Source organism: Amycolatopsis sp. NPDC004378 (assembly GCF_053602455.1).
In genome coordinates, this window is record NZ_JBSGDR010000003.1 from 155,705 (window position 1) to 213,375 (window position 57,671).

The following is a 57,671-nucleotide window of genomic DNA, read 5'->3' on the forward strand; positions in this document are numbered from 1 at the left end:
GCCGACCCCCGCCCGCGCGGCCAGCCGCTGGGTGCCGCCCATGGTGGGCGTCAGCCCGACGACCTTCTCGACCAGCCCGAACTTCGCGCGCGAAGCGGCGAGGATCAGGTCGCACGCCACGGCCACCTCGAACGCCCAGGTCAGGCACAGGCCGTGGGCGGCGAACACCGTCGGGAACGGCAGCGCCGCGACCCGGTCCGGCACCGCGAGCATCTCGTCGAAGAGCACCTTCGCCTCGGCGGGCGAGCCCTGGGCGTCGAACAGCGAGACGTCCACGCCGCCGCTGACCACCTTGCCCTCGGCGCGGATCAGCAGCGCCCGGGCCGGGGACTGCTCCAGGGAGTCGAGCGCCGCGGAGAACGACGACTGCAGCGAGGCGGTGTAGAGGTTCAGCGGCGGGGCGTCGACGGTCAGGACGGCGAGCCCGCCATCACGATCGAGGCGGACCTGCGAAGTCATGTTCACCCGGTTTCTTCGGCGGCGACGATGTCGTCCCAATACTGCTGGGCCTCGGGGCGCCAGTCGACGTGTTTGTGATGGAACAGTTCGGCGGCTTTCGTCCCGCTCCACTTCGCCGGCAGGAGCTCGGCCGGCAGCTGCGGGTCGAGGAACGGGAACCGCCGCCACTCGTGGACGAGCTCGGTCTGCGCCCGCAGCACCGCGCGGCCGCCGGTCGGGTGCAGGCCGGTGAACCGGTCGATGAAGTCCTCGTAGCGGTCCTTCAGCTCGGTGAGGTCCCAGGACCGCGAGACCATGGTCTCCTGCTCGCCGACCTCGCCGTAGGTGGCGGTGAACGACATCGCCTGGGCGTCCAGGCCCAGCTCGTTGACGATCTGCTGGGCCTCCCGCTGGCGGCTCAGGTCCGGGCTGACCCACACGCCGGCCACCGGCGAGCCGAAGCCCGCCCAGGTCAGGCGCGTGCGGAGGCGGTGGCGCAGGTCGCGCTTGGCCTCGGGCACCGAGACGATGAGCATCAGCCACTGCCCGTTCCAGGGGCGCTCTTCGCGGCCGAACGCGTAGATCCGCTCGGCGCCCTCGGTCAGCAGGCGCCGGCCCGGCGGCGTCAGCGACCAGCGCACCCGGCGCCCGACGCGTTCGGAGACCACCCAGCCCTCGGCGGCGGAGCGCGCGAGGGCCTGCCGCGCGGACTTCTCCTCGATGTCGAGGATGCCGAGCACCTCGACCAGCATCGAGGTCCAGACCGGCTTGTCGCGCGGCAGCGCGTACTCGCCGAGCACGGTCATCAGGAGCGACCGGGCGCTGGCGTGGCTGACCTCGCGGCGCCGGCTCACCGTGGGACGGGGCGCGGAGGGGCGGCCTTCCCTCGGTTTCGGCCGACGGCCGAGGGTGACCGGGGGAGCGGGTTCGCCCATCTGTGTTCACCGACCTCACTGCTTGGCTGGACCGACAACCGAACAGGGTACCCACACTGAGTGATCAAAGCGCCACGGGACACACACTGTCGGTGGCTTTGACCATGATCTGACCGTTCACCACGGCCCCGTAGACTCGGCCACCTCATGAGCGCAACTCTCGTCGCGAAGGACCTGGCCGCCGGCCACGGCGATCGCATCCTCTTCTCCGGCCTCGATCTCGTGGTCGCGCCCGGCGACGTCGTCGGCCTGGTCGGTGTCAACGGCGCCGGCAAGTCGACGCTCCTGCGGACCCTCGCCGGGCTCGTGAAACCGGACGACGGCGAGATCCGGCTGAACCCGCCGACCGCGACCGTCGGGCACCTGCCGCAGGAGCCCGAACGGCGCGAAGGCGAGTCGGTGCGAGCGTTCCTGGCGCGCCGCACCGGCGTGTCGGCTGCGCAGGCGGACCTCGACGCGGCGACCGAAGCCCTCACCGCGGGCGAAGACGGCGCCGACGACCGCTACGCCGTCGCCCTCGACCGCTGGCTCGACCTCGGCGGCGCCGACCTCGACGAGCGGTTCGCCGAAGTGGCCGCCGACCTCGGGCTGGCCGTCGACCTGGACCAGCCCATGACGTCGCTGTCGGGCGGGCAGGCCGCCCGCGCCGGGCTCGCGTCGCTGTTGCTGAGCCGCTACGACGTCTTCCTGCTCGACGAGCCGACCAACGACCTCGACCTGGACGGCCTGGCCCGGCTGGAGCGGTTCGTGTCCGGGCTGCGGGCGGCGACCGTGCTGGTCAGCCACGACCGCGAGTTCCTGGCGCGGACGGTCGACCGGGTCGTCGAGCTGGACCTGGCCCAGCAGCAGGTCAACACCTACGGCGGCGGGTACGAGGCCTACCTCGAGGAGCGCGCGGTCGCGCGGCGGCACGCGCGCGAAGAGTACGAGGAGTACGCCGACACCAAGGCCGCGCTCGAAGCCCGCGGGCGGATGCAGCGCGCGTGGATGGAGAAGGGCGTCAAGAACGCCCGCCGCAAGCAGCCCGACAACGACAAGAACGCCCGCAAGTTCCGCGCCGAGGCCACCGAGAAGCAGGCCTCGAAGGCGCGGCAGACGGACCGGATGATCGAGCGCCTGGACGTCGTCGAGGAGCCGCGCAAGGAGTGGGAACTGCGGATGGAGATCGCCGCGGCCCCGCGCGCGGGCGCGGTGGTCGCGACCCTGCGCGGCGCCGTCGTCCGCCGCGGCGGGTTCACCCTCGGGCCGGTGGACCTGCAGATCGACTGGTCGGACAAGGTCGCCATCACCGGCGCGAACGGCGCGGGCAAGTCGACGCTGCTGGCCGCCCTGCTCGGCCGCGTGGACCTCGCGGACGGCAGCACGGCGCTCGGCCCCGGCGTGGTGGTCGGCGAGGTCGACCAGGCCCGGCGGCTGTTCCTCGGCGACGTCCCGCTGGCCGAGGCGTTCGCCCGCGAGGTACCGGAACTGGCCGACGCCGACGTCCGGACCCTCCTGGCGAAGTTCGGGCTCAAGGCCGCGCACGTGCTGCGCCCGGCGGCGACGCTCTCGCCCGGCGAACGGACCCGCGCCGCATTGGCGCTGCTGCAGGCCCGCGGCGTGAACCTGCTGGTGCTCGACGAGCCCACGAACCACCTGGACCTGCCCGCGATCGAGCAGCTCGAGGCGGCGCTGGACAAGTACCCGGGAACACTCCTGCTGGTGACGCACGACCGCCGGATGCTCGACGCCGTGCACGTCACCCGCCGCATCGAGGTCGACGGCGGCAAGGTCCGCGAGCTGTGATGATCCGCGACGCGGTCGGCGAGGACGCCGGTTTCCTCGCGGACATGCTCGTCGCGGCGGTGAACTGGTCGCCGGAGTGGAAGAAGAAGTCGCGCCGCCGCGTGCTCGCGGCGCCGAACACCGGGCACTACATCGCCGGCTGGCCGCGCGAGGACGACCTCGGCGTCGTCGCCGAGGCCGGCGGCGAGCGGGTCGGCGCGGCCTGGCTGCGCTTCTTCCCGCCGGACGACCCGGGGTACGGGTTCGTCGCGCCCGACGTGCCCGAGCTGACGATCGGCGTGGCCGGGGCGTGGCGCGGCCGGGGCGTCGGGCGCGTGCTGCTCCGAGCCGTCGACGACCGCGCCCGGGCCGCGGGCATCGCGCGGATCAGCCTCAGCGTCGAACGCGAGAACTTCGCGCAGCGGCTGTACTTCGCGTCGGGTTACGAAGTCGTGAGCGCCGGGGCGGACTCCGACACCATGGTCAAGACCCTCTGATGCGGCACTTTCCCGGGAAAGTGCCGCATCAGCCCTTCGTCGCTCCGCCCGTCAGGCCCTTCACGAACTGCTTCTGCAGCGCCAGGTAGAAGATCAGCACCGGCAGCGTGGCCAGGAACATCAGCGCGAACACGCTCCCGAGGTCGGCCTGGTACTGGCCGATCGAGCGGTAGATGCCGGTCGTGATCGTGGTGCCCTGGCTCGGGCCGAGGATGATCAGCGGGTCGATGAAGTCGTTCCAGATCCACACGCCCAGGAAAATCAGCACCGACGCCGTCGCCGGGCGCAGCAGCGGGAACACCACGCGCCAGAACACCTGCATGCGGCTCGCGCCGTCGAGCAGGGCCGCCTCCTCCAGCTCCACCGGCACCCCGCGGATGAAGCCGGTGAACACGAAGACGCCGAACGGCACGTAGTACCCGACGTTGAACAGGATCAGCCCCTGCAGCGTCGCCATCAGGTGCGTGACGCGCAGGACGTCGGTGATCGGGATGAGGATGACCTGCGGCGGGATCATCAGCCCGGCCAGCAGCACCAGGGTCAGGACCTTCGTCCACCGCTTGCCCGAGCGCGCCAGGTAGTGGCCGAGCATCGCGGAAAGCACGGTCAGCACGAGGATCGACAGCACCGTGACGACCACGCTGTTGGTGAGGCTGACCCAGAACAGGCCGTCCGGGCGGGTCAGCACCGCGTGGATGTTGGCCAGCGTCGGCGGCAGCGGGAGGGACGCCGGCTCCTTCGCGATCAGGTCGCCCTGTTTCACGACGTTGGCCAGCACCAGGTACAGCGGTACGAAGAACACCGCGCTGACGACGAGCGCGACCGACGGCCGCAGCCAGGAGCGCGTCACAGGTCCACCTCCCGGCGGCGGAGGAAGTTCAGCACGATCGTCGTCACGACCGCGACGATCACCAGCATCAGCACGGCCATCGCGGACGCGTAGCCGACGTGGTTCGAATCGAACCCGGTCTGCAGCACGTCGAACGCGATCGTCGCGGTGGCCCCGGATCCCGGGCCGCCGTTGGTGATCACCTTGACGTAGTCGTAGGTCTTGAACGCGGAAATCAGCAGCACGACCGTGGTGATGGTCAGCGAAGGCGCGAGCAGCGGCCAGGTGACGGCGCGGAACCGGCGCAGCGGCCCGGCGCCGTCGATTTCGGCCGCCTCCAGCAGTTCCGGCGGCACCCCCTGCAACCCGGCGAGGTAGACGACCACGCAGAACCCGAGCATCTGCCAGCACACGATCGACGCGACCGAGTACAGCGCGACGTCCGGATCGGACAGCCAGCCCGGCGGGTGCTCGACGCCCAGGGACCGCAGCAGGGTGTTCAGCGGGCCCTGGTCGTCCAGCAGCCGCGACCACACGATCGAGACGACGACCGAGCTGAGGATCACCGGCGTGAAGAACACGCTCCGCAAAGCGTTGTACAGCCAGCCTTTCCGGTCCAGGAGCAGCGCCACGCCCAAGCCCAGCACGTTGGGCACGATCACCACGATGAGCGTCAGGATCGTGGTGACCTTCAGCGCGGTGAGGAACTGCTCGTCGGTGAACAGCAGCTTGTAGTTGTCGAACCCGACGAACTTCACCGGCGGGTTGAACGGGTTGTAGTTCGTGAGGCTGTAGCCGAAGCTGATCAGGATCGGGGCCATCACGAAGCACAGGTAGACGAGCACGCCCGGCGCGCCGAATGAGGCGAAGTGCCAGACCCGCGGCAGGACCGGCTTGCGCCGCCTGCCGCGAGCGGGGGCCCGGCGGGTCTTCGGGGGTGCTGGGGGACTGACGACGGCGGCCAAGTGCGTCAGCCCGCCTTCGCCCACTCGGTGTCCAGGAACGCGCACGCGTCGGCCACGGACTTGCGGCCGGTGATGACGTCCTGCGCGGCCTGGTCGACCTTGTCCTTCATGCCGGGCAGCAGCCCGTCGTCGGCGGTCTCCCAGCGGAAGGCGTGCACCACGGCGTTCTGCTGCACGGCCTGGGTGTAGAGGTCGTAGCCGGCCTTGAACGTCGGGCCGACGCCGGCCGGCGGCGTGTAGCCCTTGATCGCCGGGAACAGGCCGTCGGCCTTGACCGAGGCGTCGAGCTGGTCCTTGTCGAGCTGGAACCCGAGGGCGAACTTCTTGGCGGCGTCGAGGTGGGACGCCTTGGCGTTCACGATCATGCCGCCGCCGGTGTAGGCGGGGACGACGAGCTTGCCGTCTTCGGTCGGGAAGTTGAAGACGCCCACCTCGAAGTCGTGCTTCTTGCTGTCGGCGTTGGCGGCGAACCAGTTGCCCATCGGGTACATCGCGCTCTTGCCGTCGAGGAACGCCTGTTCGGTCGCCGCGTAGTCGCGGGACACGCTGGTCTTGTCCACGTACCCCTGCGCGGCGAGGTCGGCGAGCTTCGAGAACGCTTTCTGGAACTCGGGATCGGTGAACTTGACCTTGCCCTGGCGGCGCTGGGTCAGCCAGTCCGGTGTCGTGGCGTAGACCTCGGTGCTGACGAGTCCGGAAAGGATCATCGACGACGGGAAGCCGTCCTTGCCGCCGCCGATGGTGAACGGCGCGATGCCCTTGTCCTTGAGCTTGCCCGCGTCGGCTTCCAGCTCGGCCCAGGTCTTCGGCGTCGACGTGATGCCGGCGTCGGCGAACATCTTCTTGTTGTAGTAGATCGGCGGGATGGTCTGGGTGTTGGCCGGCAGCTGGTAGTACTTGCCGTTGACCGGGTTGGCCTCGGGGAACTGGAAGTCCTTGAGCTCGTCGGGCGTCCAGGCGTAGAGGTTGCCCGCTTCGGCGAACCCCGCCGAGTCGACGGCGATCATCACGTCCGGGAACTGGCCGGACTGCAGGAGCTGCTTCGCGTACGACGTCCGGCCGTCGGCGGTCGGGGCGACGAGCTTCTTGACCTTGATCCCCGGGTTCTTGTCGGTGACGCGCTTGATCGCCGCGTCCCAGTAGGCCGGAGTGAGGTTCGGGGTTTCGAAGGTCAGGAAGGTGATCTCTTCGTCCCCGCCGCCCCCGGTGTTCGAGCCGACCGAACACGCGCTCACCGCCAGGAGCAGCGTTGCCCCGAGCGTCAGGAACCTTCTCATCGTGCCTCCCACATGCCACCCACCATATGTGATGTATGACGCATTTGATCGGACGTCTACTGCGGTGTCAAGCGTCGAAACCCGTCGAATCTGGGGGCGATGTGCCGAGAGATCAGATCTTTCGCTGCAATCGGACGACCGTGCTCGCGAAGTCGCCGGTCGGCAGGCCGAGCGGGAGCCCGTGGGCGAGGAGCACCGCACCGCTGTGCGTGGTCCCGGAATCCGGATCGACGTACCGGTGAGCGGGATCGAGGCCGTCGAGCCGCAGCGGGCGGCCGGGCGCGGTGAAGTGTGCGGCCTGCCGGTAGGCGAAGACGACCACCCGGTCGCCGTGGACGTACTGGAGCGCGGTCACCCCGTCGTCGACGGGCGGCCGGAGGCGGTACAGGGCGCCGTGCTGGACGACCGGCCGGATGTCCTTGTACAGCGCGATCAGCTCGCGGGCGAGGGCGAGGTCTTCTTCCGGCCAGTGCACGATGTCGCCGCCGACGCCGAGCACGCCGGCCATCGCGACGTGGAACCGGAAGCGCAGCGGCAGCGACCGTGCGGTGACGAAGTTGGGGTTGTCGGTGACCCAGGCCGACATCGCGCCGGCGGGGTAGAGCTGGCTGTAGCCGTGCTGGATGCGCAGCCGGTCGAGGGCGTCGGTGTTGTCCGACGTCCACACCTGGTCGGCGCGGGCGAGCACGCCGAGGTCGATCCGCCCGCCCCCGCCACTGCACGCCTCGATCCGCAGGCCGGGGTGGTCCTGCCGGAGCCGGTCCAGAACCGCGTAGACGGCTCTGGTGTGCTCGACCCACAAGCGGTCCGGGTCGGCGTCGGCCGGCCAGCCGGCTTCGCTGAACGGGCGGTTCATGTCCCACTTGAGGAAGTCGATCCCGTGGTCGCCGACGAGCCGGTCGAGCCAGTCTCGGGCCCATTCCCGGACGTCCGGCCGGGCGAAGTTGAGGACGACCTGGTGCCGCAGTTCCGACCGGCGCCGGTGCGGGTGGTGCAGCACCCAGTCCGGGTGGGCGCGGTAGAGGTCGCTGTCGGGGTTGACCATCTCGGGCTCGACCCAGATGCCGAACCGCATGCCCCGTTCGTGCACGGCCTCGACCAGCGGCTTCAGGCCGTCGGGGAAACGCTCGCGGTTCACGTGCCAGTCGCCGAGCCCGGCGTGGTCGCCGGTCCGCGCCCCGAACCAGCCGTCGTCCATGACGAACAGCTCGGCCCCGAGCGACGCGGCCCGCTCGGCCAGCGCCCGCTGTCCCTGCTCGGAGACGTCGAACCCCGTTGCCTCCCAGGAGTTGTAGAGCACGGGACGCAGTTCGCCCGGGTGCGGGAGGACGTGCTCCCGGACGTAGGCGTGCCAGGCGCGGCTCGCGGCGCCGAAGCCACCGTTCGAGTAGAGCCCGGCCGCGACGGGCGTGGTCAGCGGCCTCCCCGGTCCGACGCGGTGGACGACGCCGTCCTGCCCGAACCCGCCGCTCACGGTCAGTCGTCCGGTGGACGAGCGGGTGGTGGTGAGCCGCCACGAGCCGCTCCAGGCGAGGGCGACGCCGTAGACCTCGCCGTGGCGCTCGGTCGCGGTGCCGTCGTCGACCATGACCCACGGGTTGGCGTGGTGCCCGGTGATCCCGCGCCGGCTGGCGAACGTCGTCTCGCCGTGGGCGGCGGACGTCCGGTGCAGCTGGGTTTCCGCGGCCCAGCGGCCGGTGACGTGGCTGAGCCGGTAGTCCTCGAGGACGGGCAGTGCCCAGGTCGCCGAGTCGGCCCGGACGACCTCGACGTCGGTGTCGGCGGCCAGTTCGGTCCACCGCTCTAGGACGTTCTCGCGCAGGCGGTAGTGCAAGGTGATGCGGAGGGGGTAGTGCCGGTCTCGCAGGTGGACCTTCAGGTGGCTTTCGACGACCTCGTGGTCTGCGTACTGCCATTCGAGGGCGCGCGTGCCGTCGGCGAAGCGGACTTGGAGGGCGGGCGTCCAGTACCGGGTCCCGCCGTCGGCGGCGAGTTCGTCCCGGCCCTCGTTGGGGTCGTTGAAGCCGTCCCACCAGGGGAGCGTTTCGGTCGCGAGCCCGGCGGCTTCGGCGGGCGAGAGCCTCGGGCCCCAGTAGACGTGGGTCGGCGCGTCGTCCTCGTCGAGCCGGAGGGCGTAGGTGCTCGAGCCGCCGGTGAGCACCCAGAGCCGGCGGTCGGAGTCGAAGCTGATCTCGGCCATGCGCGCCATCCTGGCCGCGGGCCGGGTGGCCGCCAAGAGACGTCCCGCTGACCGGGCCGTGACCTTCCGCGTCCGAAAGGGTGTTCCTTCGGGCGGTATTTCCGTTCGAGGTTCGCGATCCGTAACAGGAACCCGGTAACGGGGGATTGTGCGGGATATCCGCCGGGGAGGCGAACGCAATGGAAGACCCTGATCGAAGCCGGGCCGCCAAGATCGTCGATTCACCGTCCGTGCACGATTTGATCATCGAGCACCAGAAACCGGGACGGCCGGATTTCGCGCGGCTGCGGGCGGAGTTCGAAAAGAACCAAGGGCGCATCCTGGAGGAGTACTACGCGCTCAACTTCCCCGCGGCGTTGCTGCTGGTCGCCCAGCCGCGGTCCGGGTGGTCGCGCGGGGTCCTCTACAAGACCAGGCTCTTCTACGACCCGAGTCAGAGCACACCCGAGTTCGATGCGGTGTTCCGCTCCGCCCGCCGGGTCGAGCGGAAGTACGCGGTGCTCCTGCGCGGGCGGGTGCAGGAGATCCTGACGCAGGGTATCTACACCACGGGCGCCCATCTGCTGGCGGTGCTCGACGCGATGTCCCCGGCCCGCGACCGGAGCCCGGACGAGAAGGACCGCATTCTCGGCGCGGCCGAGGCCGGGAAGAAGGAAACCAAGCAGATCGAGCGGTACGCCTATCTCGCCGCCATGAAGTCGGCGTTGATCCGGTACCTGTCGGGCATTTTCCTGGGTGCGCTCGTCGTGGCGCTCGGCGTCTACCTGGCCGTCATCCTGCGGCTGAAGCTCGAAAACGGCACTCCCGTGGTGGTCTGCCTGGCCTGCGGCGGGCTCGGCGCGATGGTCAGCGTGATGGTGCGGATCACCAACCGGCGGAAGGTGCAGGTCGGCATCGACCAAGGCCGGTTCGTCACCGTTCTTTCGGGTGCCTTCCGCTCGATCATCGGCGCGGTTTTCGGGGCGGTCCTGTTCGTCCTCGTCGCCGGGGGCCTGCTGCCGATCGCGATGCCCGGAGCGGCGGACAAGGTTTCGCTGTTCTTCGCCGGGCTGTCGTTCTTGGCCGGTTTCAGCGAGCGGTGGGCCCAGGACACCATCATCCGGACCCTGCCCGGCGCGTCGGACGCCGGCGACCCGCGGCCGCCGGAGGCCGAGAAGAAGAAGTCGCCGCTGGTGGACGTGACGAAGCCGCGTCCGCCGGGGACCGGGCAGGATCAGGACGGCGAAGCGCTCAAGGGCGGTCGGTCAGGTACCCGCCCATCGTCTTGAAGTACTCGTGGGCCGGCAGGTCCGTGCCGTCCGCGGTGCGCACCTGCTGCACGACCAGGCCCGGCGACCGGCCGCGCCGCGCGTCCGGACCGGCGACGATCACCACGCCGTCGCCCTCCTTGATGAAGATGCGGCCCGGCGTCCCGCCGTAGTGGCCGCGGGACACGGACGCGCGCAGGATCCGCAGCGGCTCGCCGCGGTGGTAGGTGAACGCGTTCGGGTACGGGTCCGGCAGGGCCCGCACGAACCGCTCGATGTCGGACGGCGCCGACGTCCAGTCGATGAGGCTGTCGCGTGCCGCGCGCTTGTGGAAGAAGCTCGCCTTCGCGCGGTCCTGCGGCACCGGCGTGTAGCCCGTCTCGATCAGTGAGATGGCCTCGGCGGTGATCGGGGCGATCAGGTCCACCGTGCGGTGGAACAGGTCCGTGGTCGTGTCCGCCGGGCCGACCGGGATCGCGCGCTGCAGGACGATGTCGCCCGCGTCGAGCTCGCCGTCCATCATGTGGGCGGTCACGCCGACCTCCGGCTCGCCGTTGATCATCGCCCAGATCAGCGGGGAGAAGCCCGCGTAGGACGGCAGCAGCGAGTCGTGGATGTTCAGGGTCCCGTGGCGGGGCAGCTCGAAGATCTCCGGCGGCAGCCAGGTGCGCCAGTTGTTCGCCACGATCAGGTCGAGGTCCGCCGCCTTCAGCTCGGCCGGCAGCTCGGCGTCGTCCGGGCGATCGCGCAGCAGGACCGGGATGCCGTTTTCCGAGGCGAGGTCCGCGACCGAGTCCGCCCAGATCCGCTCGTAGGCGTGGTCGCTCTTCGGGTGCGTGACCACGAGGGCGACCTCGTGGCCGGCGTCGATGAGCGCCCGGAGGGTCCGGTGCCCCCAGGTCTGGTAGCCGAACATCGCCACGCGCATTCGAGAGTGCCCTTTCGTGATCGGGGGACCAACATCACCACGAACGTACTAGGCGAGGCTCGCCTAAGTTAGGTTAGGGTTCCCTGAACCGTATCGGAGCACGCGAGGGAGCACCATGACTGCAGAGGTCCCGATCTACGACGTCGTCGGCGTGGGCTTCGGACCGTCGAACCTGGCCCTCGCGATCGCCCTCGCCGAGCACAACGCAAGCGCCGAGGAGCCGGTGACCGCGCACTTCCTCGAGCGGCAGCCGCGCTTCGGCTGGCACCGCGGCATGCTGATCGACACCGCGACCATGCAGGTTTCGTTCCTCAAGGACCTGGTCACCCTGCGGAACCCGACCAGCGAGTTCAGCTTCCTCAACTACCTCCACGCGGCGGGCAGGCTGGTCGACTTCATCAACCACAAGAACCTGTTCCCGCTGCGCGTCGAGTTCCACGACTACTTCGCATGGGCGGCCGCGAAGGTCGACGACGTCGTCTCGTACGGCACCGAAGTCGTGGCGGTGAACCCGGTCCACGACGGCGACGAGGTGGCCTACTTCGACGTCGAGGCCTCCGACGGCTCGTCGCTGCGGGCCCGGAACCTCGTGGTGGGCACCGGTCTGCGGCCCCGGCTGCCCGACGGCGTCACCTCCGGCGACCGGACCTGGCACAACAGCGAGCTGCTGTTCCGCGTGGACGCCCTGCGCGGCACCGACCCGAAGCGGTTCGTCGTGGTCGGCGCCGGTCAGAGCGCCGCGGAAGTCGCCGCGTTGCTGCACGACGAGTTCCCGGGCGCCGAGGTGTGCGCGGTCTTCGCGCGCTACGGCTACAGCCCGGCCGACGACAGCTCGTTCGCCAACCGGATCTTCGACCCCGAAGCCGTCGACCGCTTCTACGAGGCGGGCGAGCCGGTCAAGGACCGCCTGATGCGCTACCACGGCGCGACGAACTACTCGGCCGTCGACATCGACCTGATCGACGAGCTGTACCGCCGCGTGTACCGCGAGAAGGTCCTCGGCGTGGAACGGCTGCGGCTGTTCAACGTCTCGCGCCCGGTCGAGGTCACCGACGCGGGGACGGTGACGATCGAGTCGCTGACCACCGGCGGGCGCACGGTCCTGGACGCCGACGCCGTCGTCTACGCCACCGGCTACCGGCCCGCGGACCCGACGCCGTTGCTCGGCGAGCTGGGGCCGCGCTGCCTGCGCGACGACGACGGCCGCCTCCGCGTCGAGCGCGACTACCGCCTGACGACGGAACCGCCCCTGCGCGGCGGGATCTACCTGCAGGGCGGCACCGAGCACACGCACGGCATCACGTCTTCGCTGCTGTCGAACACGGCCGTGCGGGTGGGGGAGATCCTGCAGTCCATTGTGGACCGCCGGGTCGTCGCCGAGCCGGCGGAGGAGTACGCCGTCAGCGCGCGGTGAGCTGCTCCCGGAGGATGTCGCCGTGGCCGGTGTGGCGGGCGAACTCCTCGATCAGGAACAGGTAGATGAACCGGAGGGTCACCTCGCCGACGACCGGGTGCGTCCACCGGTCGTCGAGCGAGAAGCCCGCCGCGATCTCGCGCGAGCGCGCGCAGGCGCGTTCGTACTCGGCGATCACGTCGGCCACCGTCTCGTCCTCGGCGACCACGAAACTCGGGTCGCCCGGGGTCGACGGGCCGTCGCACTCGGCTTCGTCGAGCCCGCCCACCAGCCACTGGAACCAGCGGCGCTCGGCGACGGCGGCGTGCTTGACCAGGCCGATGGGCGTGGTCAGCGACGCGACGAGCCGCGTCCGGGCCTCGGTTTCCGACAGGTCATGCGCGTTGTCGACGAGCGCGCGGCAGTTGCGGTCGAGCATCGCCTCGAGCAGCTCGCGCTCGGGGCCGGCGGTCTTTTCGGGCAGGGCGTACACGGGGGAACCAGCTTCCTGAGGGGGAGTGTGCCGGAATCGGCGTGAGGGCCCCAGGATAGCGCTAGTTCACCGGCGCCGGGTGGTGCCGGCTGATCGGGATCACCATCGGCGTCCCGCTCACGGGGTCCGGCGTCACCTGGCAGCGGACGTCGAAGACCTCGTCGACCAGCTCTTCGGTGATGACCTCGACCGGCTCGCCCGACGCCACGATCCGCCCGGACTTCATCGCGATCACGTGGTCGGCGTAGCGGCACGCCTGCGGGAGGTCGTGCAGCACCATGACCACTGTCCGGCCTTCACCGCGGTTGAGGTCGACGACGAGGTCGAGGACGTCGATCTGGTGCGCGAGGTCGAGGTACGTCGTGGGCTCGTCGAGCAGCAGCACCGGCGTGCCCTGCGCGACGGCCATCGCGATCCACGCGCGCTGCCGCTGGCCGCCGGACAGCTCGTCCACCGGCCGGTCGGCCAGGTCCGTCATCTCCGTGGCCTCCAACGCGGACCGCACCGCGCCTTCGTCCGATGTGGACCATTGGCGCCACCAGCTCTGGTGCGGGGCGCGGCCGCGGCCGACGAGGTCCGCCACCGTCATCCCTTCGGGCGCCACCGGCGACTGCGGCAGGATGCCGAGGCGCTGGGCCACCTGGCGCGTCGGCAGGTCGTGGATCGACCGGCCGTCGAGGTACACCCCGCCCGACTTCGGCGTGAGCAGGCGGGCGAGCGTGCGCAGCAGCGTCGACTTCCCGCACGCGTTCGGCCCGACGATCGCGGTGATCCGGCCGTCCCGGATGTCGAGGTCGAGGCCGTCGATGACGACCCGGTCGTCGTAGGCGACGCGCAGGTCCTGCACCCGAAGGGAAGGGGTCATGGGGTCAGCCTCCGGAGCCGGATCGGTTGGCCCTGGCCAGCAGCCAGAGCAGCAGGGGCGCGCCGAGCACGCCGGTCACGATGCCGACCGGGAGTGCCGACGCCGTCAGCGAGCGCGCGATGATGTCGCTGCCCAGCACCACGACCGCGCCCATGAGCGCGGACGCCGTGATCGGCGGCGAGGAGAGCTTGGCGAGCCGTTGCGCGATCTGCGGTGAGGTCAGCGCCACGAACGAGATCGGGCCCGCCGACGCCGTGGCGAACGCGACCATCCCGGCGCCGGCGAGCAGCAGGCCGAGCCGGACCGGCTGCACCGGGGTGCCGAGCCCGGCCGCGACGTCGTCGCCGAGCAGCAGGGTCTGCATCCACCGCGACAGCGCCAGCACCAGCGGGAACAGCACGACGAGCGCGCCGGACAGCGGCACGACGTGCTCCCAGCCGCGGTTGGCGAGGTTGCCGACGAGCCAGCCGATCGACGCCTGCGCCTCGGTGATCTGCGCCTTGCTCAGCAGGTAGTCGGTGAGGCTGGTGCACATCGCGAAGATCCCGATGCCCACCAGCAGGATCCGGTACCCGGTGGTCCCGCGCCGCCACGCCAGCGCGTACACGAGCAAAGCCGTCAGCAGCCCGCCGATGAGGCCGAGCGTCGTGGTGCCGAGCCCGCCGCCGAAGCCGAACGCGATGCCGGCGACGACGAAGGTGGCCGCGCCCGCGTTGATGCCGATCATGTCCGGGCTGGCCAGGGGGTTGCGCGTGATGGTCTGGAACACCGCGCCGGACGCGCCGAACGCGAGCCCGGCCAGCAGCCCGGTCAGGGCCCGGGGCAGCCGTAGTTCCTGGACGATGTAGCCGGTTCCGTTGTCACTGCCGCCGAAGAGCCCGGACAGGACGTCGGACACGCTCATCGGGACGTCGCCGATCGTCATGCCCACGCAGAACAGCACGAACACGAGCACCGCGAGAACCGCGGAAACGAGCAGCAGCCGCGGCCGGACCCGGCCGGACACCATGCCCGTGCGGAACGTGACCCGGTCGCTCCGGATCTGCAGGAGACTCACGTCAGGACTCCACGAGCTTGCGGCGGCGGACCAGCCAGATGAAGAACGGCGCGCCGAGGAACGCGACGATCACGCCCGCGCGGATCTCGCCCGGCCGCGCCAGGACCCGCCCGAGGATGTCGGCGGCGAGCAGCAGGCACGGCGCGAGGACGGCCGTGTAGGGCAGCAGCCAGCGGTGGTCCGGGCCGATGACGAACCGCACCGCGTGCGGGACGATCAGGCCGAGGAACACGATCGGTCCGGCGACGGCGACGGCCGCGCCGGTCAGCAGCGTGATCGCCAGCGCGCCGCGCAGCCGCAGCGGGCCGAGTTTGCGGCCGAGCGCGATCGCGACGTCGTCGCCGAGGGCGAGGCTGTTCAGCGCCGGACCGCTCGCGATCGCCAGCACCACGCCGACGACGAGGAACGGCAGGACCTGCAGCAAGGCGGTGCCGTCCACGCCGGACAGCGAACCGGCCGACCAGAAGCGGTAGCGGTTGAGCGCCACCGGGTCCGACAGCACCATCGCGCTGGTGAACGACGCGAGCAGCGCGGTGACGGCGGCTCCGGCGAGGGCGAGCTTGACCGGACTCGACCCGGCGCGCCCGCGCGTGCCGAGGAAGTAGACGACGGCCGTCGCGGCGAGCGCGCCGCCGAAGGCGAACCAGACGTAGCCGTAGAGGGAACTGATCCCCAGCACGGTGATCGAGAACACGATGGCGAACGCGGCCCCGGCGCTGACGCCGAGCAGGCCCGGATCGGCCAGCGGGTTGCGGGTCAGCGCCTGCATCACCGTGCCGGCCAGGCCGAGCCCGGCGCCCACCAGCACGGCGAGCACGGTCCTCGGCATGCGCACGCTGTGGATGATCACGGCGTCCGCCGAGCCGTCGTTGTGCCACAGCACCTGCCAGACGGCGCCGAACGAGATCTCCTTGGACCCCAGCCAGATGCTCAGCAGGCAGAGGAAAACCAGCGCGGCGAAGGCGGCCAGCAGACCGAGCGCGCGGCCCGTGTGTGGCGGGCGTCGCGTGAGAGCGAGCCCTCCGGGGTCTGTTCGCACCGCACCTCCGACTGGTACTCATTTTAGGTAAGGCTAACCGATGGTACAGCAGTGCATTCTCACCCTCGGTTTGTTAGGTTGCCCTAAGTCCACACCCGGTTCGGGTGTCTTGAGCAGCGGGAGGCTGGTCTACCGGTGAGCAACGGTGACGCTGTGCAGCAGGTGGCGGAGCTCGGTTTCTGGCGTGGCCGCCTCGCCTCGGCACCGAAGGAGCTCGCGCTGCCGGTCGACCGGCCGTACGCCGCCTCGCCGGTCCTGGCCCGGCTCTCGCGGCCGTTGCCCGCGGTGGACGAGCTGACGCTCCTCGCGGCGTTCACCGTGCTCTTGTCCCGCTATGCGGGAACCGCCGACGTCGTGCTCGGCATCGGTTCGCTGGTGCCACTGCGGGTGGATCTCGGTGGCTCGCCCGGTTTTGCCGAGGTCGTCACGCGCGTCCGTGAGGCGCGCGAAGAAGCGCTGGCGCACGAAGTCCCGTTCGCCGACCTGGTCGCCGAAGTGCGGCCGCAGCCCGGGCGTGGGGGAGCGGTGCTCGTCAACGTCGGCTTCGGCGCCGAGACGGACCTGCCCCTTGACCTGAACCTGACCGCGGACGGCGCGCACTACCGCGCCGACGTCCTCGACGAGTCCACTGTGGACCGCATGCTCGGGCACCTGGAGCACCTGCTGGCCGAAGCCTTGGCGAATCCACAGTGGCCGGTCGCGCGGCTGAGCCTGATGCCGGAGTCCGAGCTGCGCCGGATTCTCGAGGAGTGGAACGACACCGGCCTCGACACGCCGTTGTCGACCCTGCCGGAGCTGTTCGCCGCCCGCGTCCGGGAGGCTCCGGACGCCGTGGCCCTCGTGTTCGAGGACCAGGAGCTGACCTACGCCGAGCTGGACGCCCGCGCGAACCGGCTTGCCCACGTCCTCATCGGACACGGCGCCGGGCCCGAACGCGTCGTCGCGCTCGCCGTACCGCGGTCCCTCGAAATGATCGTCGCCGAGCTGGCCGTCCTGAAAGCCGGGGCCGCGTACCTGCCGCTGGACCAGGACTACCCGGCCGAGCGGATCGCGTTCATGGTGGCCGACGCCCGGCCCGTCTGCGTCGTGACGACCGGCGAACTCGCCGACCGCTTCGACGGCGACGTCCTGCTGCTCGACGACGTCTCGTGGGACCCGGCACCGGACCCGGAAGCGGCGATCGTCCCGGCCAACGCCGCGTACGTCATCTACACGTCCGGCTCCACCGGACGGCCCAAGGGCGTCGTGGTGTCGCACGCGGGGGTCGCGAAGCTCGTCGCGACGCAGTCGGAGCGCTTCGGCGTCGGCCCGCACAGCCGGGTGCTGCAGTTCGCGTCGCCGAGCTTCGACGTCGCGTTCTGGGACCTCTGCCTCGGCCTGCTTTCCGGCGGCCGCCTGGTGATCGCCCCCGCCGAGCGGCGCGTGCCCGGCCCCGAGCTGGCCGAATACGCCCACGCCAACGGCGTCGACTTCATGATCCTGCCGCCCGCGCTGCTGGCCGAGTTCCCCGAAGACTGCGACCTGCCGCGCGACAGCGTCCTGCTGGCCGGCACCGAGCGTGTTTCACCGGAGCTGGTGCGGCGCTGGGCCCCGGGCCGGCGGATGTTCAACGCCTACGGCCCGACCGAAGCCACCACCAACTCGACGCTCGGGCTGTGCGACCCGGAGCTCGCGCCGGGCTCGGCCGTGCCGATCGGCGTCCCGGACCCCGGCACCCGCGCGTACGTCCTCGACGCCGCACTCGCGCCGGTCCCGATCGGGGTCACCGGCGAGCTGTACCTCGCGGGATCGGGCTTGGCACGCGGGTATCTCGGGCGCCCGGGGTTGACGTCGGAGCGGTTCGTGGCCGACCCGTTCGGTTCCGGCGGGCGCCTCTACCGGACCGGTGACCTGGTGAAATGGCTGCCGGACGGCCGGCTGGTGTTCCTCGGCCGCGCCGACGACCAGGTCAAGATCCGCGGCTACCGCATCGAACCGGGCGAGATCGAGTCGGTGCTCGCCGAGCACCCGCGCGTCGGCCAGTCGGTCGTCGTCGCGCAGGACGGGCAGCTCGTCGCCTACGCCGTGCCGGTGCCCGACCGCGACGAAGCCGCCGAGCAGGGGCACGTCGAGGAATGGCACGCCGTCCACGAGGAAATGCTCGCCGGGTCGACCGGCATCGAGGAGAACTTCGCCGGCTGGAACTCCAGCTACGACGGCTCGGACCTCCCCCTCGACGAGATGCGCGAGTGGCACGCGGCCACCATCGACCGGATCCGCGCGCTGCGGCCCCGGCGCGTCCTCGAGATCGGCGTCGGCAGCGGGCTCATCCTGTCGCGGATCGCACCGGACGCCGAAACGTACTGGGGTGTCGACCTTTCCGAGAGCGCGGTGGCGAACGTCCGGCGCGAGGTCGCCGCGACGCCGTTCGCCGACCGGGTGCACCTCGCCGCCCGCCCGGCCCACGACCTGGGCGAACTGCCGGACGAACCGTTCGACACGGTGATCATCAACTCCGTGGCGCAGTACTTCCCGAGCGCCGGCTACCTCACCGAAGTGGTGAAGACGGCCGCCGGGGTGCTGGCGCCGGGCGGCACGCTCTTCCTCGGCGACATCCGGAACCTCCGGTCGCTGCGCGCGTTCCGCACGGCGGTCGAGCTGCGGCACGGCCGGGCCGACGTCGCCGCGGTCGACCAGGCGATCGCCCGTGAAGGCGAGCTGGTCCTGGACCCGGACTTCTTCCCGGCCCTGGCTCGCGGGCTCGATGGCTTCGACGACGTCGACCTGTGGGTGAAGCGCGGGCACGCGCACAACGAGCTGACCCGGCACCGCTACGACGTCGTCCTGCGCAAGGCGCCGAAGCCGGTGCCGGTCGAGGAGCAGGTCGTCGCGTTCGGGGATCTCGGCTCGGTGGAACGGTTCCTGGCCGCCGAGGCGCCGGCGCGGCTGCGCGTCACGGGCATCCCGGACGCGCGGCTGACCGGTGAGCTGGCGGCAGTGCGGGCCCTCGACGCGGGGGACGCCGAAGGGGCGTTGGCCGCGCTCGAACGACGTGATGGCGTCGACCCGGAGGCACTGCACCGGCTCGGCGGGCGGGCCGGGTACCGGGTGGCGGTGACGTGGGCGGCGGACAGCGGCGGGCTCGAGGCCGTCTTCTCGAGGGGGGAAGACTGCCCGGCCGCCTACCGCCTGGTCCGGCCGACCGGCACACCCGCGTCGTACGCCAACAACCCCGCGGCCCGGCGCGAGACCGGCGCACTGGTGGCGTCGCTGCGGGCGCACGTCCGGGACCGGCTGCCGCTGTACATGGTGCCGTCGGCGTTCGTCGTGCTGGACAGGCTGCCGGTGCTCGCCTCGGGCAAGCTGGACCGCAAGGCGCTGCCGAGCCCGGAGCGGTTCACCGCCGGGCCGGGCCGCGCGCCGCGCAACCCCGTCGAGCAGCTGCTGTGCGAGATGTTCGCCGACGTCCTCGGCGTGCCGCAGGCCGGGCCCGACGACGACTTCTTCGCCCTCGGCGGGCATTCCCTGCTCGCGACCCGGCTGATCCAGCGCATCCGCGCGGCCGTCGGGGCCGAGGTGCCGGTGCGGGCGGTGTTCGACGCGCCGACCCCGGCCGCGCTGGCGGAACTCCTGGCCGGTTCCGTGACGGGCACCGAGCGGGCGCCGCTCACCCGCGTGGCCGAGCGGCCGGACCGGCTGCCGCTGTCCTTCGCGCAGCAACGGCTCTGGTTCCTGCACGGGCTGGAAGGCGGCTCGGCGACGTACAACGTCCCGCTCGTCATGCAGCTGTCCGGCGAGCTGGACGTCGAGGCGCTGCGGTCGGCGCTGGACGACGTCGTCGCCCGGCACGAAGCTTTGCGGACGGTGTTCCCGACCGCGGACGGTGTGCCGTACCAGGAAGTTCTCCCCGAGGCGACGGTCGACTTGACTGTTCGCCCGATGGCCGGGTCCGAAGTGGACGAGCTCGTCCGTGGCGTGTTCGACCTCGGCGCGGGGGTGCCGGTGCGGGCCGCGCTGCTGACCGTCGACCCGCGGCGGCACGTGCTGGTCCTGGTCGTCCACCACATCGCCGCCGACGGCTGGTCGCTGACGCCGCTGTGGCGGGACATCGCCACGGCCTACCGCGCCCGGCTGCGCGGCGACGCTCCCGAGTGGACACCGCTGCCGGTCCAGTACGCGGACTACTCGCTGTGGCAACGAGAACTGCTCGCCACCGAGGAGGCCGCCCAGCTCGGCTACTGGCGCACGACCCTGGCCGGCCTGCCCGAGCGGATCCCGCTCCCGCTGGACCGGCCGCACCCGGCGGTGTCCGCCTACCGCGGCGAGTTCTTCACCTTCACCTGGGACACCGTCCTGCAGGCCGGGCTCGCCGACCTCGCCCGAGCGTGCGGCGCCAGCCCGTTCATGGTCGTCCACGCGGGCCTGACCGCGCTGCTGTCGCGCCTCGGCGGCGGCACGGACATCCCGATCGGCACCCCGATCGCCGGCCGCACCGACCCGGCCCTGGACGACCTCGTCGGCTTCTTCGTCAACACGCTCGTGTTGCGGGTGGACACCGGCGGCGACCCGTCGTTCCGCGAGCTCGTGGCCCGCGTCCGGGAGCGCAGCCTGGACGCCTACGCCCACCAGGACGTCCCGTTCGAGCGGCTGGTCGAGGCGCTGAACCCGGCCCGGTCGCTGGCGTACCACCCGCTGTTCCAGACCATGCTCGCCTGGCAGAACACGCCCGGCGCCGGTGTCGAACTGCCCGGGCTGACGGTCACCGAGCGGCCCGTCGGCACCGGTACGGCCAAGTTCGACCTCTGGTTCTCCCTCACCGAGCGCGCCGACGGCATCCACGGCCAGGCCGAGTTCAACGCCGAGGTCTTCGACCACGCGACCGTGACCGGCATCCTCGACCGCCTGGAAGTCCTGCTGCGCCAGGCCGTCGCGGCCCCGGACCGGCGGCTCGGCTCGCTGGACGTCCTGACCCCGGCCGAACGCGAAAGCCTGCCCGCGGTCTGGTCCGGCGCGACCGAGGACGTCCCAGCGGTGACCGTGCCCGAGCTGTTCGCGGCCCAGGTCGCGCGGACGCCCGGGGCCACGGCGCTGGTCTTCGAGGACGAAGAGCTCACCTACGCCGAGCTGGACGCCGTCTCGAACCGCCTCGCCCGCGTGCTGGCCCAGCGCGGCGCGGGACCCGAGCACGTCGTCGCCCTGGCCCTGCCGCGCTCGACGCACCTGGTCACGGCCATCCTCGCCGTGCTCAAGACCGGCGCGGCCTACCTGCCCCTCGACCCGGGCTACCCGGCCGACCGCCTCGCGTTCATGCTCGAAGACGCGGCCCCGGTGCTGGTCCTGGACTCCGCCGACGACCTGCCGCCGCTCGACGGGGTCCCGGACGCGCCGCTCGACGTCGTGCTCAGGCCGGAGAACCCGGCGTACGTCATCTACACCTCCGGTTCGACGGGCCGGCCCAAGGGCGTCGTCGTCCCGCACGCGGGGATCGTCAACCGGCTGCTGTGGATGCAGGCCGAGTACGGCCTGACCGGCGACGACCGGGTCCTGCAGAAGACGCCGTCGAGCTTCGACGTCTCCGTCTGGGAGTTCCTGTGGCCGCTGGTCACCGGCGCCACCGAGGTCCTCGCCCGGCCGGACGGGCACAAGGACCCCGCCTACCTCGCGCGGCTGATCCGCGAGCGCGGGATCACGACCGTCCACTTCGTCCCGTCGATGCTCCAGGTCTTCCTGCAGGAGCCGGCCGCGAAGGAGTGCACCAGCCTGCACCGGGTGCTGTGCAGCGGCGAAGCCCTGCCGCCCGACGCGGTCGTGCAGTTCGGCGAGGTCCTGGACGCCGAGCTGCACAACCTCTACGGCCCGACCGAAGCCTCGGTGGACGTGACGTCCTGGCGGACGTCCACTGAGGACACGACCGTCCCGATCGGACGTCCCGTGTGGAACACGCGGACGTACGTGCTCGACGCCGCACTGCGTCCGGTGCCGCCGGGCACGGCCGGTGAGCTGTACCTGGCGGGCGTCCAGCTCGCCCGTGGCTACCTCGGCCGACCCGGGCTGAGTGCGGAACGGTTCGTCGCGTCGCCGTTCGAGCCGGGGGAGCGGATGTACCGCACCGGGGACCTGGCGCGCTTCCGTCCCGACGGCGTCCTCGAGTTCCTCGGCCGCGGCGACGAGCAGATCAAGATCCGCGGCTTCCGCGTCGAACCCGGCGAGATCGCGGCCACGCTCGCCGCGCACGACGACGTCGCGCACGCCGTGGTCGTCGCGCGCGAAGACCGGCCGGGCGACGTCCGCCTGGTCGGCTACGTCGTCCCCGCCGACACCCCGGCGAGCGCCGGTGACGAGACCGAGCAGGTCGGCGAGTGGCGCGAGCTGTACGACTCGGTGTACGCGGGCGCCGGCGACGAGTTCGCGGGCTGGAACTCCAGCTACACCGGTGAACCGATCCCGCGCGCGGAGATGCGCGAGTGGCGGGACGCGATCGTCACGCGGGTCCGGGAGCTGCGGCCGCGGCGCGTGCTCGAGATCGGCGTCGGGACCGGCCTGCTCCTCACGGAACTGGCGCCGCACTGCGAGTCCTACTGGGGCACGGACTTCTCGGCCGAGGTCATCGCGTCGCTGGGCTCGCGCGTGGCCGCCGACCCCGGACTCGCCGGGCGCGTCGAACTGCGCACCGGCGACGCCGCCGACGTGTCCGGCCTGCCCGCGGGGTACTTCGACACCATCGTGCTCAACTCCGTCGTCCAGTACTTCCCCAGCGGGACGTACCTCCTCAACGTGCTGCGCAAGGCCGTGGACCTGCTCGCGCCGGGTGGCTCGGTGTTCGTCGGCGACGTGCGGGACCTGCGTCAGGTCCGGGCGTTCCACGCCGCGGTGGCGGAGGCCCGCGGCGGCGACGTCGAGCAGGGTCTGCTGCGGGAGAAGGAACTGCTCGTCGCCCCCGAGTTCTTCGCCGGGCTCGACGAGGTCGCGGCGGACATCCGCGTCAAGCGCGGCCGGGCGGTCAACGAGCTGACGCAGTACCGCTACGACGTCACCCTGCGTCCGGGCCCGGCCGCGGCCCCCGAGGTCCCCACGCTCCGGTGGGGCACCGAGGTGTCCGCTGTGGACGAAGTCACCGGTCCGTGCCGGATCGAACGCGTGCCGAACGCCCGCACCGCACCGGACGGGGTGAACCCCGAAGACTGGTACGCCTTCGGTGAGGCGCAGGGCTACCGCACGGTCGTGACCTGGTCCGCCGAGGGCGACGGGTCCGTGGACGTCGTCTTCACGACCGGCGACACCGCGGGCGCGTTCCGGCCGGGCAGCGAGCCGCTGCTGTCCTACACCGGCAACCCCGGCCGCTTCCGGCGGATCAGCACGCTGACCGCGGACCTGCGGACCCTCGCCGCCGACCGGCTGCCCGAGCACATGGTGCCCTCGGCGATCGTCGTGCTCGACGCGCTCCCGGTGACGGCCAACGGCAAGCTCGACCGCCGCGCCCTGCCGTCGCCGGACCCGGTCGCGCCGACGTCCGGCCGCGAGCCGCGCACGCCGGTCGAACGGCAGCTGTGCGAGCTGTTCGCCGACGTCCTCGGCCTGCCGCGCGTCGGCCCCGACGACAGCTTCTTCGCCCTGGGCGGGCATTCGCTGCTGGCCACCCGGCTCATCGCCCGCATCCGCGCGACGCTGAACGCCGAGCTGGAGGTCCGGTCGGTGTTCGAGACGCCGACCGCCGCCGGGCTGGCCGGCCTGCTCGCCACGAGCGGCACGTCCGCCCGCCCGCCGCTCGTCCCGGCGGTGCGGCCCTCACCGGTGCCGCTGTCCGGTGCGCAGCAGCGGCTGTGGTTCCTGCACCACCTCGAAGGCCCGTCGGCGACCTACAACGTGCCGCTCGTCATGCGGCTCGAAGGCGGGCTCGACGTCGAAGCGCTCAGGGCAGCACTGTCCGATGTGGTCGCGCGGCACGAGGCGCTGCGCACGCGGTTCCCGCAGCGGGACGGCGTGCCGTACCAGGACATCCTCCCGGCCGGAGACGTCGAGCTGCCGGTGCGCGAGGTCGCCGACCTCGACGCGGCGCTGACCGCTCTCGTCCGCGGCTCGTTCGACCTGGAACGGCACGCCCCGATGCGCGCCGAGCTGCTCCGGACCGGCGAGCGTGAGCACGTCTTCGCGCTGGTGTTCCACCACATCGCCTCCGACGGCTGGTCGATGGCTCCGCTGTGGCGGGACATCGCCACGGCCTACGCCGCGCGGAGCGCCGGGAGGGATCCACAGTGGACACCATTGCCGGTGCAGTACGCGGACTACACGCTGTGGCAGCGGGATCTGCTCGGCAGCGAAGACGATCCGGACAGCGTGCTCAGCACCCAGCTCGGCTACTGGCGCGACACCCTGGACGGCCTGCAGGACCGCATCGAGCTGCCCCTGGACCGCCCGCACCCGGCGACCGCCACCTTCCGCGGCGAGCTGCACACCTTCACCTGGGACGCCGAGCTCCACGCCCGCCTGACCGAGCTGGCCCGGGAATCCGGCGCCAGCGTGTTCATGGTGGTGCACGCGGCCCTCGCCGCTCTGCTCACCCGGCTCGGCGCGGGCACGGACGTCCCGATCGGCTCGCCCATCGCCGGCCGCACCGACCCGGCGCTCGACGACCTCGTCGGGTTCTTCGTCAACACGCTCGTCCTGCGCGTCGACACCGGGGGCGAGCCGTCGTTCCGCGACCTCGTGTCGCGGGTCCGTGAGCGCAACCTCGACGCGTACGCCCACCAGGACGTGCCGTTCGAGCGGCTCGTCGAGGTGCTCAACCCGGCGCGGTCCCTGTCGTACCACCCGCTGTTCCAGGTCATGCTCGCCGGGCAGAACAACGCCCGCGCCGAAGTCACCCTGCCGGGCCTGGTCGTGACGGAGATCCCGGTGACCACCGGAACGTCGAAGTTCGACCTGGCGATCTCGCTGACCGAGCGCGAAACCGGGATCGCCGGCGTGCTGGAGTTCAACGCCGACGTCTTCGACCACCCGGGCGCGGACGCGATCCTGCGCCGCCTCGAAGTCCTGTTGCGCGCGGCCCTGGCCGAGCCGGACCGCCCGGTCGGCGCCCTCGACCTGCTGGCCGGCGACGAGCGTGACCAGGTCCTGACCCGCTGGGCCGGGTCGCTCGAACCGGCGGGCACCGAGACGTTCCCCGGCCTGTTCGCCCGCCGCGTCGCGGAAGCCCCGGACGCGGTGGCGCTGGTCTTCGAGGACGTCGAGCTGACCTACGCGGAGGTCGACGCCCGCGCCAACCGGCTCGCGCACCGGCTGCTCGAGCGCGGCGCCGGGCCGGAGCGGGTCGTCGCGCTCGCCGTGCCGCGGTCGGTCGAGATGATCGTCGCGGAGCTGGCCGTGCTCAAGGCGGGCGCGGCCTACCTGCCGGTCGACGTCGACTACCCCGGCGACCGGATCGCCTACATGGTCGAGGACGCGCGCCCGGTCTGCGTCGTCACGACCCGGGAGATCGACGCGAAGCTGCCCGCGGACGTGCCGCGCGTCCTGCTCGACGACCCGGCCCTCGGCACACTGTCCACTGAGGACCCGGCCGTCGAGGTCAAGCCGGAGAACGCGGCGTACGTGCTCTACACGTCCGGTTCGTCCGGGCGGCCGAAGGGCGTCGTCCTGCAGCATTCGGGCGTCGCGAAGCTGGTCGCCACCCAGGTCGAGCGGTTCGGGATCGGCCCGCACAGCCGGGTGCTGCAGTTCGCGTCGCCGAGCTTCGACGTCGCCTTCTGGGACCTCTGCCTCGGCCTGCTCTCGGGGGGCCGCCTGGTCGTGGTCCCGGCCGAGCGCCGGGTCGCGGGTCCGGCGCTGAGCGAGTACGCCTTCGCGCACGGCGTGGACTTCATGATCCTGCCGCCCGCGCTGCTCGACGCCATGCCGGAGGACTGCGACCTCCCGCGCGACAGCGTCCTGCTCGCCGGCACCGAGCGCGTGTCGCCGGAGCTGATCCGGCGGTGGGCGCCGGGCCGCCGGATGTTCAACGCCTACGGCCCGACCGAGGCGACGACCAACTCGACCCTGGGCGAGAGCGACCCGGCCGAGCTGGCGGACGCCACGGTCGTCCCGATCGGCATCCCCGACCCCGGCACGCGCGCGTACGTGCTCGACGCCGGGCTGCGGCCGGTGCCGCCGGGCGTAGTGGGGGAGTTGTACCTCGCCGGTTCGGGCCTGGCCCGCGGCTACCTCGGGCGCCCCGGCTTGACGTCGGAACGGTTCGTCGCGGACCCCTTCGGCTCCGGTGGGAGGCTCTACCGCACCGGTGACCTGGTGAAATGGCTGCCGGACGGCCGTCTCGTGTTCCTCGGGCGAGCCGACGACCAGGTCAAGATCCGCGGCTACCGCATCGAGCCGGGCGAGATCGAGGCCGTGCTCGCCGAGCACCCGGCCGTCGGGCGGTCCGTCGTCCTCGCGCACGACGGGCGGCTCGTCGCCTACGCCGTCCCGGCCGCGAGCCGGGACGAAGAAGCGGAACTGGACCACGTCGGCGAATGGCGCGAGCTGCACGAGAACGTCTTCACCGAGGCGGCGTCGGGCGGGCTGGAGGAGAACTTCACGGGCTGGAACTCCAGCTACGACGGCTCCGAAATCCCCCTCGACGAGATGCGCGAGTGGCACACGGCCACCATCGACCGGATCCGCGCGCTGCACCCGAAGCGGGTCCTCGAGATCGGCGTCGGCAGCGGGCTGATCCTGTCCCGGATCGCGCCCGACGCCGAGGCGTACTGGGGCGTCGACCTGTCCGAGCGCGCCATCGCGAACCTGCGGCGAGAGCTCGCGGCGACGTCGTTCGCGGACAAGGTCCACCTGGCCGCGCGCCCGGCGCACGACCTGGGCGAGTTGCCGGACGAGCCGTTCGACACCGTGGTCATCAACTCCGTGGCGCAGTACTTCCCGAGCGTCGGCTACCTCGCCGAGGTCGTCCGCACGGCCGCGGCGCACGTCCGGCCGGGCGGCGTGCTCTTCCTCGGCGACATCCGGAACCTGCGCTCGCTGCGGGCGTTCCGGACGGCGACCGAGCTGCGGCACGGCCGCCGGACCGCGGCGGCGGTCGACCAGGCCGTCGCGCGCGAGGGCGAACTGGTGCTCGACCCGGACTTCTTCGCGGCCCTGGCTCGCGGTCTGGACGGCTTCGAGGACGTCGACCTGTGGGTGAAGCGCGGGCGCGCGCACAACGAGCTGACCCGGCACCGCTACGACGTCGTCCTCCGGAAAGCGCCCAAACCGGCGCCGGTCGAGGAGACCGTTGTCCCGTTCACGTCGCTCGACGAGCTGGCGCGGGTGCTGGCCGAACGCCCGGCGCGGCTGCGGGTCACCGGCGTCCCGGACGCGCGGCTGTCCGGCGAACTGGCCGCGGTCGCCGCGCTCGCCGAAGGTGACGCCGATGCGGCCCTGTCCGCGTTGGCCGCCGATCCGTCCGGAGTGGACATCGAGAACCTGCCCGACCTCGGGTACCGCGTCTACGCGGCACCTGCGCAGCCGGGTGTGCTCGAGGTCGTGTTCACCACCGGTGAGCCGACGCGCATCCACCGCGCGCGCCCGGCCCGGGCCGCTCTGGCCGGTCTGGGGAACCACCCGGCCGGGCAACGGGACACCAGTGCCCTGGTCTCGGCCCTGCGGGCCCACGTCCGCGACCGGCTGCCGCAGTACATGGTGCCGTCGGCGTTCGTCGTCCTCGACCGGCTGCCGCTGCTCGCGTCGGGCAAGCTCGACCGGCGTGCGCTCCCCAGCCCCGGCCAGCAGACCGCGACTGCGGGCCGCGCGCCGCGTACCCCGGTCGAGGAAGTCCTCTGCGGGTTGTTCGCCGAGGTCCTCGACGCCGCGTCGATCGGCGTCGACGACGACTTCTTCGCCCTCGGCGGGCATTCGCTGATGGCGACCCGGCTCGTCGCGCGGCTGCGCGCGGTGTTCGGCGTCGAACTGCAGGTGCGGTCGGTGTTCGAGACGCCGACCGTCGCCGGGCTGGCCGCCCTGCTGTCCACTCAGGACGCCTCGGTCGCGCGACCGGCGCTGGTGCGCGTCGAGCCGCGTCCGGAGGTGCTGCCGCTGTCGTTCGCCCAGCAACGCCTGTGGTTCCTGCACCGGCTGGAAGGCCCGTCGGCGACCTACGCCATGCCGACCGCGGTCCGGCTGACCGGCGAACTCGACACCGACGCGCTGCGCACGGCGTTGTCCGATGTGGTCGAACGCCACGAAGCACTCCGCACGGTGTTCCCGGAGATCGACGGCGAGGCCCGGCAGCTGATCCTCGACGACGTCACGATCCCGCTGCCGACCCGGACGGTCACGGAGGCCACGCTCGCCGGCGCGGTGTCCGAGGCGGCTCGCACGGTGTTCGAGCTGGAGTCCGACATCCCGCTGCGCGCCGAGCTGCTTCGCCTGGGCGATCGCGAGCACGTCCTGGTGCTCGTGTTCCACCACATCGCGTCCGACGGCTGGTCGACCGCGCCCCTGTGGCGCGACCTCGCGACGGCCTACACCGCCCGCCGGGCCGGTGACGCTCCTCAGTGGACTCCATTGCCGGTGCAGTACGCGGACTACACGCTCTGGCAGCGGGACGTCCTCGGCGAACCGGTCATCGAACCGCAGCTGGCGTACTGGCGGGAGGCGCTGGCGGACCTGCCGGAGCGGATCGAGCTGCCGACGGACCGCCCGCACCCGGCGGAAACGTCCTACCGGGGTGCGCAGTTCGCCTTCGGCTGGGACGCCGAACTCCACAGTGGACTCGTCGAGCTGGCCCGCGCCTGCGGCGCCAGCGTGTTCATGGTCGTGCACGCCGGGCTCACGGCGGTGCTCACCCGGCTCGGCGCGGGCACCGACATCCCGCTCGGCACGTCCGTCGCCGGCCGCACCGACCCCGCGTTGGACGACCTCGTCGGCTTCTTCGTCAACACGCTGGTGTTGCGGGTGGACACCGGCGGCGACCCGTCGTTCCGCGAGCTCGTGGCCCGCGTCCGGGAGCGCAGCCTGGACGCCTACGCGCACCAGGACGTCCCGTTCGAGCGGCTGGTCGAGGCGCTGAACCCGGTGCGCTCGCTGGCGTACCACCCGCTGTTCCAGACGATGCTCGCCTGGCAGAACAACGCCGTCGCGGACCTGGTGCTGCCCGGGTTGACGGTGGCCGAGGAGCCGGTCCGCACCGGCACCGCGCGGGCCGACCTGACGTTCTTCGTCGGCGAGAAGCCCGGTCACCGGACCGGGATCCGCGGCACCGCCGAGTACAACAGCGACGTCTTCGACCGCGCCGGCGTCGAGGCGATCCTCGAGCGGCTGCGCATGCTGCTGAAGGCCGTCGTGACCGACCCGGACACCCGGATCGGCGCGGTCGACCTGCTCACCGCCGCCGAGCACGAACAGCTCGCCCCCGGCGCCGCGACACTGCTCCCGGCGGAGACGCCCGCCGAGCTGTTCGCGGCCCAGGTCGCGCGGACCCCGGACGCTCCCGCGCTGGTGTTCGGCGGTCAGACCCTGACCTTCGCGGAGCTGGACCGGCGGGCCACCACCCTCGCCCGGGCGTTGCTCGCGCGGGGTGCCGGACCGGAGCGGGTCGTGGCGGTCGCGCTGCCACGGTCGGTGGACCTGGTCGTCGCGCTGCTGGCCGTGCTCAAGACCGGCGCGGCCTCCCTGCCGCTGGACCTGAACCACCCGGCCGAGCGCGTCGAGCTGATGCTCGCGGACGCCGCACCCCACCTCGTCGTCGCCGAGGACGGCTTCGGCGACCGGCTGGTCCGGCCCGGCGACACCGGCGCCGCGGCCGCGTGGCCGGTGATCAGCCCGGACAACCCGGCGTACGTGATCTTCACGTCCGGCTCGACCGGCCGCCCGAAGGCGGTCGCGGGCACGCAGCGGGCCCTGGCCAACCGGCTGCACTGGGGCCGCGAAGCCGCCCAGGGCGTGCGGATCGCCAAGAGCGCGCTGACGTTCATCGACGGCTCGACCGAGCTGCTCGGCGGGCTGGTCGCGGGCGACGCGGTCGTCCTGGCCGACGACGCGACGGCCACCGACCCGCTCGCCTTGGCCGAGCTGGTCCGCACGTCCGGCGCGCAGGTGCTGACCGTCGTCCCGAGTCTGCTCGACACCTTCGCCGAGGACGCCCCGGCGGGCGCGTTCGACTCCGTGACGACGTGGGTCACCAGTGGCGAACCGCTCTCCGACGCCCTCGCCGAGAAGGTCGCGCTGAAGTGGCCGGCCGCGAGGCTGGTCAACCTCTACGGCTGCTCGGAGGCCGCGGGCGACAGCCTCGCGCAGGTCTGCGGGCCGGTGGCCCTCGGGCGGCCGATCGCGAACACCCGCGCGCACGTCCTCGACGCCGGGCTGCGGCCGGTGCCGCCGGGGGTGCGCGGTGAGCTGTACCTGGCCGGTGCCGGGCTCGCGCGCGGCTACCTCGGGCGTCCGGCGCTCAGCGCGGAACGGTTCGTCGCGTCGCCGTTCGAGACGGGGGAGCGGATGTACCGCACCGGCGACCTGGTCCGCCGCCGGCCCGACGGTGCCCTCGAGTTCCTGGGCCGCGCCGACCAGCAGATCAAGATCCGCGGCTTCCGCGTCGAACCGGGCGAGGTCGAAGCCGTGCTGACGGCGGACGCGTCGGTGGCGCGCGCGGCCGTGATCGCGCGGGAGAACCGGCTGATCGCCTACGTCGCACCGGCCGGCGATCCCACGGCGTTGCGCGCACGGGTTGCCGAGTGCTTGCCGGAGTACCTGGTGCCCTCGGCCGTCGTGGTGCTGCCCGAACTCCCGGTGAACGCCAACGGGAAGCTCGACCGCGCCGCCCTGCCCGACCCCGCGGTCCGGACCTCGGACCGGGTCGCGCGGACCCCGGCCGAGCAGGCGCTGTGCGACCTCTTCGCCGACGTCCTCGGCGTGCCGCAGGCCGGGCCGGACGACGGGTTCTTCACCCTCGGTGGCCACTCGCTGCTCGCCACGCGGCTGGTCAGCCGGATCCGCGCCCTGCTCGGCGTCGAGGTCCCGATCCGGGCGGTCTTCGACGCGCCGACCCCGGCCCGCCTCGCCGAACTGCTGGACCCCGGGCGGCAGAGCCGTCCCGCGCTGGTCCCGGCGGACCGGCCCGCGGTCCTGCCGCTGTCGTTCGCCCAGCAGCGGCTCTGGTTCCTCGACCGCCTGGACGGCCTGAACGCGACCTACAACATCCCGTGGGCGTGGGAGCTGACCGGCCGCGTGGACGTCGACGCCCTGCGCGCGGCGCTGGGCGATGTCGTGACTCGGCACGAGATCCTCCGGACGATGATCGTCGAAGAGCACGGCACGCCGCGCCAGATCGTCCTGGACGCGGGCGACGACCGAGCCCGGCCCGTGCTGGTCACGGAAACGGCGGCGGATCCCGACGAGCGCGTCACCGCCGCGGCGTCGTACTGCTTCACCCTCGACGCCGAGATCCCGGTCCGCGCCACGCTCGTTTCCGCGGGGCCCGGGCGGCACGTGTTCGTGCTGCTGGTGCACCACATCGCGGGCGACGGCTGGTCGCTGCCGCCGCTGAAGCGGGACCTCGACACGGCCTACGCGGCCCGCCTGCGCGGTGAACGTCCACAGTGGACGCCGTTGCCGGTGCAGTACGCGGACTACACGCTGTGGCAGCGGGAGATGCTCGGCCGGGCCGACGACCCGGACAGCGTCCTCGGCCGCCAAGCGGCGTTCTGGCGCGCCACGCTCGCCGGGATCCCCGACGAGCTGGCGCTGCCCGCGGACCGGCCCCGTCCGGCCCGCTCGACCAACCGCGGCGCGGCCGTGTCGTTCACCGTGCCCGCCGACGTCCACAACGGACTCCGCGAGCTGGGCCACGGCAGCGGCACCAGCACGTTCATGGTGCTGCAGGCGGCTCTCGCGGCGCTGCTCACGCGGCTCGGCGCGGGCACCGACATCCCGCTCGGCACACCGGTCGCGGGCCGCACCGACCACGCGATGGAGGACCTGGCCGGGTTCTTCGTCAACACGCTCGTCCTGCGCACGGACACCGGCGGCGACCCGACGTTCCGCGAGCTGCTGGACCGGGTCCGCGAGGCCGACCTCGCCGCGTACGCCCACCAGGACCTGCCGTTCGAGCACCTCGTCGAGCTGCTCAACCCGGCCCGGTCCCTGGCCCGGCACCCGCTGTTCCAGGTGATGCTCGCGGTCTACCACTCGGGTGCCGAACAGGAGCGGCTGCTCGGGCTCGACGCGTCCTACCGGGACACCGGGCTGCGGCAGGCGAAGTTCGACCTGTCGTTCGACCTCGTCGAAGCCCCCGGCGGCATCGACGGTGACCTCGAGTTCAGCCTCGACCTCTTCGACGAGCCGACCGCCCGGACCCTCACCGAGCGCCTGGTGCGGCTGATGACCGCGGTCGTCGCCGACCCGGACCGGCCGCTGAGCCGGATCGACGTCCTGGACCCGGCCGAGCGCCACCGGATCGTCGCCGAGTGGGGCGCGGGCGAGCCGCTGACCACGGCCGCGCCGACGGTCGTCGACCGGCTGGCCGCGCAGGTGGCGGCGACGCCGGACGCGACCGCGCTGAGCGACGCCGGCGGCAACGTCACCTTCGCGGAGTTCGCGACCCGGACCGACCGCCTGGCCCGGTGGCTGGCGGCCCGCGGCGCGGGTCCGGAGAAGGTCGTGGCCTTGGTGCTGCCACGCTCGGCGGCGGTCGTCGAGGCGATCTTCGGCGTGTTCAAGACCGGCGCCGCGTACCTGCCGGTGGACCCGGACCAGCCGGCCGACCGGATCTCGGCGATCCTCGCCGACGCCGGTGCCGCGCTGGTGCTCACCAGCCGCGCGCTGGCCTCGCCGGTGCCCGGAGCCCTGTTCGTCGAGGACATTGTGGACAGTGACACGTCCCTGACACCGCCGTCGCCCGCGAACCCGGCTTATGTGCTTTATACGTCCGGCTCGACGGGCCAGCCCAAGGGAGTCGTCATCCCGCATTCGGGGCTGGTGAACCTGTTCCACAGCCACCGCGAGACGCTCTACCGCCCGGCCGTCGCCGCGGCGGGCGGGCGGCGGTTGCGGGTCGGCCACGCCTGGGCGTTCTTCTTCGACGCCTCGTGGCAGCCGCAGTTGTGGCTGCTGGACGGGCACGAGGTGCACGTCGTCGACGATGACACGCGCCGCGATCCCGCGCGGCTGGCCGCGGTGGTGCGCGAACGCGGGCTCGACTTCCTCGAACTGACGCCGTCACACTTCGCGCAACTGGCGGAGGCGGGCGTGATCGAGGACGGTTCGTGTGCGCTGGGCGTCGTCGGCGTCGGCGGCGAGGCCGTGTCCCAGACGCTGTGGGAGACGCTGCGGTCGATGCCGGGTACCGCGGCGTACAACCTCTACGGCCCGACCGAGGCCACAGTGGACGCGCTGGTCGGCCGGTTCGCCGACGCGGACCGGCCGGTGGTGGGGCGGCCCGTGCACAACGCCCGCGCATACGTCCTCGACGGCGGCCTGACGCCGGTCCCGGCGGGCGTGCCCGGCGAGCTGTACCTGGCCGGCGCCGGGCTGGCCCGCGGCTACCACGAGCGTCCCGCGCTCACCGCGGACCGGTTCGTCGCCGACCCGTTCGGGCCGCCGGGGGAGCGGATGTACCGCACCGGCGACCTGGTGCGGTGGCGGCCCGACGGGCAGCTCGAGTACCTCGGCCGCACCGACGACCAGGTCAAGCTCCGCGGCTTCCGGATCGAGCCGGGCGAGATCGAGACGACCTTGGCGCGCCACGACGACGTGGACCAGGCGCTCGTCGTCGTCCGGCAAGACCGGCTGGTCGCCTACACCACCCCGGCGACCGCGGATCCGGTGCGGCTGCGGGAGTTCGCGGCCCGGTCGCTGCCCGGGTACATGGTGCCCGCGGCGATCGTCCCGCTGGACGCGTTCCCCGTGACCCCCAACGGGAAGCTCGACAAGGCCGCCCTGCCGGTGCCCGGGTTCGAGACCCGCGGCCGGGCGCCGGAAACCCCGCTGGAGAAGACCCTCTGCGAAGTCTTCGCGGAGGTCCTGGACGTCGGCACGGTCGGTGCCGACGACGACCTGTTCGCCCTCGGCGGGCATTCGATGCTGCTCGTGGTCCTGCGCGACCGGATCACCGAGCGGCTCGGGACCGAGGTCCCGATCGCCGAGTTCTTCCGTACCCCCACGGCGGCCGGACTTGCCGCCCTGGTGACCCGAGACGCGAGGTAGCCGTGCACCGCACCCTGATGAACGCCAAGATCCACCGGGCCACCGTCACCCAGGCCGACCTGCACTACGTCGGCTCCCTGACCATCGACGCGGAGCTGATGGCGGCGGCGGACATCGTCGAAGGCGAGAAGGTCCAGGTCGTCGACATCACCAACGGCGCCCGGCTGGAGACCTACGCCATCACCGGTGAGCCGGGCACCGGGGTGATCGGCGTCAACGGCGCGGCCGCGCACCTGGTGCACCCCGGCGACCTCGTCATCATCATCACCTACGCCCAGGTCGAGGAGGCCGAGCGCGCCGCACACCGGCCGCGGGTGGTGCACGTCGACGCGGACAACCGCCAAGTCCACCTGGGACACGACCCGGCCGAGCCGGTACCCGGCGCCGAAGCGCAGCTCTCCGGGCGGGGTGGGCACTGACACAACACCCACCCCGGCTGTTGCGTTTGAGAGGCTGCCCTAAATAAGGTGTGCCTATCCTAAAGACTGGCGAGAGGTTCTCATGTCCGTGTTTCAAGGCGCTGCCGGGCTCAGCCGGCGTGGATTCCTGATCGGGGCGGGCGGGCTCGCCGCGGCCGCCGCGCTGACCGCGTGCGGCAGCGGCGAGGACAAGTCGTCCGGCGCCGCTTCGGGTCCCTGGGAGTTCACCGACGACCGCGGGCAGAAGGCGTCGCGCGACCAGCGCCCGGCCCGCGTCGTGGCCTACGTCAGTTCGGCCGCGGCCCTGTGGGACTACGGCGTCCGCCCGGTCGGCGTGTTCGGCCCGCAGAAGACGGCCGGCGGCCAGAAGGAGATCCAGGCCGGCAACATCGACCTGAACGCCGTCACGTCGATCGGCAACGCCTGGGACGACTTCAGCATGGAGAAGTTCGCGGCGACGAAACCCGACCTGGTGATCACCGGTCTGACCGGCGCCAAGCCGACCGACCTGTGGGTGCTGAAGGACGACGTCGGCACGAAGGTCCAGCAGGTCGCCCCGATCGTCGCGCTGTCGGAGCACAAGGTCACGCTGCCCAAGGTGATCGAGCGCTACGAGCAGCTGGCCGTCGCCCTGGGCGGGGACGCGAACTCCGAGGTCATCAGGAAGGGCAAGGACGACTTCCAGAAGGCGTCCGACGACCTCAAGGCGGCGGTGAAGGCCAAGCCCGGCCTCAAGGTGCTCGTGGTGTCCAGCGACAAGGACAACCTCTACGTCTGCAAGCCGGAGTTCTTCGCGGACCTGGCGTACTACCGCGACCTCGGCCTGGACATCATCAACGGCGCCGGCTCGGACGACTACTTCGAGACGCTCAGCTGGGAGCAGGCCGGCAAGTACCCGGCCGACCTGATCCTGACCGACAGCCGCACGTACGCGCTGTCGCGGCAGCAGCTGGCGGCGATCCCGACGTGGGCGCAACTGCCCGCGGTCAAGGCGAACCAGCTCGCCGACTGGTCGACCGAACCCCGGTTCAACCCGGTGCTCGCGGCCCCGGTCATCCGGAAGCTGACCGAGGTCGTCAAGAGCGCCCGCACGGACATCACCGCCTGAGGAGGCCTGGCATGACCAACCCGTTCGAAGACGCCGACGGCACATACCTGGTGCTCGTGAACGCCGAGAACCAGCACAGCCTGTGGCCGGAGTTCGTGGACGTCCCGGCCGGCTGGACGGTCGCGTTCGGCCCGGCTCCGCGGCAGGAGTGCCTGGACCACGTGGAAGCGAACTGGACGGACATGCGGCCGAAGTCCCTGGCCGACGCCATGGACGACTAGCCACGTAAAACCCGTGAAGGCCGCCTTGACTCCCTCAAGGCGGCCTTCACGGTTTCGGCCTCAGGCGCGCTGGCCCGACCAGGCCGCCCACAGCCCGGCGTACGCGCCGCCCGCCGCGACGAGCTCGTCGTGCGTGCCGGACTCCACCACCGCGCCCGCGTCGAGCACCACGACCCGGTCCGACGCCGCCGCCTGCGTCAGGCGGTGGGCGACCACCAGCGCCGTGCGTCCCGCCAGGGCCGCCGCGGCCGCCGACTCCAGGACCCGCGCGCCCGCGCTGCCCGCCTCCGCCGTCGCCTCGTCGAGGATCGCGATCGGCGGGTCGGCCAGCACCAGCCGGACCAGGGCGAGCTGCTGGGCCTGGGTGACCGTCAGCTGGTGCCCGCCTTCGCCGACCACGGTGGCCAGACCGTCCGGCAGGGCGTCCACCCAGGTCAGGGCGCCGACCTTGGCCAACGCCTCGCGGAGTTCGGTGTCGGAGGCCGACGGCCGCGCGAGCCGCAGGTCGTCCCGCAGGGGCCCCGCGAAGACGTGCACCTCCTGGCTGATCAGGGCGACGGTCCGGCGGATGCCGTCCGGCCCCAGCTCGTCCAGGGACACCCCGCCGAGCGTCACCGACCCCGAAGCCGGGCGGTGGATGCCGGCGATCAGCTTGGCCAGCGTGGTCTTCCCGGCGCCGCTCGCCCCGACCAGGGCCACCCGCTCGCCCGGCGTGACGTCGAGGTCGATGTCCCGCAGCACCGGATGACCGTCCACATAGGAGTAACCGGCCGCCGCCGTCTTGACCGACGCGTCGACCGGGCGTGCCGGGCGCGAAGGCGGTGCCTCGGCGGGCAGGTCGGCGACGCCGATCAGCCGCGCGAGGCCCGCCGCGGCCGCCTGCGCGTCGTCGACCAGCGCCAGTGCCGTGGTGATCGGCCCGAACAGGCTGTGGAAGTACAGTGCCGCCGCGGTCGCGACGCCGACCGTCACCGCGTCCGCTCCGACGAGCAGGAACCCCATCGCGAGCACCGCCGAGAGGCCGGCGAACTCCGCCAGGTTGAGCCGCGCGTAGAACCGCGTGACCAGCCGGATCCCGCGCAGCGCCAGGTCGACGGCCGTGTCCGAGCGCTTCCGCACCCGGTCCAGGTGCGCGTCGGCCAGCCGGAACGCCCGGACGGTCTTCGCGCCGCCGATGGTGTCGAGCAGCTGCTGCTGTTGCGCGCCGACGGCTTCGCGTTGGCTGGCGTACAGGGGCTTCGCACGCGGGACGTACCAGCGCACGGTCCACAGCTGGATCGGCACGGCGACCAGCGCGGCCAGCAGGAACCGCCAGTCGAGCACGGCCAGCGCGCCGAGCGTCAGCACCACCGTCAGCACCGAACGCCCCAGCTCGGGCAGCGCCTGCCGGACGGCTTCCGCGACGACCGAGACGTCGTTCGTGACCCGTGTGGTGAGGTCGCCGGACCCGGCGCGCTCGAGCTGGTCGAGGGGCAGCCCGAGAGCGCGCTCGACGAACCGCTCGCGCAGCTCGGCCAGGATCGTCTCGCCCAGCCGCGCCACCAGCGCCACGCCGATCGCGGTGGCGACCGCCTGGCCCACCGCGACGACCACCAGTCCGACGACCGGCGTGACCAGTTCGGCCGCCGGCCGCCGCATCGCGACCAGGTCGACGACCCGGCCGAGCAGGGGAGCCGTGAGCAGCCCGATCGCGGTCGCCGCGACGAGCATCGCGAACGCGGCCGCGGCGCGGCCCTTCGACCGGCCGACGAGCTCGCCGACGACGGCGCGGATCCGGCGCCCGCCGGCCACGGGGAGGAGTTCGCGCGTCATGACAGCACCGCCGCCCGGTAGTCGGCGCGACCGGCCAGCTCGGCGTGGCTGCCTTCGCCCGCGATCCGCCCGTCGTCGAGGAGGACGACGCGGTCGGTCGCGGCGAGCAGCGCCGGGCTGGTCGTCACGAGGATGGTGGTGCGGCCGCGCCGCAGTTCGGCCAGGCCCGTGGCGATCCGGGCCTCGGTGACGGTGTCGACGGCCGTCGTCGGGTCGTGCAGGACGAGCACCGGCGCGTCGACGGAGAGCGCGCGGGCCAGGGCGACGCGCTGGCGCTGTCCCCCGGACAAGGACCGCCCGCGTTCGGAGACGGCGGTCGCGACGCCGTCGGGCAGGGCGCCGGCCACCTCGTCGACGGCCGCCGCAGTCATCGCCTCGGCGGACCGGGGACCGGTTTCGAAGTTCTCCGCGACGGTCCCGGCGAACAGGTCCGCGTCGTGCGCCGCGACGAGCACCACCTCGCGCACCCGGCTCGGGTCCACAGTGGACAGATCGACCGAGTCGACCGAAACCGAGCCGGCCGCGGGGTCCGCGGCGCGGCCGAGGCAGTCGAGGAGGTCGGTCGCGGCGGCCGGGTCGGTGGCGACCACGCCGAGCAACTCGCCCGGGCGGGCTTCGAACTCGACGTCGCGCAGCGCTCCGCGGCTCAGGGCGGAGAGCCGGACGTGCCCGGCGGACGGTGTCGGCAGCGTCCCGTCACCGGGGCCGACGGCGGCGGGCGCGTTCAGGACGTCGGCGATGCGCGCCGCCGACGCGCGGCCCTGGGCGAGTTCGCCGTTGACCCACGAGAAGATCGAGAACGGCGTGATCAGGTACTGCGCGAGCCCGACCGCGGCGACGAGGTCGCCGACGCTGATGTCGCCCGCCGCGGCGAGGGTGCCGCCGACGAGCGCGACGACGGCGATGAAGACGCCGGTCAGCGCGAGCAGTGCGCCGTTGTGCCAGGCCTGGGCGCGCGCGGCACGCAGGGTCGCCTTCAGGGAGTCCTGGCTGGTGCGGCGGTAACGGTCCACGGCCGCGCGTTCGGCGCCGACGCCCTTCAGCACGCGCAGCCCGGCGACGAGGTCGGTGGCGACGCCGGAGGCGAACGCGGACCGCTCCTGTTCGGCTTCGCTGCGGCGTTCCAGGGGCTTGCCGACCAGGTGGGCCAGGTACAGCATCGGCGGCGTGCCGAGCAGCACGAGCAGGCCGAGCGGGATGCTCATCGTCAGCAGCACGACGGCGCTGACCAGCAGCCCGGCGAGCCCGGCGACGCCGAACGGCAGGATGCCGTTGACCTGGCCGACGCGTTTCGCGTCCGACGTCCCGATGCTCACCAGCTCGCCCGCGAGGGTGCCGGCCTCGGCGCCGCCGCCGGGGTGCAGCACGCGGCGTCCGACGTCGAGACGGAGGTCGTGGGCGGCGCGTTCGGCGGCGCGCTCACCGAAGCGGGCGCCGAGCCGGTAGCTGGTCGACAGCGCGGCGAAGAGCACCCCCAGGACCGCCAGCCAAACCAGCAGCGTGCCCACCGAGCCACCCGCGACGGCCTGGTCGATCACCACGCCGATCACCACCGGCACCAGCGCTTCGCCGCCCTGGTGGCCCGCGGTCAGCAGCGCCGCGAGCCCCACCGATCGTCGCTGCCCGGTGATCGAACGGCGGAGGACGTCCCGTCCCGTCGTCGTGCTCACCCGCGCCTCCCTGTCCTGTCGTGGGATAGGTAAGGCTAGTCTAAGTAAAGGAGTTACGGGAACACGGTCGGCTTCGTCTCACTTCGCGGTCGTCACCGGCTCCGGCTCGCCGAAGCGGGCCAGCGCGAGCGCGGCGGCCACGGCGAGGACGAACCCGGCGACGGCCACGACCGCGAACCCCGGCCGGGTGCGGTCGCCGAGGACGAGCACGCCGACCAGCGACGGGAAGACCGTCTCGCCGAGCACCATCATCGCCGTGCTCGTCGTGACGCTTCCGCGTTGCAACGCCGTGGCGTAGAACAGCATCGCCATCCCGCCCGCGACCGCGACGGTGTAGGTCGCCGGGTCGGTGAGCAGGTCCAGCGGCGCGAGGCTGGGGATGATCCGGCCGGCGATCGCGACGACGCCGAAGCTCAGCCCGGCGACGAGCCCGAGCGCGGGCGTCCGCACCCGGCGGCTCGCCTTCCCGGCGACGATCCCGGCGGCCGCCAGGACGGCGACCGCGCCGATCAGCCCGAGCCGGAAGCCGAGCCCGACGGGGGCCGAGCCTTCGCTCTCGGCGGCCGCGCCGAGCAGCGCGAGCCCCGCGCACACGACGACCACGGCGGCCCATTCCCGCTTGCCGAGGTGGACGCCGAGGAACCGCGCGGCGACGGCCGTCACGGCGAGGCTGGCGGCGAGCGCGGCCTGCACGACGAACAACGGCAGGACGTGCAGCGCGGCGATCTGCGCGACGAACCCGAGGACGTCCAGGCACAGCCCGAGCACGAACTTCCACTGGCCGAGCACGCGGACCAGCAGTTTCGGGTCGACGCCGTCACCACCGGTGTCGGTGGCCTTCGCGGCGACCGACTGCATCACCGAAGCGACTCCGTACGCGCATGCCGCGCCGAGCGCGCAGAGCAGTCCCCACCACATGCCGATCACTCTATTTTGTCGGACCGGTGCGGTACCTTGCGGTCATGTCGAACACGAGTTCGAAGACGCGGCGTTCCTGGCCCGCGCCCCTGGCCGGCGACGAACTGCGCCTCCAGCTGGACTTCCTGCAGTTCCTCCGCGCGACGGCGGTCAACAAGGTGGCCGGGCTGACCCCGGAGGAAGCCGCGGCGGCGCCGTTCCCGACGTCACCGCGGATGAGCGCACTGGGGGTGCTGAAGCACCTGACGGCGGTCGAGCGGTGGTGGCTCTCGATCGAGGCGGGCGGAACGGACCTGCCGTCGCTGTGGGCGGGCTCCCCGGACCCGAGCTGGGACGTGGGCCCGGAGGACACGCCGGCATCGGTGGTGGCGGCGTACAAGGCCGAGTGGGCACGGTCGGAGCAGTCCCTGCGCCGCCTGGACCCGGACGACCGCACCCGCCGCCGGTCGGAGTTCACCGTCCGCTGGGTGGTGGCACACGTCGTCCAGGAGACGGCGCGGCACGTGGGGCACTTGGACCTGCTGCGCGAACTGGCCGACGGGGAGGTGGGTGAGTGATGACCGGGTGACGGGGCCGATGACTTGCAGGCGGGATCCGGGCAGCCGGATATCCGCCGGCGTGGCCGGTGAGTTGTCGGCTGGGCAATTCGCGTGACAGGGGCGCTAACCTGGGTTCGTGGCCGTCGTTGCGGGATACCGCCGATTTACCGGCCCCCTGGCCCTTCGCGGGTGCCAGCGGGGTTCCGGTGCCACCTTCGCGTACTGAGGTGTGACCTCACCGAACCTTGCCGGGCGTCCGGGGCCAGGGGGAGTTCCCCGGCCGCTCCCGTGAATCCCGGAGGTTCCGTCATGCCCGAAACACTCAGCCCGGCCCAGCTCATCCGCGACCTCGCCGTCCGCGATCTCACCGATCCCGCCGGCGGGCCGCACGCCATACAGCTCGTTGTCGACGAAGCCGTCGAGGCTCTCGCCGAAAAGTGGGGGTGCGAGGTTCGAAGGTGGCCCGGCGACCGGATCGTCACCGTTGCCGACAACTACGACAACCTCGGCTACGACCCCGCCGACGTCACCCGCGACGCGCGCTACACCCGGTACGTCGACGCCGCTCACGTGCTGCGCAGCCATTCCACTGCCATGGTCCCCGCCGCGCTGCGGGCGCTCGCCGCGAAGCCGGGCGATGACGTCCTGCTCGTCTGTGCGGGTGTCGTCTACCGGCGCGACAGCATCGACCGGCTGCACAGCGGCACCCCGCACCAGCTCGACCTCTGGCGCATCACCCGGCGGCCGACGACCCGCGCCGACCTCGGGGAGATGGTCGCCGCGCTCGTGCCCGGGCTGCGGTGGCGGCTCGAACCCCGCCGGCATCCGTACACAGTGGACGGTGCTCAGCTCGACGTCCGCCACGACGGTGGCTGGGTCGAGGTCGCCGAGTGCGGGCTCGCGCACCCGGCCGTCCTCGCGCGGGCCGGGCTCGGCGAGGGCTGGTCCGGGCTCGCGCTCGGCATGGGTCTCGACCGGATGCTCATGCTCCGCAAGGGCCTCCCGGACATCCGCCTGCTGCGCTCGGCCGAGCCCGCGGTCGCGGCCCAGCTCACCGACCTCGCGCCGTACCGGCCGGTGTCGGCGCTCCCGCCGGTCCGCCGCGACCTCTCGATCGCGGTGGCCGCGGACGACCGCGCGGAGGACCTCGGCGACCGCGTCCGGACCGCCCTCGGCGACGACGCGGACGTCGTCGAGTCGGTCGGCATCCACGAGGAGACGCCGGGTGCGGAGCTGCCGCCCCAGGCGCTGGCCCGGCTCGGCGCGACGCCGGACCAGAAGAACCTCCTCGTCCGGCTGGTCCTGCGCCCGCTGGGCGAGACGTTGTCCGACCACGAGGCGAACGTCCTGCGAGACCGGGCGTACGCCGCGCTGCACCGGGGGAGCGTGCACCAGTGGGCGGCGTCAGGCCCGCAGCCCTCGCAGCGCGATGGTGGCGAAGCGCCGGGAGGCGGCGACGCGGGCGGCCGGTGAAGAAGCCTGGATCCCGCTGTTCGCCATGAGCACGAGGACCAGGTCGTCCAGGACGACGTCCGCACGCACGTGGCCGGCGTCCTGGGCGCGGCGGGTCAGCTGCGCGAGCGACTTCAACGCCCGTTCGCGGTCGGTCGTGAAGTCCACGGCGTGCGGGAAGGCCGAGACGAACGCCGCCGTGAAGCCGCGGTCCCGCGCGTGCAGCTCGCAGAGCCGCTCGACCACCAGCGCGAAGCCGTGCCACGGGTCCGGGTCGGCGAGCCCTTCGTCGACGATGGCGTAGCACGCGCGCATCTGGTCCGTGAACGCCTCGGTGACCAGCAGCTCCTTGGTCGGGAACCGCCGGTAGAGGGTGGCCGGGCCGACGCCGGCGCGGCGGGCGATCTCCCGCATCGGCACGTTCAGGCCCTCGGCGGCGAACACCTCGCGTGCCGCGTCGAGGAGACGCTCGCGGTTGTCGCGCGCGTCGGAACGCAGCATCTGAGGCAATCGGTCGGCCACCCTCTCACTTTAGCGAAACGGACGCCCCCGTCCGTTACCGTCCGGCGCGACACCCCGGTCCCCGATGGACGGAGAACGCAGTGAAAGCAGTCGCGGTACGGGCGTTCGGCGGCCCCGACGGGCTCGCGATCGTCGACCTCCCGGCCCCGGAACCGGCCGCCGGGCAGGTGCTGATCGCCACCGAGGCGATCGGCGTCGGCGGCGTCGACGCCTTGATCCGCAGCGGCGCCCTGGCGGCCTACGGCTTCGAGAACGGGCACATCCTCGGCGGCGAGGTGGCCGGCGTCGTCACCGCCACCGGCGACGGCGTCGCCCCGTCGTGGACCGGACGGCGCGTGTGGGCGTTCAGCGGAAGCGGCGGTTACGCCGAGCAGGTGGTCGCCCCGGTGACCATGCTCGTCCCGCTCCCGGAGTCCCGGTCGGCCGTCGACGCGGTGACGCTCGGCAGCTCGGGAGCCGTAGCCCACTTCGGTCTCCGCCACGCCCGCTTCGCTCCCGGCGAGTCGGTGCTGGTGCGCGGCGCGGCGGGCGGCCTCGGGATCATGACCGTCCAGCTCGCGGCCCGCGGCGGTGCCGGCGCGATCGCGGTCACGACGTCTTCGCCCGAGCGCGGCGAGCTCCTGCGCAAGCTCGGCGCGACGCACGTGGTGGACCGCGCCGGCGAGGGAAGCGACGACACCTACGACGTCATCGTCGACGTCGTCGCCGGGCCCGGTCTGCCGTCGTTCTTCGCGAGGCTGAAGCCGAACGGACGGCTCGTGGCGGTCGGCGCGGTCGCCGGCGAGCCACCCGCGGACTTCGGCGCGGAGTTGTTCAGCGCGTTCCGGAAGTCGTTGTCGTTCGCCACCTTCAGCGCGGACACCGTGCCCGAAGCCGACCGGCGCGCCGTGATCGCGGACCTGCTCGGCAGCGGCCTGACCGCGGTCGTGCACGAGGTCCTTCCCCTGGAGGAAGCCGTGCTCGCGCATCGGAAGCTGCTGGACGGCGAAGTGTTCGGCCGGCTCGTGCTCACGCCGTGACCACGCGGTAGATCTGGTGCGTGACGGCGTCGGCGGCCCGGGACTGCACCTGCTCGAGGTTCAACGGCGGGACGCCGTCGAACAGCCGCGTGCCCGCGCCGAGCGTCATCGGCACGGATGTGCAGCCGTATTTTGTCGATCAGGCCGGCGGCGAGGTACTGGTTGACCGTGGTCGCGCCGCCGTGGACCGAGATGTCGCCGTCCATCGGCTGCGGGTCGCGCGGGTGGTGGGTGAGCACGAAGACTTCGCCGTGGTACGGCGGGTTGTCGCCCCACCAGCCCGTCCACGGCCGGTCCCACGCGCCGCGCACCGGGCCGAACATGGCGCGGCCCATGATGAACGCCTTGGCGGTCATCGTCCGGGCGAACTCGGCCGGGTGCTTCTCGGGTCCCTCGGAGTACCAGGCGTGCAGCCGGTCGCCCCAGCCGTCGCCGCCGTCGTCGCCGAACGGGCGCTGCTCGGTCTGGTTGAGCCCGGCGGAGTAGCCGTCGAGCGAGATCGCGAGTTCGCAGGTCACCTTGCCCATTGCGCCGCCCCTGTGTCCGGTGGTCCGTCGAAGACCAGGATGAACCGGAGGCCGCTGAACCTGGTCCACCTCAAGGTCCTGGCCGCGGTGGCCCGGCACGAATCGGTGACCGAAGCGGCCCGGGAGCTGCACTGTTCGCAGCCGTCGGTGAGCCACCACCTGTCCCGGCTGGAAGCGGCGACCGGCGTCAAGCTCGTGCAGCGGATCGGCCGGGGGATCCGCCTGACGCCGGAAGGGCGGCTGCCGGCCGGCCGGGCCGCCGAGATCGTCGGCCGGGTCGACGCGGCGTCCACCGAGCTGGCCGCGCACGTCGGCCTGCAGACCGGCCGCGTCCGCCTGGCCGCCAACGCGTCCGTGCTGAGCACGATCGTGCCGGCCGCCGTCACCGCGCTGGCACGGGCGCACCCGGGCCTCCGGCTGAGCCTGGTCGACGAGCACCCGGTCGAAGCCCTGAAGCTGCTGCGGCACGGCGAAATCGACGTCGCCCTCGTCTTCCGGCACACCGGCGCGCCGGTGGAGGCCGAGGGGTTCCGCTTCCGCCACCTCACCGACGACCCGATCCACCTGATCAGCCGCAGTGCCGGCGACAGCCTCGCGAACCACCGCGACTCCGCCTGGATCGGCGGGTGCGACCGGTGCCGGGCGGAGCTGACGGCGGTGTGCTCGCAGGCGGGCTTCACCCCGCGCATCGGCTCGTTCAGCGACGACATGGTCGTCGTCCAGGCCCTGGTGGCGGGCGGCACGGGCGTGGCCACCCTGCCCGGCCTGGCCCCTCCAGGTCCACCGCCGGCCCGACATCCACGCCACCGAACCGACCGGCCTGCACCGCCGCATCCACGCGGCCACCTACGGCGACCCGCCCGACCCGCCCGCCGTCGCGGCGGTCCTGGCCGCGCTCGCCGAGGCGGCCGCCCCGTAGGGTGTGGCCATGGCAGATCGGCTCTACTTCCGGCAGCTGCTCGCCGGGCGGGACTTCGCCGTCGGCGACCCGGTCGCGACGCAGATGGTGAACTTCGCCTACCTCATCGGCGATCGGGACACCCAGGACGCGGTGATCGTCGATCCCGCCTACGCCGTGCAGGATCTCGTGGACGTCCTCGAGAGCGACGGCATGCGGCTCACCGGGGTGCTCGCCACGCACCACCACCCCGACCACGTCGGCGGCGCCATGATGGGCTTCTCGCTGCCGGGGATCGCCGAGCTGCTCGCCATCGAGCAGGTGCCGATCCACGTCAACGGGGCCGAGACCGAATGGGTCCGGCGCGTCACCGGCGTCTCCGGGACCGACCTGCGCGCGCACGACCACGACGACGTCCTCGAGGTCGGCTCGATCCCGATCCGGCTGCTGCACACGCCCGGCCACACCCCGGGCAGCCAGTGCTTCCTCGTCGAGGACAAGCTCGTCTCCGGCGACACGCTCTTCCTCGAAGGCTGTGGCCGCACGGACTTCCCCGGCGGCGACGCCGAGGAGATCTACCGCAGCCTGCAGGCACTGGCCGGGCTGGCCGGCGATCCCGTCGTCTACCCCGGGCACCAGTATTCGGCCGAACCGTCGGCCGCGCTGTCCGAGGTGAAGCGCACCAACTTCGTCTACCGGCCGCGGTCGCTGGACGAGTGGAAGGTCATGTTCGGCGGCTGACGCGCGCGGAGACGGCGGCCCGCCCGGGGGACTTCGACGCGGTGAAACCGTTGCCGCGTAAGCCCTTTCGGTGGCCGCGACGCTGGTCGAGCCGGACGTCGACCCGCTGCGCTGCTTCGGCAGGGTAGCGGGGCGGCCGACGCCGTGATCCGCCGTTCCACGGGCTGAAACACCCGGAGTTCACGGACTGGGAGTACGCGTCCACGGATTGACTTCACCGGCACGGGGCTCGAAGCTCGGGACCACGCAATCCCCGAAGAACCCCGTCCCCGGGAGAAATCCGTGTCGATTTCCACCACGGGCGTGCTGGCGCGCGCCCGGAAACGCGCCGACGAGCCGCCGCGCCGAAGTGTGCCGAGGCTGGACCTGCGGCGCTGGATCAGTCCGGTGGTGCTTCTCGCCGCTTGGCAGCTGGCCAGTGCCACCGGTGTCCTGCCGTCGGACAAGCTCAGTTCTCCGTGGACGGTGGTGCAGGCGGGTGTGGAAGTCGCGCGCAGCGGCGAACTCGGCGACGCGTTCGCGGTTTCGCTCGGCCGGGTCGGTGCCGGGTTCGCGATCGGTGCGGTCGTCGGGGTGGTGCTGGGCGTCGTGTCCGGGCTGTCCCGGTGGGGTGAGGCGCTGGTCGACCCGCCGGTGCAGATGCTGCGGACGTTGCCGTTCCTCGGCTTGATCCCGTTGTTCATCCTGTGGTTCGGGATCGGGGAGGAGACGAAGGTCGTGCTGGTCGCGCTCGGGGTGGCGTTCCCGTTGTACCTGAACGTCCATTCGGGAATCCGCGGGGCCGACCCGGATCTCGTGGAGGCGTCGCGGGCGCTCGGGTTCAGCCGCGCGGAACGGCTCTGGCACGTCGTGCTGCCGGGTGCGTTGCCTCAGGCGCTCGTCGGGCTGCGGCAGTCGCTGGGCCTGGCCTGGCTCGCGCTGATCGTGGGTGAGACGGTCAACGCGGACGCCGGGGTCGGCTACCTGATCAACAATGCGCGGGAGTTCCTGCGCACCGACGTCGTGGTCGTCGGGCTCGTCCTGTACGCCCTGCTCGGCCTGGTCACCGATGCGCTGGTCCGGCTGCTCGAACGGAAGGTGCTGCGGTGGCGAACCCGGTAGCCGAGGTCCGTGACCTCACCAAGCGGTTCGGTGACCGCACTGTCCTGAAGGGACTCGACCTGACCGTCGAGCGCGGCGAGTTCGTCGCCTTGCTGGGGCGCTCCGGGTCGGGCAAGTCGACGCTGTTGCGGGTGCTGGCCGGGCTCGACCACGACGTGGAGGGCCGTGCGGACGTGACCGGGACCGTCTCGGTCGCGTTCCAGCAGCCGCGGCTGCTGCCGTGGCGGAAGGTGTGGCGCAACGTCGTGCTCGGCCTGCGCCAGGACGGCGTGTCCAAGTCCCGTAACCGCGCGCTGGCGGACAAGGCGCTGGGCGAGGTGCACCTGGCCGCGCACGCCGACGATTGGCCGCTGACGCTGTCCGGCGGTGAGGCGCAGCGCGTGTCGCTGGCCCGCGCGCTGGTGCGGGAGCCGGACTTGCTCCTGCTCGACGAGCCGTTCGGCGCGCTCGACGCCCTCACGCGGATCGCGATGCACGGGCTCGTCCAGGACCTGTGGCGCAGCCACCGGCCGGGTGTGCTGCTGGTGACCCACGACGTCGACGAAGCCCTCCGGCTCGCCGGGCGGGTCCTGGTGCTCGACGGCGGCCGGATCGTCGCCGAGCACCGGCCGGGCGACGCCGACCACGACGACCTCCGCCGGCGCGTGCTGGCCGATTTGGGAGTGACCGAAGATGCAGTGGCGTAACGGGCTGGCCGCGGCCGCGGTGGCGTTCGCGCTGGCCGGGTGCGGCTCGGCGACCGGCTCCGACCAGGCGGCCGTGCCGCCGCCGGTGAGCGCGGCGGACCTGGCGAAGGTGACGCTCAAGGTCGGTGACCAGAAGGGCGGCGTGAAGTCGCTGCTCACCGCGGCCGGCGAGCTCACCGGCCTGCCGTACAAGATCGAGTGGTCGACGTTCACCTCGGGCCCGCCGCTGCTCGAAGCGGCGTCGGCCGGGGCGATCGACGCCGGGCGGGTCGGCAACACCCCGCCGATCTTCGCGGCCGCGGCCAAGGCGAAGATCAAGGTGATCAGCGTGTCGTACAGCAACGTCGAGCGGGAGGCCATCCTCGTCCCGCCCGACTCGCCACTGCAGAACGCCGCCGCGCTGAAGGGCAAGACGATCGGGGTGGCGAAGGGCAGCTCGGCGCACGGCCAGCTGCTGAACACCCTCCACAACGCCGGACTGTCCACAAGGGACGTGAAGCTCAGCTTCCTGCAGCCGGCGGAGGCGTACGCCGCCTTCACCCAGCACCAGATCGACGCCTGGGCGATCTGGGACCCCTACACCGCGCAAGCGCAGCTCGAAGCGCACGCCCGCGTGCTCGCCGACGGCCGCGGCGCGTCCAACGGCCTGGGCTTCCTGACCGCCGGCACCGCGGCCCTCTCCGATCCCGGCAAGAACTCCGCATTGCGGGACTTCGCGAGCCGAGTGGTCAAGGCGCAGAAGTGGGCGGACACGCACCGGCCGGAGTGGGCGCAGGCGTGGGCCAAGGAGACCGGGCTCAAGCTCGACGTCGCGCAGAAGGCCGTCGACGCCGGGCGTGACCTGCCCATCCCACTGGACGACTCCGTGGTGAGTTCGGAACAACAGCTCGCGGACGCGTTCACCGACGAGAAGACGCTGCCGGGCAAGGTGGACTTCGCCGCGTTCGTCGACCGGCGGTTCGCCCCCGAGCTGGATCAGGCGAGGAGCAACGGATGAGCATCAGGCTGCACTGGTTCCTGCCCACCAGCGGCGACGGCCGCACGATCGTGGAACGCTTCCACGCCAACCGGTCCCAGGGCCCGTCCGCGCAGCGCGAGCCGGACCTGGACTACCTGGCCCAGGTCGCCCGCGCCGCCGAGCGGCAGGGCTTCGAAGGCGTGCTGACCCCGACCGGCACGTGGTGCGAGGACGCCTGGCTGACCACGGCCGCGCTGATCCGCGAGACGTCGCGGCTGAAGTTCCTGGTCGCGTTCCGCCCCGGCGTCATCTCGCCGACCCTGGCGGCGCAGATGGCCGGGACGTTCCAGCGCCTGTCGAACGGCCGGGTGCTGCTCAACATCGTCACCGGCGGTGACGCGGTCGAGCAGCGGCGTTTCGGCGACTGGCACGACCACGACGCCCGGTACGCCCGCACGGACGAGTTCCTGACGATCGTCCGCGGCGTGTGGTCGGGGCAGCCGGTCACCTTCGAAGGCGAGCACCTGCGCGTCGAAGGCGCGACGACCCTGGCCGCACCCGACCCGGTGCCGCCGATCTACTTCGGAGGCTCGTCGCCGGCCGCGCTGCCGGTCGCGGCGCGGCACGCCGACGTCTACCTGACCTGGGGCGAACCGCCCGCGCAGGTGGCGGAGAAGATCGCCAAGGTCCGCGCCCTGGCGGGCGACCGGCCGATCCGCTTCGGCGTCCGGCTGCACACGATCTCGCGCGACACGTCGGCCGAGGCGTGGGCCGAAGCGCAGAAGCTCCTGGACGCGCTGAGCCCCGAGCAGGTCGCGAAGGCCCAGGCGCAGCTGGCCGCGAGCGAGTCCGTGGGACAGCAGCGGATGGTGGCGCTGCACGGCGGCCGGACGGACGGCGGCGTGCGCGGCCTGGAGATCCACCCGAACCTCTGGGCCGGCGTCGGCCTGGTCCGCGGCGGCGCGGGCACCGCGCTGGTCGGCAGCCACGGCGAAGTCGCGGACCTGCTCGAGGAGTACCACAGCGTCGGCGTCACCGAGTTCGTGCTGTCGGGCTACCCGCACCTGGAGGAGGCGTACTGGTTCGGCGACGGCGTCCGGCCGGAGCTCGCCCGGCGCGGGCTGATCAAGGAGGTCTAACCCCAGCGCGTCGAGGCGTAGACGACGATGTTGTCCCGGTACGACCGCTTCGCCGCGTCGAAGCTGCCGCCGCAGGTGATGAGCCGCAGCGCGCTGCCCGGCGCGGGGCCGTACACCGCGTCGGTGGGGAACGCGTTCTTCGGGTAGCGCTGGACACCGTCCACGACGAACCGGGTTTCCCCGCCGTCGGAGCGCGTGACGAACACTTGGTCACCGTCGCGCAGGTCGCGCAGCCGGAAGAACGGCGCCGGCCCGGACCGGGAGTCGACGTGCGCGGCGATCACCGCCGGGCCCGGGTCGCCCGGCACCGGGCCGGCGGCGTACCAGCCGACGTCCTCGAAGCGTTCCGGGGCTTCCAGCTGGTGGTCGGCGCCCAGGCCGAGCGGGACGAGCGCGGCCGCGTCCACGCCGATGGCGGGGATCCGCAGCCGCACCGGGTGCACGGCCGGAGCCGCGGGCAGCGGCTTCGGCCCGGTCGCTGACGTCGTCGCCGCGGTGGCCGTCGGTGCGGGCGCGGCCGGAGCCGCGGAACAGCCCGCGGCCACCGCCGCGACGACCAGGAGCGCGCCCAGCTCAGCGCGCACGCGCCACCCAGCGCCGGACGAAGAACGCGCCGAGCAGCCCGGCGGCCAGGAACGCCGCCCACCACGGCGGCCCGGACGACGGTGCCGTGCCGCCTCCGCCGGTTTCGACGCCGAGCTTCGGCGGCTGGGGCAGCGACGCGCCGTCGGAGATCGGGTTCGCCTTGAGCGAGCCGGAGTTCTCGGTGACCAGGACCGTCGTCGACGACCCGGCCTTGACGTCGACTTCGGCGGTCGACTTCACCGAGCCGCCGCTCAGCTGCAGCGGCCACCGGCCTTCGGGAACGTCCACATAGGACGACGTCTGGCCGTAGGCCGCGTCCTTGGCGAACGCGACGCCGGTGGGGCCTTCGACGGTGACCGGCGCGATCGCCGCCGAGCCTTCGACCACCCGCAGCCGGCCCTTGCCCGCCGCGGGCGCGGTGAGGTCGTCGGTGACCAGATCGCCCTTGAGCGTGCCGTCGGGTCCGTTCGCGAAGACCAGCAGCGAATAGGCGGTGCGCTCCGCGATGTCGATCGTCGCCGAGAGCGCCGGCGGAGTGCTGGCCGCGGCGTCGGCGGGCCGCATCGACAGCGTGTACTTGCCGGGGTCGAGCGAGGAGTACGGGGTGACCGCGCCGTAGCCGGCCTTGCGGATGACGACCTTCTCGGCTTGGCCGAACGGCGCGAAGTAGATGTCCACCGGCGGCACCTTCGGCGACAGGTGGCCGACCCGGATCCAGCCGACGCCCGGGCCGGGCGCGGTCGCCGCCTGGGCGGTCACGGGCGTGAGCGCGACGAGCAGGAGGGCCGCGGCGGTCAGCCCGCCGGGTCTGAGCAGGGTACGCATCGGCAGTTCCTTTCGCCGGTCAGGGAGAGGAGAACGGGACGAGCAGTCCCGGGGGCGCGAACAGCGGATAGGTGACGAGCACGCCGCCGCCGGTCCGGGCGACCGACGACGGGCGGAACAGGTCGCGCTGGCCGGTGTAGAACGCGGCCGCGCCGTCTTCGCCGCCGGTCAGCAGCACCCGGCGGCGCGGCTGCCCGGCGGGGTCCTCGCCGGGGACCCCGGGGAAGGCGGCGACGCGGACCGGCTGGAGCGCCGCGAGCGCGGCGATCGTCGCGATCAGGCGCGGGTCGACGCGGCCCGCTCGGAGCACGGCGACGGCGTCCGGGGCGAAGGCGATCCGCGTCGACGCCGCCAGCGCCGCACCCGCGTGGGCCCGCGCCGAAGCCTCCGACGGCGCGGCCGGGTCGGCGGGCGGCAGGCCGAGGCGGGAGACGGTCACTCCCTGGTCGCCGCCGCCGAAGACGGCGGTCGCCGCGGAATCGTCGAACGCGGCGTCGAGGGCCGGGTAACGCCGGCGGAGGTCGTTCGCGTCGCCGGCGAAGACGGCCCATTCGGCGGGCGGGCAGGTCGCGGCGCAGGCTGCGGGCGCGACGAGCATTCCGGTCGGCCAGCCGGCTTTCGCGAGTTCGGCCCAGGCCGCGTCGTCGACCAGCACGCGGGCGCCGGAAGCGTTGGCCCGCAGCCATTCCTGTGCGCCGGTGAGCGGGCCGGCCCGGTCGGTCGAAGGGCGCAGGGCGGGGTAGCCGTACACCCAGCCGGCGGCGACCACGGCGACGAGGACGGCCGCGGCGAACGCGACCGCGCCGCGGTGGCTCCGGTTCTCCCGGTGCGCTTTCACCCGCTGCCGGCTCGCCGCCTGGACGACCCCGGCGAGCAGCACCGGCGTGACCGGCAGCAGCAGGGCGAGCACGGCGGTGTCCGGGACGCCGGGGACGAGCAGGGCCGCGACGAGCAGCAGGCCGGTCACCGCGAGCGGGCGCAGGGCCGTCACGGCCAGTGCGGCCACGAGCGCGACGGTCGAGAGCACCGCCCACGCCGGGTCGAGCGCGACCCAGCCGGCGACCGTCGGCGGACCCGGGTCCGCCAGGTGCGGCCGGAGGAGCCCGGCCGCCGGGCCGAACGCGATGCCCAGGCCGAGGTTGAGCAGCACCGCCACGAGCGCGGCTCGCACCGGCGCGCGCCGCACCAGCAGCCAGCCCGCCGCGGGCAGGAAGACCAGCGCCAGCGGGGAGGTGAGCACGGCGGCCAGCAGGCAGACCGTGGCCAGCACGTCGTGCCGGATCCGCGCGTCCGGCTTGGTGATCAGGACCAGGGCGCCCAGTGCCCAGACCACCGCGAGGTGCTCCACGACGACGAGCCGCTGCAGGCCGAGCGCGAGCGGGGACGCCGCGAGCAGCACCACCGCGGCCGCCGCGGCCCACCGCGTCAACCCGGTCCGGCGGGCCAGGAACCACAGCAGCACCGCGCCGATCGCCGCGGCCACGATCATCGTCTCGCGGACCGCCGCGAGCGCGGAGGCCGAGCGGCCGAAGGCGTCCGAAACCATCGTGTAGGCCGAAAGCTGCCACCAGCCGAGCGGGCTGACGCCGGCGCCGCCCGCGTCCGTGAACGACGTGAGGTGGCCAAGGGCGTAGGCGTGGGCGACGTTCGCGGCTTCGGCGGGCAGCGCCGGGGCCGGCGCGGCGAGGTAGAGCACGCGCAGCCCGCCCGTCAGCGCCAGCAGTGCGAGCACGATGTCGAGGGACAGCAACCGGTGCGCGGCCGCCGGTCCCGGGAACGTCGCGGGGGAGTGGCCCGTGAAGGTCGTCTCCCGGCTGTGCTGGGCCATTGGACGGATCGTAGCCGCTCCCGATCACCCGTCCAGCTCGGGACGATTACGTCAGCCGGACGGCCTAGAGGAAGGAAAAGCCTTGTCCCGCAAGATTATTTCCGACCGTCCGGAGTGGAGCCGGAGAGCGTGCGGGTGAGCGCGAGTGCCACCGTCCGGACGGCGGGCGCGACCCGTTCGGTGCGCATCCGGTTGGCCCAGCCGGAAATCGAGACCGCGGCCACCGCGACGCCGCGCGCGTCGAGCAGCGGGCTGGCCGCGCACACCACGCCGACGCCGGATTCCTCGCGCTCCAAGGCGATCCCGTCCTCGCGAACGCGCGTCAGCTGCCGGCGCAGCAGTCCGGGCGCGGTGATCGTCTTCGGGCTCATGCGGGGTAATCCGGCGTCGATCACCTGGTTCACCACGGATTCCGGAGAAAACGCGAGGATCGCCTTGCCGACGCCGGTGGCGTGCGCGGGGAACCGGCCGCCGATGCGCGAAGGCAGCGTCGGCGCGTCCGGCCCGCGCAGCACGTCGAGGTAGACGACTTCGGTGCCTTCGAGGATGGCGAGGTGGACGGTGTTGCGCGTCGCTTCGCGGAGGTCGGCGAGGTACGGCCGCGCGGCTTCGACGAGCCCCCGCCGGGGTGAGGCCAGTTGGCCGATTTCGAACAGCCGCAGCCCGAGCCGCACGGAGCCGTCCTGGCGCTCGAGGAGACCGGTTCCGGTCAGGTGCCCGACGAGCCGGTGCACGGTCGTCTTCGCCAGCCCGGTCCGGCGGGCCAGTTCGGACACGCCGAGGGCTTCGTCGCCCGGCCGGAAGGCTTCGAGGAGCGCGGCGAGCCGGGCCGCGACGAGCCCGTCGCCGCTGACGCCGTCGTTCCGCCCAGCGGTACGCATGGGTTGAGTGTGCCCGATCGCCCGCGCGACTGTCACCAGGTCAGCGGGAGGTGGGGTCAGTGGTCGTCGGCGCCGAGCACGAGTTTCACGCAGTGGGCGACGAGCCGCTCGCGCGAGACCTTCAGCGAGCCGTCGAGGTAGGCGATGAAGACGTTGCTCAACGCCCCGACCAGCCCGATGGCGACCATCCGGCGCTCGGTTTCGTCGCCGTGGGACAGCTGCTCGCCGACGAGCGCGGCGAACACCGGCAGCAGGTGCAGGCCCCGGCGGGTCAGCGCCGGGTCGGTGAGCGGCGCGAGCAGCAGGACCCGGCCCTTGCGGGGGTCGTCGACGATCAGCTCGACGAACGTGCGCACGGCGTGCCCGGCCCGCAGCGTCGGGTTCGGCGCGTCGCGGACCGCGTCGACCAGGGCCTGCCGCGCCTGCTCGCCGACGTGCTCGTACACCGCCGCGACGAGCTCTTCGCGGTCGCTGAAGCTCTCGTAGAAGTAGCGCTCGGTGAGCTTCGCCTGCCGGCACACCGCGCGAACGCTCGTGCCGGCCGAGCCTTCGGTGCCCAGCAGCTCGAGACCCGCGGAGACGAGCTGTTCGCGCCGCAGCGCCTTCCGGTCGTCCAGGGTCGTGCCCGCCCACGTGCGGCCCGGCATGCTCACTCCTCGGTTGACTACAACTGTTGTCAGATCCTAGCCTGACAACAGCCGTGGTCAGTTCAAGACTCGACGAGGAGCGCTGCCGATGACGCCGGAACCCCTGGGGCCCGACTCGCTGACCTGGAAGTACTTCGGCGACTGGCGCGGCCTGCTCATCGCCCTGTGGGCCGGGTCGATGCAGAACATGCACCCCGGCCTCGGGGCCGGCGTCGAGCAGCACTCGCGGTTCTTCGAGGAGCGCTGGCAGCGCCTGTTCCGCTCGCTCTACCCGATCGGGGGAGTCGTCTACGACGGCCCGCGCGCGCACCGGACCGCCTTGGAAGTCCGCGGTTACCACGACCGCATCAAGGGCGTAGACGCGAAGGGCCGGCGCTACCACGCGCTCGACCCGGACACCTACTACTGGGCGCACTCGACGTTCTTCGTCAGCACCATCCTCATCGCCGACCACTTCATGGGCGGCATCGGCGAGGCGGAGAAGCGGCGGCTGTTCGACGAGCACGTCACGTGGTGGCGGATGTACGACATGACCATGCGGCCGGTGCCCGAGAGCTGGGAGGACTTCCAGCGCTACTGGAAGCACATGTGCGCCGAGGTCCTGGAGGACAACAAGGCCACCCGGGACGTCCTCGACCTGCGCGGGATCGCGAAGCCGCCGTTCCTGCCCTGGCTGCCGGACGCACTGTGGCGGCCGGTGAGCGCGCTGATCGCCCGTAACTTCGTCTGGCTGACCACCGGGCTCTACGACCGGGAGGTCCGCGACCTGCTCGGCCTGCGGTGGTCCGAGCGCGACGCGCGCCGGCACCGGCGAGCGGGGAAGCTGATCAACGCGGTGTTCAAGCTCGTCCCGCACGACCGCCGCTACCACCCGCGGGCGCGCGCCGGCTGGCGGCGCGTGCGCGGCGAGGTGGCTCCGGACGCCGACTTGGTCGAGACTCCACGCAGGAACCTGCCGCCGCTGTCGGAGCGGGGCAAGCCCGAGCACTACGCGCCGAACGTCTAGGAGGCATCACGTGAAGCTGGGATTCCACGTCGGGTACTGGGGCAGCGGCCCGACCCCGGGCGCGCTGGAGGCCGTGCTCAAGGCCGAGGAGCTCGGCTTCGACTCGGTGTGGACGGCCGAGGCGTACGGCTCGGACGCCTTCACGCCGCTGGCCTGGTACGGCGCCTCGACCAGCCGGATCCGGCTCGGCACGAACATCGTCCAGATGGCCGCGCGCACCCCGACCGCGACGGCGATGAGCGCGATGACCCTGGACCACCTCTCCGGCGGCCGGATGGTGCTCGGGCTCGGCGCGTCCGGCCCGCAGGTCGTCGAGGGCTGGTACGGCCAGCCGTACCCGAAGCCCCTGGAGCGGACGCGGGAGTACGTGGACATCGTCCGCCAGGTGATCGCGCGCGAGGCGCCGGTGACCCTGGACGGCCGGCACTTCCAGCTGCCGCTGCAGGGCGGGACGGGGCTGGGCAAGGCGCTCAAGCCGACGGTGCACCCGCTGCGCAAGGAGATCCCGATCCACCTGGCCGCGGAGGGCCCGAAGAACGTCGCCCTGGCGGCCGAGATCGGCGACGGCTGGCTCCCGCTGTTCTTCTCGCCCAAGAGCAACGCCTTCTACAAGGCCGCGCTGGAAGAGGGCTTCGCGCGTGAAGGCGCCCGGCACACCTTCGACACGTTCGAAGTGCCGTGCTCGATCCCGGTGATCGTCCACGACGACGTCGAGGAGGCGGCTTCGTGGATCAAGCCGTCGCTGGCCCTGTACATCGGCGGGATGGGCGCGAAGAGCGTCAACTTCCACCACGACGTCTTCGCCCGGCTGGGGTACGAGGACGTGGCGGACAAGGTCCAGGAGCTGTTCCTCGCGGGCCGCAAGGACGAGGCGACCGCGGCCATCCCGACGTCGCTGGTGGAGGACACGTCGCTGATCGGGCCGCCGGCGAAGATCCGCGACGAACTGCAGGCCTGGGAGGAAACGGTCGTCACCCAGCTCCTCCTGCGCGGCGACGCCGCCACGCTGGCGAAGATCGCCGACGCACTGGGCTGACCGGTACTTTTGCCGGGTTGCCGAGGTGGCGGCGCTCCCGTACGGTCCCCGACTAACGCGAAAGTAGTTCACGTTAGTCGGGGAGAGCCGTATGCGGATGAGCCGTCGCACCGTCCTGGCCGGAGCCGCCGCGCTCCCGTTCGCCGTCGCGGCCGCGCGGCCCGCGGCGAGCGGGCTGAAGGTGGGCGTCGGGATCGGGGACGTCACCGGGCCCGCCGCCGAGAACGGCATGATGGGCTACTCCATGCCGCAGCAGCAGACCGCCGGCATCCACCTGCGCACCCGCGCCCGGGCCTACGTCGTCGACGACGGAACGCGCCGGATCGTCTTCGTCACCGCCGAGCTGGGCGCGCTGTTCCAGTCGGTCCACCAGGGCGTCCTGCGCGAGCTGGCCAGGAAGTACGGCGACCGCTACACCGAGCAGAACGTCCTGCTCAACGCCACCCACACGCACTCGGCGTGCGGCGGCGACTCGCACTACGCGGCCTACGACCTGTCGATCCTCGGCTTCCAGCAGCAGACCTACGACGCCGTCGTCGCCGGGATCGTCGACGCCGTCGGCCGCGCGCACGACAACCTGGCGCCCGGTGAGCTGACCCTCGGCCGTACCGAGCTGACCGAGGCCAGCGCCAACCGGTCGCGGGTCGCCTTCGAACTCAACCCCGACAAGGACCACTTCCCGCTCTCGATCGACCCGGCGGTCACCGTGCTGCGGTTCCGCCAGGGCGGCAAGGACGTCGGCGCGATCACCTGGTTCGCCACCCACGGCACGTCCATGAGCAACGGCAACCACCTGATCAGCAGCGACAACAAGGGTTACGCCGCCTACACGTGGGAGCACGACCACGCCGGCGTCCGCTACCTCGACGGCCCGCCCGGGTTCGTCGCCGCCTTCGCCCAGACCAACTCCGGCGACATGACGCCGAACCTGAACCTCGAGCCCGGCACGCCCGAGACCGAGTTCGAGAACACCCGGCGCATCGGCGAACTCCAGTTCCAGGCGGCGAAACGCGCGTTCGACGCGGCGACCGAAACGGTCACCGGCGGCGTCGACCACCGGCTGACCTA

39 protein-coding genes and 2 pseudogenes (2 of these 41 running past the window's edge) are annotated in these 57,671 nt (G+C 72.5%); 20 read left to right on the forward strand and 21 right to left on the reverse strand.

Annotated elements, in window-relative coordinates:
- Nucleotides 1-459, reverse strand: the 5' portion of a protein-coding gene (locus ACWEN0_RS12350; RefSeq protein ID WP_451972310.1) for an enoyl-CoA hydratase/isomerase family protein. Its footprint begins 321 nt before the window's first position; the window shows 459 of its 780 coding nt (coding positions 1-459); it begins with the start codon at nt 457-459; its stop codon lies beyond the left edge, outside the window.
- A gap of 2 nt (nt 460-461) precedes the next feature.
- Complete coding sequence (locus ACWEN0_RS12355; RefSeq protein WP_451972312.1) at nt 462-1,373, reverse strand: PaaX family transcriptional regulator; 912 nt, start codon at nt 1,371-1,373, stop codon at nt 462-464.
- Nucleotides 1,374-1,520: 147 nt separating this feature from the next.
- Here ACWEN0_RS12355 and ACWEN0_RS12360 point away from each other — a divergent pair, with 147 nt between their 5' ends.
- Nucleotides 1,521-3,158 carry an ABC-F family ATP-binding cassette domain-containing protein gene (locus tag ACWEN0_RS12360; RefSeq protein ID WP_451972314.1) on the forward strand — a complete coding sequence of 546 codons (1,638 nt, stop codon included), beginning with the start codon at nt 1,521-1,523 and terminating at the stop codon, nt 3,156-3,158.
- Nucleotides 3,158-3,634, forward strand: a complete 477-nt coding sequence (locus tag ACWEN0_RS12365) for an N-acetyltransferase family protein (RefSeq protein WP_451972316.1) — start codon at nt 3,158-3,160, stop codon at nt 3,632-3,634. Before ACWEN0_RS12360 ends, ACWEN0_RS12365 begins: the two co-directional genes overlap by 1 nt.
- Nucleotides 3,635-3,662: 28 nt before the next feature.
- Here ACWEN0_RS12365 and ACWEN0_RS12370 read toward each other — a convergent pair whose 3' ends face one another.
- From ACWEN0_RS12370 to ACWEN0_RS12385, 4 genes are all read right to left on the reverse strand, one after another.
- On the reverse strand, nt 3,663-4,484 hold the full coding sequence (locus tag ACWEN0_RS12370; protein WP_451972318.1) for a carbohydrate ABC transporter permease: 822 nt from the start codon (nt 4,482-4,484) through the stop codon (nt 3,663-3,665).
- Nucleotides 4,481-5,452 (reverse strand): carbohydrate ABC transporter permease, encoded by a 972-nt coding sequence (locus tag ACWEN0_RS12375; protein ID WP_451972320.1) that lies wholly within the window; start codon nt 5,450-5,452, stop codon nt 4,481-4,483. The genes ACWEN0_RS12370 and ACWEN0_RS12375 overlap by 4 nt, the downstream gene beginning before the upstream one ends.
- Nucleotides 5,434-6,705 (reverse strand): extracellular solute-binding protein, encoded by a 1,272-nt coding sequence (locus ACWEN0_RS12380; protein ID WP_451972322.1) that lies wholly within the window; start codon nt 6,703-6,705, stop codon nt 5,434-5,436. The genes ACWEN0_RS12375 and ACWEN0_RS12380 overlap by 19 nt, the downstream gene beginning before the upstream one ends.
- A 112-nt stretch (nt 6,706-6,817) precedes the next feature.
- On the reverse strand, nt 6,818-8,905 hold the full coding sequence (locus tag ACWEN0_RS12385; RefSeq protein WP_451972324.1) for an alpha-galactosidase: 2,088 nt from the start codon (nt 8,903-8,905) through the stop codon (nt 6,818-6,820).
- A 230-nt stretch (nt 8,906-9,135) separates the two neighbouring features.
- On the opposite strand from ACWEN0_RS12385, the gene ACWEN0_RS12390 reads away from it, so the two are divergent.
- A complete protein-coding gene (locus ACWEN0_RS12390; protein ID WP_451972326.1) occupies nt 9,136-10,173 on the forward strand; it encodes a hypothetical protein in 1,038 nt (345 codons plus the stop codon).
- Here ACWEN0_RS12390 and ACWEN0_RS12395 read toward each other — a convergent pair.
- The gene (locus ACWEN0_RS12395; protein ID WP_451972328.1) at nt 10,136-11,080 is read right to left on the reverse strand and encodes a methionyl-tRNA formyltransferase; all 945 of its coding nucleotides are present in this window, start codon (nt 11,078-11,080) and stop codon (nt 10,136-10,138) included. The two genes, ACWEN0_RS12390 and ACWEN0_RS12395, sit on opposite strands and share 38 nt — an antisense overlap.
- Nucleotides 11,081-11,195: 115 nt before the next feature.
- Here ACWEN0_RS12395 and ACWEN0_RS12400 point away from each other — a divergent pair, with 115 nt between their 5' ends.
- Nucleotides 11,196-12,494 (forward strand): lysine N(6)-hydroxylase/L-ornithine N(5)-oxygenase family protein, encoded by a 1,299-nt coding sequence (locus ACWEN0_RS12400; protein ID WP_451972330.1) that lies wholly within the window; start codon nt 11,196-11,198, stop codon nt 12,492-12,494.
- Here the strand turns inward: ACWEN0_RS12400 and ACWEN0_RS12405 are convergent.
- From ACWEN0_RS12405 to ACWEN0_RS12420, 4 genes are all read right to left on the reverse strand, one after another.
- Nucleotides 12,481-12,966: a DinB family protein gene (locus ACWEN0_RS12405; RefSeq protein WP_451972332.1), complete on the reverse strand. Its 486-nt coding sequence runs from the start codon at nt 12,964-12,966 to the stop codon at nt 12,481-12,483. The genes ACWEN0_RS12400 and ACWEN0_RS12405 overlap by 14 nt on opposite strands.
- A 61-nt stretch (nt 12,967-13,027) precedes the next feature.
- Nucleotides 13,028-13,831, reverse strand: a complete 804-nt coding sequence (locus ACWEN0_RS12410; RefSeq protein ID WP_451972334.1) for an ABC transporter ATP-binding protein — start codon at nt 13,829-13,831, stop codon at nt 13,028-13,030.
- A gap of 4 nt (nt 13,832-13,835) precedes the next feature.
- Nucleotides 13,836-14,888, reverse strand: coding sequence for a FecCD family ABC transporter permease (locus ACWEN0_RS12415; protein ID WP_451972336.1), 1,053 nt, complete (start codon nt 14,886-14,888; stop codon nt 13,836-13,838).
- 1 nt (nt 14,889) lies between these two features.
- Entirely contained in the window at nt 14,890-15,927 is a 1,038-nt protein-coding gene (locus ACWEN0_RS12420; RefSeq protein WP_451972338.1) for a FecCD family ABC transporter permease, read from the reverse strand.
- Nucleotides 15,928-16,062: 135 nt separating this feature from the next.
- Between ACWEN0_RS12420 and ACWEN0_RS12425 the strand changes: the two genes are divergently transcribed.
- The 4 genes from ACWEN0_RS12425 to ACWEN0_RS12440 all read left to right on the forward strand — a co-directional run bounded on the left by ACWEN0_RS12425 (nt 16,063) and on the right by ACWEN0_RS12440 (nt 35,813).
- The gene (locus ACWEN0_RS12425) at nt 16,063-34,065 is read left to right on the forward strand and encodes an amino acid adenylation domain-containing protein (protein ID WP_451972340.1); all 18,003 of its coding nucleotides are present in this window, start codon (nt 16,063-16,065) and stop codon (nt 34,063-34,065) included.
- 2 nt (nt 34,066-34,067) lie between these two features.
- Nucleotides 34,068-34,484, forward strand: a complete 417-nt coding sequence (panD, locus tag ACWEN0_RS12430) for an aspartate 1-decarboxylase (protein ID WP_451972342.1) — start codon at nt 34,068-34,070, stop codon at nt 34,482-34,484.
- An 82-nt stretch (nt 34,485-34,566) separates the two neighbouring features.
- A complete protein-coding gene (locus ACWEN0_RS12435; RefSeq protein WP_451972344.1) occupies nt 34,567-35,592 on the forward strand; it encodes an ABC transporter substrate-binding protein in 1,026 nt (341 codons plus the stop codon).
- Between the two features lie 11 nt (nt 35,593-35,603).
- Complete coding sequence (locus tag ACWEN0_RS12440; protein ID WP_451972346.1) at nt 35,604-35,813, forward strand: MbtH family protein; 210 nt, start codon at nt 35,604-35,606, stop codon at nt 35,811-35,813.
- 60 nt (nt 35,814-35,873) lie between these two features.
- Here the strand turns inward: ACWEN0_RS12440 and ACWEN0_RS12445 are convergent, their stop codons facing one another.
- From ACWEN0_RS12445 to ACWEN0_RS12455, 3 genes are all read right to left on the reverse strand, one after another.
- Entirely contained in the window at nt 35,874-37,625 is a 1,752-nt protein-coding gene (locus ACWEN0_RS12445) for an ABC transporter ATP-binding protein (RefSeq protein ID WP_451972348.1), read from the reverse strand.
- The gene (locus ACWEN0_RS12450) at nt 37,622-39,295 is read right to left on the reverse strand and encodes an ABC transporter ATP-binding protein (protein WP_451972350.1); all 1,674 of its coding nucleotides are present in this window, start codon (nt 39,293-39,295) and stop codon (nt 37,622-37,624) included. The genes ACWEN0_RS12445 and ACWEN0_RS12450 overlap by 4 nt, the downstream gene beginning before the upstream one ends.
- A gap of 78 nt (nt 39,296-39,373) precedes the next feature.
- Nucleotides 39,374-40,213 carry a hypothetical protein gene (locus tag ACWEN0_RS12455; RefSeq protein WP_451972352.1) on the reverse strand — a complete coding sequence of 280 codons (840 nt, stop codon included), beginning with the start codon at nt 40,211-40,213 and terminating at the stop codon, nt 39,374-39,376.
- A gap of 44 nt (nt 40,214-40,257) precedes the next feature.
- On the opposite strand from ACWEN0_RS12455, the gene ACWEN0_RS12460 reads away from it, so the two are divergent.
- Nucleotides 40,258-40,770 carry a DinB family protein gene (locus ACWEN0_RS12460; protein ID WP_451972354.1) on the forward strand — a complete coding sequence of 171 codons (513 nt, stop codon included), beginning with the start codon at nt 40,258-40,260 and terminating at the stop codon, nt 40,768-40,770.
- 291 nt (nt 40,771-41,061) lie between these two features.
- Nucleotides 41,062-42,225 (forward strand): PheS-related mystery ligase SrmL, encoded by a 1,164-nt coding sequence (gene srmL, locus ACWEN0_RS12465; protein ID WP_451972356.1) that lies wholly within the window; start codon nt 41,062-41,064, stop codon nt 42,223-42,225.
- Here the strand turns inward: srmL and ACWEN0_RS12470 are convergent.
- Nucleotides 42,157-42,726 (reverse strand): TetR/AcrR family transcriptional regulator, encoded by a 570-nt coding sequence (locus tag ACWEN0_RS12470; RefSeq protein ID WP_451972358.1) that lies wholly within the window; start codon nt 42,724-42,726, stop codon nt 42,157-42,159. The two genes, srmL and ACWEN0_RS12470, sit on opposite strands and share 69 nt — an antisense overlap.
- Nucleotides 42,727-42,806: 80 nt before the next feature.
- Here ACWEN0_RS12470 and ACWEN0_RS12475 point away from each other — a divergent pair, with 80 nt between their 5' ends.
- Entirely contained in the window at nt 42,807-43,745 is a 939-nt protein-coding gene (locus ACWEN0_RS12475) for a zinc-binding dehydrogenase (protein WP_451972360.1), read from the forward strand.
- A gap of 263 nt (nt 43,746-44,008) precedes the next feature.
- Here ACWEN0_RS12475 and ACWEN0_RS12480 read toward each other — a convergent pair.
- Nucleotides 44,009-44,272, reverse strand: a pseudogene (locus ACWEN0_RS12480) (dihydrofolate reductase family protein); the annotation flags it as partial.
- A 39-nt stretch (nt 44,273-44,311) separates the two neighbouring features.
- Between ACWEN0_RS12480 and ACWEN0_RS12485 the strand changes: the two are divergent.
- The 6 genes and pseudogenes from ACWEN0_RS12485 to ACWEN0_RS12510 all read left to right on the forward strand — a co-directional run.
- Nucleotides 44,312-44,983: pseudogene (locus ACWEN0_RS12485) on the forward strand (LysR family transcriptional regulator); the annotation flags it as partial.
- Nucleotides 44,984-45,200: 217 nt separating this feature from the next.
- The gene (locus ACWEN0_RS12490) at nt 45,201-45,911 is read left to right on the forward strand and encodes an MBL fold metallo-hydrolase (protein WP_451972362.1); all 711 of its coding nucleotides are present in this window, start codon (nt 45,201-45,203) and stop codon (nt 45,909-45,911) included.
- Nucleotides 45,912-46,193: 282 nt separating this feature from the next.
- Complete coding sequence (locus ACWEN0_RS12495; protein ID WP_451972364.1) at nt 46,194-47,012, forward strand: ABC transporter permease; 819 nt, start codon at nt 46,194-46,196, stop codon at nt 47,010-47,012.
- On the forward strand, nt 46,997-47,698 hold the full coding sequence (locus ACWEN0_RS12500) for an ABC transporter ATP-binding protein (RefSeq protein ID WP_451972366.1): 702 nt from the start codon (nt 46,997-46,999) through the stop codon (nt 47,696-47,698). Before ACWEN0_RS12495 ends, ACWEN0_RS12500 begins: the two co-directional genes overlap by 16 nt.
- Nucleotides 47,685-48,695, forward strand: coding sequence for an ABC transporter substrate-binding protein (locus tag ACWEN0_RS12505; RefSeq protein ID WP_451972367.1), 1,011 nt, complete (start codon nt 47,685-47,687; stop codon nt 48,693-48,695). Before ACWEN0_RS12500 ends, ACWEN0_RS12505 begins: the two co-directional genes overlap by 14 nt.
- On the forward strand, nt 48,692-49,795 hold the full coding sequence (locus ACWEN0_RS12510) for an LLM class flavin-dependent oxidoreductase (RefSeq protein WP_451972369.1): 1,104 nt from the start codon (nt 48,692-48,694) through the stop codon (nt 49,793-49,795). Before ACWEN0_RS12505 ends, ACWEN0_RS12510 begins: the two co-directional genes overlap by 4 nt.
- Here ACWEN0_RS12510 and ACWEN0_RS12515 read toward each other — a convergent pair.
- The 5 genes from ACWEN0_RS12515 to ACWEN0_RS12535 form a co-directional block, all read right to left on the reverse strand.
- A complete protein-coding gene (locus tag ACWEN0_RS12515) occupies nt 49,792-50,379 on the reverse strand; it encodes a class F sortase (protein WP_451972371.1) in 588 nt (195 codons plus the stop codon). The genes ACWEN0_RS12510 and ACWEN0_RS12515 overlap by 4 nt on opposite strands.
- Nucleotides 50,369-51,205, reverse strand: coding sequence for a DUF4397 domain-containing protein (locus ACWEN0_RS12520; protein ID WP_451972373.1), 837 nt, complete (start codon nt 51,203-51,205; stop codon nt 50,369-50,371). The genes ACWEN0_RS12515 and ACWEN0_RS12520 overlap by 11 nt, the downstream gene beginning before the upstream one ends.
- Before the next feature lie 19 nt (nt 51,206-51,224).
- Nucleotides 51,225-53,033: a glycosyl transferase gene (locus tag ACWEN0_RS12525; RefSeq protein ID WP_451972375.1), complete on the reverse strand. Its 1,809-nt coding sequence runs from the start codon at nt 53,031-53,033 to the stop codon at nt 51,225-51,227.
- 95 nt (nt 53,034-53,128) lie between these two features.
- A complete protein-coding gene (locus ACWEN0_RS12530) occupies nt 53,129-53,914 on the reverse strand; it encodes an IclR family transcriptional regulator (RefSeq protein ID WP_451972377.1) in 786 nt (261 codons plus the stop codon).
- Between the two features lie 56 nt (nt 53,915-53,970).
- On the reverse strand, nt 53,971-54,561 hold the full coding sequence (locus tag ACWEN0_RS12535; RefSeq protein WP_451972379.1) for a TetR/AcrR family transcriptional regulator: 591 nt from the start codon (nt 54,559-54,561) through the stop codon (nt 53,971-53,973).
- Between the two features lie 88 nt (nt 54,562-54,649).
- Here ACWEN0_RS12535 and ACWEN0_RS12540 point away from each other — a divergent pair, with 88 nt between their 5' ends.
- The 3 genes from ACWEN0_RS12540 to ACWEN0_RS12550 all read left to right on the forward strand — a co-directional run.
- On the forward strand, nt 54,650-55,567 hold the full coding sequence (locus ACWEN0_RS12540; RefSeq protein WP_451972381.1) for an oxygenase MpaB family protein: 918 nt from the start codon (nt 54,650-54,652) through the stop codon (nt 55,565-55,567).
- A 10-nt stretch (nt 55,568-55,577) separates the two neighbouring features.
- Nucleotides 55,578-56,603 carry an LLM class F420-dependent oxidoreductase gene (locus tag ACWEN0_RS12545; protein WP_451972383.1) on the forward strand — a complete coding sequence of 342 codons (1,026 nt, stop codon included), beginning with the start codon at nt 55,578-55,580 and terminating at the stop codon, nt 56,601-56,603.
- 91 nt (nt 56,604-56,694) lie between these two features.
- Nucleotides 56,695-57,671: the beginning of a neutral/alkaline ceramidase gene (locus ACWEN0_RS12550; RefSeq protein WP_451972385.1), read on the forward strand. 1,015 nt of this gene lie beyond the right edge of the window; 977 of the gene's 1,992 nt are visible here — the first part of the coding sequence; the start codon lies at nt 56,695-56,697; its stop codon lies off the right edge, out of view.

Bases quoted from the DNA above. Each gene is read 5' to 3' on its own strand.
- ACWEN0_RS12355 (WP_451972312.1), bottom strand. From the start codon at position 1,373: ATGGGCGAACCCGCTCCCCCGGTCACCCTCGGCCGTCGGCCGAAACCG.
- ACWEN0_RS12540 (WP_451972381.1), top strand. From the start codon at position 54,650: ATGACGCCGGAACCCCTGGGGCCCGACTCGCTGACCTGGAAGTACTTC.
- ACWEN0_RS12365 (WP_451972316.1), top strand. From the start codon at position 3,158: ATGATCCGCGACGCGGTCGGCGAGGACGCCGGTTTCCTCGCGGACATG.
- ACWEN0_RS12535 (WP_451972379.1), bottom strand. From the start codon at position 54,561: ATGCCGGGCCGCACGTGGGCGGGCACGACCCTGGACGACCGGAAGGCG.
- ACWEN0_RS12380 (WP_451972322.1), bottom strand. From the start codon at position 6,705: ATGAGAAGGTTCCTGACGCTCGGGGCAACGCTGCTCCTGGCGGTGAGC.
- ACWEN0_RS12410 (WP_451972334.1), bottom strand. From the start codon at position 13,831: ATGACCCCTTCCCTTCGGGTGCAGGACCTGCGCGTCGCCTACGACGAC.
- ACWEN0_RS12520 (WP_451972373.1), bottom strand. From the start codon at position 51,205: ATGCGTACCCTGCTCAGACCCGGCGGGCTGACCGCCGCGGCCCTCCTG.
- ACWEN0_RS12530 (WP_451972377.1), bottom strand. From the start codon at position 53,914: ATGCGTACCGCTGGGCGGAACGACGGCGTCAGCGGCGACGGGCTCGTC.
- ACWEN0_RS12490 (WP_451972362.1), top strand. From the start codon at position 45,201: ATGGCAGATCGGCTCTACTTCCGGCAGCTGCTCGCCGGGCGGGACTTC.
- ACWEN0_RS12435 (WP_451972344.1), top strand. From the start codon at position 34,567: ATGTCCGTGTTTCAAGGCGCTGCCGGGCTCAGCCGGCGTGGATTCCTG.
- ACWEN0_RS12510 (WP_451972369.1), top strand. From the start codon at position 48,692: ATGAGCATCAGGCTGCACTGGTTCCTGCCCACCAGCGGCGACGGCCGC.
- ACWEN0_RS12505 (WP_451972367.1), top strand. From the start codon at position 47,685: ATGCAGTGGCGTAACGGGCTGGCCGCGGCCGCGGTGGCGTTCGCGCTG.
- ACWEN0_RS12400 (WP_451972330.1), top strand. From the start codon at position 11,196: ATGACTGCAGAGGTCCCGATCTACGACGTCGTCGGCGTGGGCTTCGGA.
- ACWEN0_RS12460 (WP_451972354.1), top strand. From the start codon at position 40,258: ATGTCGAACACGAGTTCGAAGACGCGGCGTTCCTGGCCCGCGCCCCTG.
- ACWEN0_RS12440 (WP_451972346.1), top strand. From the start codon at position 35,604: ATGACCAACCCGTTCGAAGACGCCGACGGCACATACCTGGTGCTCGTG.
- ACWEN0_RS12360 (WP_451972314.1), top strand. From the start codon at position 1,521: ATGAGCGCAACTCTCGTCGCGAAGGACCTGGCCGCCGGCCACGGCGAT.
- ACWEN0_RS12395 (WP_451972328.1), bottom strand. From the start codon at position 11,080: ATGCGCGTGGCGATGTTCGGCTACCAGACCTGGGGGCACCGGACCCTC.
- ACWEN0_RS12455 (WP_451972352.1), bottom strand. From the start codon at position 40,213: ATGTGGTGGGGACTGCTCTGCGCGCTCGGCGCGGCATGCGCGTACGGA.
- ACWEN0_RS12385 (WP_451972324.1), bottom strand. From the start codon at position 8,905: ATGGCCGAGATCAGCTTCGACTCCGACCGCCGGCTCTGGGTGCTCACC.
- srmL (WP_451972356.1), top strand. From the start codon at position 41,062: ATGCCCGAAACACTCAGCCCGGCCCAGCTCATCCGCGACCTCGCCGTC.
- ACWEN0_RS12525 (WP_451972375.1), bottom strand. From the start codon at position 53,033: ATGGCCCAGCACAGCCGGGAGACGACCTTCACGGGCCACTCCCCCGCG.
- ACWEN0_RS12445 (WP_451972348.1), bottom strand. From the start codon at position 37,625: ATGACGCGCGAACTCCTCCCCGTGGCCGGCGGGCGCCGGATCCGCGCC.